The organism is Actinocrispum sp. NPDC049592 (assembly GCF_040675465.1).
In the GTDB taxonomy this organism is placed as follows: Bacteria; Actinomycetota; Actinomycetes; order Mycobacteriales; family Pseudonocardiaceae; genus Kibdelosporangium.
In genome coordinates this window covers 229337-277730 of the sequence record NZ_JBFAPA010000019.1, presented here as the reverse complement: position 1 = coordinate 277730, position 48394 = coordinate 229337, and the positions used below count along the sequence as shown (strand labels likewise).

The window sequence follows — 48394 nt, the reverse complement described above, 5'->3', positions numbered from 1 at the left end:
GCGTTTGGTTTGTGGCCCCCACTTGACAGATGCGATTGCGCAAGCGCCAGGCCATACCGGAGGGACAGGGCACGAAGGCGGGGTCTGGTGCGCTTCCGCGCTTTGCCCGTGGGACAAGGGGGTCACCGATTCCGGTGAAGCACCACCAAGTCCCGGGACCTTCCGCCTTGGTGCGGGTAGTGTTGATGCTATGCAAGGCAGTGGAAATTATTGGGGTAAAACAAAAGAGGAGATAGTTGCTGCCCTGCAGGATGTCGAGGCGCAGGGTCGGCGGATCGAGTACGCCGGGCTGGAGTTGGTGGCCCACCTGAACAACCAGGGCCTCGCCAACGACCTCGGTTACTCCAACCCCACCGCGCTGCTCGTGCACGTGCTGCGGATCTCGCCCAAGGAAGCCAAACGCCGCCTGGCACAGGCGGAAGAGCTGTTCCCTAGCATCACCCCTACCGGGTCGGTGATTGAGCCTGCCCTACCCGCGACTGCCTCTGCCTTGGCCGCCGGAGACATTGGCTCTGAGGCTGTGGATGTCATCCGCAAGACCCTCAAGGACTTGCCGGATCTGGAGCCCGAGAAGCTCGCTCTGGCCGAGTCCACGATGGTCGCTCAGGCCGCCGAGGACGACCCCAATGCCTTGGCCCGCTTTGGCACCCGGGTCAGGAACATCGTGGATCCCGACGGTCCGCCTCCGCCCGATCCGGAACCCAAGCAGCCCGACCGGATGCTGCACATCCGCGCCCGTCGGGATGGTGGCCTTGACTTCCGCGGGCATCTGCCCGTCGAGGATGCTCACCTGCTGCACCCGGTGATCAAGAAGGGCGAGCAGCGTCCCACCGGCCGCACGGATGACCGGTGCCAGGCTGAACGCACCGCTGATGCGTTCGTGGAAACCCTGCGCATGGCGGCACAGTGCCCCTCCAAGCCCACGAAGAACGGCCTACGGACTCCGGTCGCCATCACCATCTCCTACGGCGATCTGCTCAAGGACCTCGACGACCGCATCCTCGTCGGACCGGACACCTATCTCACCGCGAGGGAGGCCCGGCGGATTGCCTGCGACAGCCATGTGTTCCCGGCCGTGCTGGGCAGTAAGTCCGAACCCCTCGATATCGGCGTCAGCTCCTACACCGTTCCTGTCCACATCCGCCGCGCGTTGATCCTCCGTGACGGTGGCTGTGCCTTTCCCAGTTGCGGAGTGGCTGCCAGCGCTTGCGACGGGCACCACATCATCCACTGGGGCGATCGCGGACCCACCAAAATCGACAACCTCGTCCTGCTCTGCCCACACCATCATCGGTTGGTGCATCGCAGTGACTGGACCATCCGGATGGTCAACCGTCGCCCCGAGTTCCTGCCGCCGGCCTATCTCGATCCGGCCCGCATCCCTCGAACGAACTCCTTCCGAAGACCACTGCCCACCGCCGCCGCCTGACCCCAGGGACTTGTGATCCCTGGGGCGGCAGGTGTGCTGCCCAGGGCTCGGTGGCCGTAAACCGCTCCGGGTGGGTATCAGCGGGGGGCGGTGGCTGCTTGGACGGGTGGGGTTCGCAGGACCAGGCGGGTGGTGAGGAGGGTGGCGAGGAGGGTTAGGGCTGTTGCGGCGCCTGCGATGGCGAGGTAGATCCACAGTGGACCGGTGGGGACCGGGTCGCCGTTGAGGGCCGCGCCGAAGGCGGCCAAGGTGATGGCCGCGACGGCGGTGCCGAGGACGACGCCGCTGAGAGCGACGAGGATGGCCTCCATGCACACCGAGCGGATGATCTGGCCTCGGGTGGAGCCGATCAGGCGTTGCATGGCGAACTCCCGGCGCCGCTCACCGGTGGCGATGACCTGGGTGTTGACCAGGGCGATCACCGTGTAACCCACGATCATGGCGACCAGGAGGTAGTTCACCCACGCGCCGGTCTGCTCCTGTTGGGCCGCGCCGGCGAGGATCTCCTCACGGGTGGCCACGCGCAGACCTGGTTGCTGGGCGGCCAATCCCGCGAGCTGGGAGGTCAGTTGGGCAGTGTCGGTGCCGGGGGTGGCGCGGACGAGGATCTGGGGCACGAGCCGCGAGGTGGTGTGCTCCGCGACCAGCTGGGCAGGCAGCAGGGCGGTTTCGTACCCCGGGCGTCCGGGGAAGATCGCGACGACCTTCAGCTGCAACTCGGCGCCGTCGTCCAGTCGCAACGGCATGGTGTCACCGAGTTTGCGGCCCAGCGTGTCCGCGTCCGAAGTGGACAGTGCGATGGTCTGTCCGGTGAGGTCCGACAGCGAACCGGATGTGGGGGTAGCCGCGAAGGTGCCGGCCACGCCGCTCGCGGAGACACCGAGGACGGCGACGTCCGAGTCCGCGTCCGGGTCGGTGTTCTCCGGATCACCGGATGTCCCCGGGAAGTACGCGGTGGTCGGCACGATCGCGCAGGCGGCGGCGACGCCGGGCACCCCGCGGACGGTGTTCTCGTAGCCCAGCGGGAACCCGCCGGTGGCCGACCTGAGCACCGCGTCCGCCCGGAGGTTCTCGGTATAGGCCTGTTCGGCGGCGTGGGTCTGTGAGATCTGCATGTACAGGAACGCCGTGGCCAGCCCGGTGGCGAGCATGATCGGCGTAACCGCCCCGGCAAGGCGGATCCGGCGCGAAGCGGCGTTCTGCATGGCCAGATGCCCGGCCTGGCCAGAGATCGCCCGCAGCGGCCACCGCAGGACCGCGATCAGCACACGGGTGATGCCCGGCCCGAGCAAGGCAAGGCCGCCCGCCCACAACAACGCCATCGGACCCGCGGTGCTGGCGGCAACCGGCCCGGTCATCACCGTCGCCGTCACGATCGTGAGCGCGAGCCCGCCACCGAGACACAGCACCGCGAACAGCACGCGAGGCGTGCTCAGCCAACGACGTTGCACACTCGCCTCGACCAACGCGTCGGTCGGCCGCGCGCGAGCGGCACCGCGCCCGGCGATGAACGCGGCACCCAACGCGGTGAGCAGCCCAATCGCCATCCCGGCCACGGTGGGCACCCAGCTGTGGTTGTAGACCACCACAGTCGGCAGCACGCCACGCGTGGCCAGTTGGTTGAGCAGCCACGGCCCGACGAAACCACTGGGCCACCAAGCCAAAGCGGTGGCGAGCACGGCGAGGACCAGGGACTCACCGACCACCATCCGGCGCACCTGACCGGGTGTCCCGCCGATCGCCCGCAACAGCGCCAGCTCCTGATACCGCTGCTGCACCGACAAAGCGAGCGTACTGGCCACGACGAACACCGCGACCATGACCGCCAGGCCACCGAACACCGCCGAGATCGCGACCAGGCTCTCGGCCCCGGCGGACACACCGCCGAACTCGGCCAGCCCCCGCTCGTCGCCGGTCAGCACCGACACCGCCTTGCCGGACAACGCGTTCTCGATCCCGGACCGGACGGCCCCGGCATCGGCCCCCGGCTGGAGGACCACGCCGATCGAGTCGACCCGGCCCGGCGTCCCGGCCAGCCGGTCCGCCTCGGCGTCGGTGAAGAACACCGAAGGAGAGCCGCTCTCGTGCACCGAAGCGGCACTGGCCAGCCCGGTGACCCGGAACCGTTGCCGGCCACCGCCGGACGCCAGATCGACCTGGTCACCCGTTCGGACGCCGGCCGCCTGCGCGTATGCCGCGTCCAGGACGACCTCGCCCGGCTGTTGCGGTGCGGCGCCGCCGGTCAGCGTGTATGGCGCGAGCGCGGCCGACGACCAGCCGTGTCCCGACGGCTGGAACTGTTCGGCGGCGGGCTGGTCGCCACGCAGGACGGTGGCGGGAAAGGACAGGTCAGGCACGGCCGACGCGACGCCCGGCACGGACCGCACCGCCGTCACCAGCCCCGCGTCCAGCCGGGACCTCTCGGCGTGCGTGAGGTCGCCGGTGACCACGACCTGTGCGGCGGCAAGACGTTGCGGGGGCACGGCGGCGCTGATGCCGGTGGCCATCAGACCGCCGCAGGCCATCACGATCACGCCACCGAGGAACAACGCCAGGAACGCGGCGGTGAACGCACCCGCGCGAAACCGCAGCGTGCGCAAGGCCATCCGGAACATCAGCGTTTCCTTTCCGGTGCCGCGGCCGACCTGCGGGCCGCCCAGGCGCCCAGGTGCGTCATCCGCTCCGCGACCTGCTCGGCGGTCGGCTCGCGCAGCTCACCGGCGAGGTGTCCGTCGGCGAGGAACACGACGCGGTCGGCGTGCGCGGCGGCCACCGGATCGTGGGTGACCATGATGACGGTCTGCCCCGCCTTGCGGACCGAATGCCGCAGCAGGGCAAGGATGTCCAGCGCGGTCGCGGTGTCCAGCGCGCCGGTCGGCTCGTCGGCGAAGATCACCGCCGGATCGGTGATCAGCGCGCGGGCGATGGCGACCCGTTGCTGCTGGCCGCCGGACAACTCGCCCGGCCGGTGCCGCCCGCGTTCGGCGAGACCGACCCGGTCGAGCGCGTCCATCACCATGCCCCGTCTGGGTGAACGGCCGGCCAGCCGCAGCGGCAGGGCGACGTTCTCCATCACGCTCAGGGCCGGCTGCAGGTTGAAGGCCTGGAACACGAAACCGATCCGGTCGCGGCGCAGCCGGGTGAGCGCCTTCTCGCTCAGCCCGGTCAGCTCGGTTCCGTCCAGCACGACGGAACCGGATGTGGGCCGGTCAAGGCCCGCGGCGCAGTGCAGGCAGGTGCTCTTGCCTGACCCGGACGGCCCCATCACCGCGGTGAAGGTGTGGCGCTGGAAGTCGAGCGAGACATCGTGCAGGGCCACGACCTCGTTGCGCCTGCCCCCGTAGACCTTTCGGACGGAGCCAAGGCGCACTACCTGGTCGGAACCGCTGTTGGGATGCGTGGTCACGGTGGAACCCCCGGACTGCTGTGTGCTGTGTGCGTGATCACAAGCGTTCGCCAAGGCTATACGGGACCGCGATCCATGTTCCACCGGGATCAGCCGCCGGTCAGCCTGTCGTCAGCGACGGCCCCGAAGCTGGACACCGACCCACGATAGCCCGCACTGAGCAAGGGGTGGACATGAAGCGATTCCGCACGGTACGCCACAACACGCGGGCGGTGCCATGACATCCCTGGTCGCGGTCTCCAGTCACCTGCCGGAGACGACATCGGTCGACGGGCTGCGCGACAGCCTGGGACTCAACGATCTCCAGGTCCGGCGGTTCACCCGGCTCTACGGCCTGGCGGAGATCTGCCAGGCGCCCGAGCAGTCCGAAGTGGACCTCCTGCTGGCCGCCGCCGGGAAGCTCGAAGGCCTGGCCGGGCAGGAGGACCGGGTGCGCTATGTGGTGCGCGCCAAGGGGTTGCGGACCACCGCGCCCTACCCGAACATTCCGGTCCAGCAGGTCCGGGAGGCGCTCGGGCTGACCAGGGCGACGACGCTGTCGGTCGCCGACCACGGCTGCGCCACCGGTCTGCTGGCCCTCGACCTGTGCGGCACGCTGCTGGCCGCCGACCCGGATCCGGACGCGCTGGCGCTGATCCTGGCCGGGGACAAGACGTTCACGCCGTTCTCGCAGTGGGTGGCGGACGTCTCGATCATGGGCGAGGGCGTGGCGGCGGTGCTGGTCGGCCCCGGCAACGACCGGGACCGTGTGCTCGGGTACGCGGCCCGGATCTGGGGCCGCGGCGACGGGGTGATCGACCTCAACCCCGAGGTGGCCAAGCACGCGCGGAAGATATACCAGGACGCGATGGCCGAGGTCATCCACGCGGCGCTGGACGAGGCCGGGATCGGCATCGGTGATCTCAGCCTGATCCTGCCGCACAACGTCAACCGCGTCTCGTGGACCGTCGCGGCCAAACAGCTCGGCATCCCGGTGGACAGGATCTTCCTGGACAACCTGCCGGCCACCGGGCACTGCTTCTGCGCGGATCCCTTCATCAACTACCAGACCGCGACCGGGCTGGGCCGGCTCAACCCCGGCGACTACTACCTGATGACCGCGGCCGGGCTGGGCCAGGCGTTCGCGGCGACGGTCCTGCGGCACTGACGCACTCAGGCACGAGGCGAGGAGAGGTGTGATGAACGACGTCCCAGCGGGTTTCACCGACCGGCTGCGCACAGCGGTGGCCGGCCGGGCCGGCGCGTCACTGGTGCTGGTGGGCAACTTCGAGGTCGAGGAACAGTGGTCCCGCGGTGAGCACACGTTGCCGCGGATGTCCGCCCCGGCGGGCAGTGCGGTGGTCAACCACATGGACGAGTTCGCCCTGCTGCTGGGCGAAAGCCGGGACCACGTGGTGCTCAAGTCCGCGCCGGACGAGGACTACCTCGGCTATCTCGGCGAGCTGGGTGTGCCGCTGCCGGCGATCCATGTCGTGCGAGAGCAGGACCCGGGGCGGACCGTCACCGAGGACGCGCTGGCCGATCCGAAGGTGCTCAACGAGCTGTCCCTGTTGCCGGACGCGGTGATCGTCGCGCACGGTGTGTCCGAAGTGGAGGAGCGGCTGGCCGCGCGGACCGGCCTGCCGCTGGCCGCGCCGGACGCCGCGCTGTGCAAGGCGGTCAACAGCAAGGTCTACAGCCGCCGGGTCGCCGACGACCTCGGTCTGCGCCAGCCCGCCGGGTTCGGCTGTGAGACGCTGGCCGACCTGCGCGTGGCGTTCGACTGGGCCGGCACGCCGCTGGCCGAGGGCCGTGCCGTGGTGATCAAGGAGGCGTTCGGCGTCTCCGGCAAGGGAATCGCGGTGCTGCGCGACGAGCGGCGGCTCGACCGGCTGTACCGCATGATCGCCAAGCAGGTGGAGCGCTCGGGCCAGGACCGGATCGCGTTCGTGGTCGAGGAGTGGGTGGCCAAGAAGGCCGACCTGAACTACCAGTTCACCGTCGGCCGGGACGGCTCGGTGCACTTCGACTTCGTCAAGGAGGCGCTCACCGAGGGCGGCGTCCACAAAGGACACCGTTTCCCGGCGCGGCTGTCCACGGGCGCGGTGAGCGAGCTGGTCACCAGTGCCGAGCAGATCGGCAAGCGGCTCGCCGAGGACGGCTTCTTCGGCGTCGTCGGCGTGGACGCGCTGCTCGACGCGGGCGGCGGCATCTACCCGGTGATCGAGATCAACGCCCGCAACAACATGTCCACGTACCAGGTCCGGCTGCAGGAACGGTTCGTCGGCCCGGGAAGTCTCGCGCTGGCCAAGCACTACCCGGTGCGGCTGAACCGGCCGACCGGGTTCGGCGTCCTGCGCGAGCTGCTCGGCGGCCTGCTGTTCGACGGCCGGAAAGGCTTGCTGGTGAACAACTTCGCCACCGTCAACGCCGCCGCCGACCCGGAGAACCCCGCGCCGTTCGACGGGCGCCTGTACGGGGTCATCGTGGCCGGCACCGCGGACGAGCTGTCCGCCATCGACGACCAGGTCGCCGCGCGGCTCGCGGCCATCAAGGAGGACCACTGATGAGTGCCGAGTTCCAGTTACAGGGAATCGGGATCTCCCGGCTGGCCGAGGAATACGGCACGCCGCTGTACCTCTACGACGGCGACGAGCTGGACAACCGGCTGACCGACCTGCGCGAGCGCCTGCACCCGAGCCTGGAGATCTTCTTCTCGCTCAAGGCCAACCCGAACGTGTCGGTGTGCGCGGTGCTGCACTCGCTGGGCGCCCGGGCGGAGGTGTGCTCGCTCACCGAGCTGCTCACCGCCCAGCGGGCCGGGGTTCCCGGCCGGCACACCATCTTCCTCGGGCCGGGCAAGAGCCGTGCCGAGCTGGAGGCGTGCCTGGACGCCGGGGTCTACGCGATCGTGGTGGAGTCCTTCGGCGAGCTCGAGCTGATCGACGAGCTGGCCGAGGAACGTGGCGTGGTGGCGCCGGTGGCGCTGCGGGTCAACCCCGGCTTCACGGTCAAGGGCTCCGGCCTGACCATGGGCGGCAAGCCCCGGCAGTTCGGCATCGACGAGGACCAGGTGCTGGCCGCGGCCGGGCTGGGGGAGCGGTACCCGAACGTCCGGCTGATGGGCGTGCAGGTGTACATGGGCACCCGGATCCTCAGCGAGGACTCCATCGCCGAGAACACCGCGCGGATCTTCGAGCTGGCCGAGACGCTGTCGGCCAAGGCGGGCTTCCCGCTGGAGATGGTCGACATCGGCGGCGGGCTCGGGGTCGCGTACTTCGAGGGCGAACGCGACCTGGACTCCGCTGTGCTGGCGGGAAAGCTGAACCCGATCGTCAGCGACTTCCACCGCAGGCACCCCGAGACCCGGCTCGTGCTGGAGCTCGGCCGCTACCTCACCGCGACCGCGGGCATGTACGTCGTGCGCGTCCAGTACGTCAAGACCTCGCACGGCGAACGGTTCGCGATCGCCGACGGGGGCACCAACCACCACATGGCCGCGGTCGGCATCGGCTCGTTCGTCAAGCGCAACTTCCCGATGCGCCTGCTCAACCGGGCCGGCGAACCGGCGACGGAGAGCTGGAACGTGACCGGTCCGCTGTGCACCCCGAACGACACGCTGGGCAAGAACATCGACCTGCCGCCCCTGCGCCCCGGCGACCTCGTCGGCGTGCTCCGCTCGGGTGCCTACGGTCCCAGCGCCTCACCGGTGCTGTTCCTGAGCCACGGGCACCCGGCCGAGGTGCTCGTCCACAAAGGACAGACCTACCTCGTGCACGAGCGGGACCGGGCCGAGGACCTGATCGACCGCCAGTACCTGTTCGGCCAGGCGGTACCGGCCGTCGGACCGGACGCCAGTGACCAGACCCAACCGGAAGGACGGCGCGCATCATGAGCGAACTGATCGAGACCCCTGCCAGGACAACGGAACGAGACCGCGTTACCGGGGCGGTCGTCACGGCACTGACCAGGGTGCTCGGTGACGACCTGCCGGAGATCGCCGAGGAGTCCCGGCTGTTCGACGAGCTCGGCCTGGACTCCACCGGCGTGTTCGAGCTGCTGATGCAGCTGGAGGAACTGCTGGACATCGAGTTCGACACCGACAACCTGCGGATGGAGCACTTCGCGACCGTGCGGTCCCTGGCGGACTTCGTGACCACGGAGACGGGTGGCCAGTGATGTACCGGACCACCGGTGCGGCCGGCCCGGTCCGGCAGCGGACCGGCGCCTTGCCCCTGGGGCTGGCCCGGATCGTGCATCGCCGGTTCCCGCGCGGGAGCTACCGGGTCGACGATCCCTTCTCGGTCCGGCACTTCACCGACCTGACCGACGGGTACGGCGTCACCTACCGGCCGGACGTCGCCGAGCGGTCCGGCGGGAACTCGTTCACCACCATGGCGACCGAGCTGATCGAGACGATGTCCACTCCGGACGATCCGATCGAGATCGTGGTGGTGGCGCACGCCACGCCGGACATCGACTGCAGGCTGTCGGCGGCGACGTACCTGTCGGACGCGTTGCCCACCACCTCGTTGGTGTTCGCGTTGTCCGACGGTGGTTCGTGCACGCCGTACACCGCGTTGCGCGTTGTGGGCGACTACGCCTGGCGGCAGGGATACCAGAGCGCGATGGTGCTGCTGATGGACCAGGCCACGTTGCCGTACGACACCGGCCGGACGCTGTCCGGTGACGCGGCGATCGGGATACTGTTGCAGCGCGAGTGCCAGACGGGCCTGGTGCTGCGTCAAGTGACCGGGGTGCGGCCGGAGGACGTCGCCACCGCGGTGGCGGACGTGCTCAGCGAAGTGGCCGGGGACGAGCCGGTGGCGGTGATCGCCGGTACCGGCATCGACCCGGGCCGCGATCTCCCGGAACACGCCGAGGCGCTGTGGTGTGCTGAGACGGGATTCCCGTGCACGGCCACCTGGGAGGGCCTGGCGAGGTTCTTCGGCACGGCCTCGGGCGGCCGGGTCGTGCTGGCCGACTACGAGGCGGAGACCGGCGACCTGGGCGTGTGCGTGGTGGAGCGGCCATGGCTGGCGGACGACGCGCGGGACAGGGCGTGACCGCGGTGGACGGTGCCGGGCGGGCGACGCTCGGCACCACCATCTGGTCGCGATGTCATCGGGCGGCCCGGGACGAGGGCCTGGCCGCCGCGATCGACGTGTTGTGCTCGGAGTTGTTGCCCGGCTTGGTTCCTTGTGGCCCGGCCGGGCATTCCGTGCTGCCCGCCGGGGTCGCGCTCGGCGGCCGGGTCTGGCTGGACGGCGTGACTTTCGGCGCCGCGGCCGGCCGGATGCGGCTGCTGGCGGCATTCGACCTGCCGGGCGGGCCGCTGGAAGCCGTGCGCTGGACGGGGCCCGCCGCCGATCCGGCCGCGGGGCCCAACGACTACGTGCGCGCCGAGTGGGTGCTCGGCCTGGTGTGGCTGCGGCTGGGCTGGTCCGAGGGGTTGCGCGGGCACTGCCTGCGGTACCTGCGGGGCCGCCGCACGGGTGACTCGACTTTGCTGCAGCAGCAACTGGTCAAGGGCTCGCTCGCGGACGTCACGGCCGAGCAGCTGGAGATCCGGGCGATGCTGCTCGGCTGTGAGGCGGACCGGCTGACCCCGCAGTTCGCCGACGAGCTGCACGACCGGATCACCGTGGCCGACCGGGCGCAGCTGCGGCTGCTGGGCGCCAGCAGCATGCTGCTCGGCGGGCCGGGCGAGGAGGCGTACGTGTCCGAGCTGATCGCCGACGCCTGGAGGTCGGGATGATCGTCCTCGACGAGAAGCTGACCGTCCTGCGGGCCCAGATGCGCGAGTGGGGCGCGGACTTCCGGTCGGCCGCGCTCGAGCTGGACGGCGACCCGGAGGCGATCCGGCGGCACTTCGACCTGCCCGCGGCGAGGTTCCTTGCCACGATGGGGATTCCGCTGGAGTACGGCAACGAGCCCGAGCGGATCGGTGGCCACCGGTTCGACGGTTCGACGGCGTTGCAGCGCGTGGTGGTGATGGAGGAGCTGGCGTGCGCCGACGCGGGCATGCTGGTCGCCTCGCCGGGACCGTTGCTGGCGGGCGTGGTCGTCAGCCTGTGCGCCGACGAGGCGCAGAAGAAGTGGTTCTACCGGCGGATGCTGGAGCGTCCACTGTGGACCTGCTTCGCGCTGACCGAACCGGACCGGGGCTCCGACGCCAGTGCGGTGGAGACCTCGCTGACCCCGGCGGCCGACGGCGAGGGCGCGATCCTCAACGGCGCCAAGCGTTACGTCGGCAACGCCGCCCGGGCGCAGATCGCGGTGGTGTTCGCGCGCAGCGGTTGCGGCCCGATGGGGCTGACCGCGGTCATGCTCGAGACGCCGGCCGACGGCTTCCAGGCCGAACCGCTGGGCATGCTCGGCCTGCGCGGGGCCAGGATCGGCGCGATCACGCTGGAGGACGTGCGGATCGCCGAGAAGGGGTTCCTCGGTCGGCACCTGCCGCCGATCCGCCGTGGCCTGTGGGCGTTCGTGCAGACGTTCAACCTGCTCAGGCCGGGCGTCGCGGCCATCGCGGTCGGCATCGCCCGCGCCGCGCACGACTACGTGCTGGCCAACCGGCTGGCGCTGAGCCCGGCCGAGGCCGACCGGATCGACGCGCTGGGCAGGCGCATCGAAGGCACTCGTGAGCTCGTGCACCTCGCCGCGGCGGCGGTGGACGCGGACACCGGCAACGGTCATCTCGCCTCGGCGGCGAAACTGCGCGCCGCGGCGCTGGCCGAAGAGGTGACATTGGCCGCGTGCCAATTCTTCGGGCCCGGTGCGCGGGCAGATCACCCGCTGCTGGACAAATGGGTCCGGGACGCGCGGGCGATGGAGTTTCTGGAAGGCACCTCGAATATGCAACGGCTCAATGTCTTCCAGAGCCTGCAGACCCGGAAACTGAGCTCGGACAACCCGTTCCCGGTGCTCGCGTGACGGCTGCCGCCCCGGAGGAGGGCGGGAAAAGTGTTGCACCCGTGGCTGATCGCTGATCCGCCACGGGTGCTTCCCGCTGTGTTCACGAGTATGGAAAAAATATAGAAATTGCTCGAACGGGGGTAGGGGCAACCCCACCCCAAGTCGGCGGGTGTGCAGCAGTGTCCTCCGGGGTGTTCATCGGAACAATTAGTCGTATCGAACCACCGGGGCCGCCGGCCTCGCATTCCACATCAGACGAATTGAGCGGAGATGAGCACGGTGGCAAAAACACAGGTAACGGTCCGGGTGGCCAGGTGGAGCGCCACCCATCCCTGGAAGGCGATCACCGCCTGGGTCGTGTTCGTCGGGCTGTGCCTGGCCCTGGGCGGCGTGATCGGCAGCCGCGCCGCCACGGACGCGGACTTCCGCATCGGTGAGGCCGGGCAGGCGCAGACCATCATGGCCGACGGCGGCATCAAGGCGCAGAGCATCGAGAAGGTCCTGATCGCGCCCCGCTCCGGTGCGCTGGACCGCGCCGCGGCGGACGCGGCCGCGACCGATCTGACCCAGCGCATGCGTGCGCTGCCCGAGGTTCAGCAGGTGCGTGCTCCGGTCGAGTCGACCGACCGGAACGCGCTGATGGTCCCGGTCGTGATGGTCGCCCCCGGCGCGACCTCCTCCGACCACGTACAACCGTTGCTGGACACCACGGCGGCGGCCCAGGCCGCGCATCCCGCGCTGCGGATCGAGCAGACCGGCGACGCCTCCATCAGCTTCCAGGTCGACGAGAAGACCGCCGCGGACACCGCGTCGGCGGAGCAGCTCAGCCTGCCGATCACGTTGCTGATCCTGATGGTCGCGTTCGGCGCCATCATCGCCGCCGGTGTGCCCGTGCTGGTCGCACTGTCCGCGGTCGGCGCTTCCATTGGCCTGTCGGCATTGTCGTCGCACATCGTGCCGGGCGTCGGCGGGCAGAACGCGACGATCATCATGCTGATCGGCATGGCGGTCGGGGTCGACTACTCGTTGTTCTACCTTCGCCGGGAACGGGAGGAGCGCGCACGGTCGGGTGGCAGGCTCAGCCACACCGCCGCCGTCGAGCTCGCCGCGGCCACCTCCGGACGAGCCGTGATCGTCTCCGGGTTCGCCGTGCTGGCCTCGGTCGCGGCGCTGTTCTTCGCCAACGACATCATCTTCGCCTCGCTCGGCTTCAGCGTGATGATCGTGGTCGCGGTCGCCATGCTCGCCTCGCTGACCGTGCTGCCCGCGCTGCTGGCCAAGCTCGGCCGGTGGGTGGACCGCCCGCGGCTGCCGCTGATCGGCCGGCTGACGAATCGTCCGGGCCCGGGCAAGCTGTGGCCGACGCTGCTGCGCCCCGCGGTGCGCCACCCCGTGATCACGTTGGTCGCGTCGGTCGTCGCGCTGGTGCTGCTTGCCTTGCCGGCGTTGAACATGCGGCTGAACCTGCCCGCCAACGACCGGATGACCAAGGTGTCGTCGGTGCTGACCTACGAGGAACTGCAGAAGACGTTCCCCGCGCAGGGCAGTGACTTCATCATCGCCGCACGGGCCGGGACGAACGAGCCGGCCGCACTGGCCGCCGCACTGTCCGACCTGGACCGTCAGGTGCAGGCCGACAAGCTGCTGGCCGGGCGCTCGGCCTCGGAGACCCAGACCTCCGCCGACGGCCGCACCCGGGTGATCACCATCGGCACCCCGTACGGCACCAACGCGCCGGAGTCCCGTGAACTGCTGACCAAGCTGCACGAGCAGTACCTGCCCAACACCGTCGGCAAGCTTCAGGGCGCCGAGTACGCGGTCGGCGGCGGACTGTCCATGCGGGACTCGGACAGCGCCCACCTGGCCGACAAACTGCCGCTGGTCGTTGGGATCCTGCTGCTGCTGACGTTCCTGATGATGACCATCTCGTTCCGGTCGGTCGCGGTCGGGCTCAGCTCGGCGCTGCTCAACCTGTTGTCGTCGGTGGCCGCGATGGGCGCGCTGGCCTGGGTCTTCCAGTCCGACTGGGCGGCGCGGCTGCTCGACCTGCCGCCCGGCGGGTTCATCGTCTCGCGGGTCCCGCTGTTCCTGTTCGTGATCCTGTTCGGCCTGTCCATGGACTACCAGGTGTTCGTGGTCAGCCGGATCCGGGAGGCCGCCCTGCGCGGTGTGCCCACCAAGCAGGCCGTGCTGCAGGGCATCACCGGCTCGGCCGGTGTGATCACCAGCGCCGCCCTGGTGATGGTCTCGGTGTTCGGCGGGTTCGTCTTCGGCGGCCTGCTGGAGATCAAGCAGGTCGGCTTCGCACTGGCGATCGGCGTGCTGCTGGACGCCTTCATCGTCCGGATCCTGGTGCTGCCCTCGCTGATGACCCTGCTGGGCAACGCGAACTGGTGGCCATCGAAGGCGGTGGCCCGGGCCTTCACCGCGCGGCAGGAGGGCAAGCCCCTTCCGGCGCAGGTCCCGGTCTCGATCCACTAGTCCCTGCCAGACAACATGAATGTGCCGCCCCGGCTGACCGGGGCGGCACATTCATGTTGTCTGGCAAGAGCTTCAGCCGCAGCGCCAGACCGTGGGCTTGTTCTTGGCGCCGGTCTCCGAGCCGCGGCTCCAGCCCGCGATCGAGCCGTCATCCGCCGAGACGTACACCCCCAGGGCGCCGTCGAGGGACGCGATCTGTTGCCCCAGTTGCCATACGCCGTAGAAACCAGTGGTGTCGTCCAGGGCGTAGCCGATGGACTGGCCGCTGCGGTTGACCGAGTTGACCGCAGCGCTGTTGACCGGCCGCAGGAACGTGCCGTTCTGGTCCCACAGCACACCGATGGTGTCCGCGATGTCCGAGGTCTGCGTGTAGCCACCTACCCGGCCGTTGGCGATCGTGTTGCCCGCCACGAACTTGGCGCCCGACGGCAGGGTGAGCTTGCGGGCGGTGCCCGCACGCCACAGATACAACGCTGTGGCCTGGAACTCGTCGGTCCTGCTCGGGTAGTACTCGACCAGGACCGTGCCGTCCTGGTCGATCCCGACCGCCTTGGCCTGGCCGGTCGACGGCAGGCCGGACAGCGCCACAACCGTGCCCGGCGCGCCGGCCGGCCACACCACGGCGGTGTTCACCGTGTAGATCATGATGCCCTGCTGGAACCGCCTGCCCACGTAACCCACGATGTCACCGGCGTCGTTGATCCCGGTCGCGTACGACGAATCGACGTCCGCGGGGACCGCAAGCGGCTCCAGAACCGTGCCGCGCGAACGTAATGCGCGCGGGAAGCTCCCGTTGTACGCGTATCCCACGACGACGCCGTTCCGGTTGACCGCCATGGGCGTGGCGTCGTCACCGAAGCCCGTCAGGTAGCCGTAGTCGGTGACCTGACCGCCCTGCCAGCGCAGGATGTGGGTCGACCGGCTGCCGCCGAAGAGGTTGACGTAGCCTTCGCCCGCGTACCCGCCCTGGCTGTCGGCGACCGATACCGTGCCGCCACCGGTCATCGTCGCAGGGATCGGCAGGTAGCTCGGCGTGCACACCGCGGGTGCGGCCGACGCGACAGCGGGCGCGAACGCCGCCGCCGCGGCCGAAACCGCGGCGACGACGACAAAGTGTTTCAATGGCATGCACTTCTCCTTCGTGGTTGGGGAAACCCGGGATCTGGTCCCGGACACAAAAGGGCGCCGTCCCGGTGGGGGAATACCGGGACGGCGCCGTGGGGAAGCCGGATCACCCGTCGCCGCGGGGACCGACCAGGTTGAGGAAGACGTCGTCGAGGGTGGGCCGGCGGACCGCGAAGTCCACAATGGCCACGCCGGCGTCGCGCAGCACGACGGCGGCGTCGGCGATGCCGCCCATGCCGTCCTGCAGCTGCAGGGCGATGATGCCCCTGGTCTGGTCGACGCTCGGGGCGTCGACGGCGACCCTCGCGAGCACTCCGGCGGCGGCGGCCACATCGGCCGGGCCGACCCGCACCTCCAGCCGCTCCAGCCCGACCTTGAGCTTGAGCTCGTTCGGCGCGCCCTCGGCGATCACCTTGCCCGCGTCGATCACGACGATCTGGTCGGCCAGGAAGTCGGCCTCCTCCAGGTACTGCGTGGTCAGCAGCACGGTCACGCCGTCGTCGACCAGCTTGCGCACGGTCTGCCACAACGTGATCCGGCTGGCCGGGTCGAGCCCGGTGGTGGGCTCGTCGAGGAACAGCACCTCGGGCTCGGACACCAGGCAGCTCGCCAGGTCCAGCCGGCGCCGCATCCCGCCGGAGTAGGTCTTCACCGGCCGGTCCGCGGCATCGACCAGGTCGAACCGCTCCAGCAGGGCGGCCGCCCGCGCGGCCGCGCCCCGTCGGCCAAGGTGCAGCAGCTTGCCGACCAGGACCAGGTTCTCCCGCCCGGTGAGCAGCTCGTCGACCGCCGCGTACTGCCCGGCCAGGCCGATCCGCCGGCGGACCTCGCGTGGCTGCTTCACCACGTCGTAGCCGGCGACCGTCGCGCGGCCGCCGTCCGGCTGGAGCAGGGTGGCGAGCATCCGGACGGTGGTGGTCTTCCCGGCCCCGTTCGGGCCGAGCAGGCCGAGCACCGAGCCGGACCGCACGGACAGATCCACGCCGCCGAGCGCGTCCGTTTCCTTGTAACGCTTCTGCAGGCCTTCGGCCTGGATCGCGATGTCCACTTGGGGAACTCCCTTGTCGAGGACCGAGCTCGTCACCCGGATTGGCGGAGGCTCGCCGGACGCAGGTCCGTCCAGTTCTCCTCTACATAGGACAGTGCGGCGCCACGGGTGCTCTCACCGAGCATGACCGTCCAGCCCGCGGGTACCTCGGCGAAGGCCGGCCAGATGCTGTGCTGGCCCTCGCGGTTGACCAGCACGAGGAAGGTCCCGTCCTGGTCGTCGAATGGGTTTGTCACGGGGTCACTCCCTGTTCTCTGGTGTCAGCACGACCGGCATGCTCTGGTAGCCGTAGACGAAGTTCGAGTACAACTGCACGGGTGGCCCGGTCACGTCGATCCCGGCCACCAGGTCACGCAGGCCCTCCAGCACCGAGCCGACGTGCGCGCGGCCGAGGAACGCGCCCAGGCAGAAGTGCGGCCCGTGCCCGAACGCGAGGTGCTTGTTCGGGGTGCGGGACAGGTCGAACTCGTGCCCGCCGGGGAACACCTCCTCGTCGAAGTTCGCCGAGCTGTTCCACAACGTCACGACGTCACCGGACCTGATCAGCTGATCACCCAGCGGCACGTCGGCGACCGCGCGCCGGCCGAAGTGCATGGCCGGAGTGGTCCAGCGCAGTACTTCCTCGGTGGCGCTCTCGATGGTGACGTCGCCGTTCTTCAGCGCGCGCCACTGGTCCGGGTGCTGGTTGAGGGCGAGGATCGCGCCGATCGAGGACATCCGGCTCGACTCGTCCGCGCCCAGAATCAGGCTGTAGCAGTTGAACACGATCTCGTCCTCGGACAGCGGGGCGCCGCCGACCGTGCCGGTGGCCAGCGCGCTGACCACGTCGTCGCCCGGGTTTCGCCTGCGCGCCTTGGCCAGGTCCGAGAAGTACAGCAGGATCTCGTTGCGCGCCAGGAACTCCTCCAGCTCGCTGTCCTCGCTGCTGTAGCGGCTGAGCGTCTTGTTGTTCCACTCCACCAGGCGCTGGCGGTCCTGCTCGGGGACGTCCATCAGGTCGCCGATCGTGTTGATCGGGATGTGGTCGGCGACGTCGGTGGCGAAGTCCAGCGGCCGCCCGTCGGCGACCTGGGCCAGCAGCCGCTGGGTGCGGGCCCTGACCTTCTCGGCGACGTGGCTGAGCACGCGCGGGGAGAACGACTTCAGCATCAGGTTGCGGATCTCGCGATGGCGGGTGCCGTCGCTGACCGCGAGCATCTTGCCCGAGGCGGAGTCGTTGCCCTGCAGCAACGTGGACAGCACGTTGCCGCGCTCGGAGGTGAACTGCTTGTTGTCCTTGTACACCGCCACGACGTCGGCGTACTTGGTGACCGCCCAGAAGCCTTTGATGTCCTTGGCGGCGGACTTGCTGGTGTGCGCGTTCCAGTGCACCGGCCGCTCGGCGCGCAACCGCCGCCACAGGGCGGGCAGGTCCGCGTCGATGAACGTCTGCGGGTCGGCGAGGTCCACAGTGGACAGATCCTCGGCGACCGTGAGGGATGATGGCGTGGTCATGGGATCACACCGCCGCCGACCGGTAGCGCCGCAGGCTCTGCACGGACGTGAGCAGGAACAGCACACCCAGCGACACGATCACGACGAGCGCCGAGTTCGTGATGGCGAAGCTGTCACCGTTCGCGCCTGGGTTGCCCCACAGCTGGCGGCACGCGGTGGCCACCGCGCTGATCGGGTTCCACTCGGCGACCGGGCGCAGCCAGCCCGGCAGGTACTCCGCCGACAGGAAGGCGCTGGACAGGAACGGCAGCACCACGACGATCAGCGACGAGATCGAGTCGATGGTCTCCAGGCTCTTGGAGGCCATGCCGAGCAGCACGCCCAGCCAGAGGATCACGTAGATGAAGACCACCAGCACGCCGAACCCGGCCAGCGTGCCCAGGATCCCGGTGTGCGGCCGCCAGCCCAGCAGCAGGCCGAAGCCGGTGACGATGGCCAGTGCGAACACACCAACGACAAGGTCGGCCAGCGTGTGTCCGATCAGGACGGCACCGCGCGAGATCGGCATCGACCGGAACCGGTCGATCAGCCCGCCCTTCAGGTCGGTGGCCACCGCGACCGCGGTCGGGCCGACACCGGCCAGGCCGACCTGCAGGGCGGCGCCGGCGAACAGGAACTCCTGGTAGCTGCCGCCACCGGGGATCAGGATGGAACGCTGGAACAGGTAGCCCAGCACGATCATCGAGACCAGCGGGTTCAGCGTGATGCCGATGAACCTGCCGGGGGCACGACGCAGGTGGCGCAGGCGCCGCCCGGCCGTCGCGAGGATCTCGGCGACGGTCGCGGACAGCCCGCCGCCCTGCGCGGTGACGGTTGCGTTGCTCACGGTACTCCCTCTCCAGACTTGGCTTGCTGCATCGGATTCACTTCCGCGGGTTCAATTTCCCGGCGACCGCCGTGCCGATCTGCCGGAGCGGTTCGGGATCCATCAGTTCGTCGTGGGTGCCGTCGAGCCGGTAGGTGTCGATGTCCCCGCCGACGAACGGCCGCCACCTGTCCACACGGGACTCGATGTCGTCCTCGGTCAGCCCCTCGGTGGCCACGAACAAGGCCATTGCGGTGGGCAGCCGGCCCGGTGAGAAGGCCATGGTGAGCTTGGCGTTCTCGCGCATCACGTCGATCATCGCGACGATCCGCTCCGCGCCGAGGCCGGCCAGCGGGTTGCCGTCCCGGCGCAGCATCTCGGCGATCTCCCGCGCGCTGAGCGTGCGGCCGTTGAACTCGGACACGTTGTGGCCCAGCAGCTCCACCACCCAGCCGAGCATCGCCTGCTCGTCGCCGCGCAGGTCGTCCGCGCTGGGCGGGTAGGCGTCCAGGTTGGCGAACAGGCCCACCTCGTCGCCGCCCGCGACCAGCTGCACCGCGATCTCGTGGGCCAGCATGCCGCCGAACGACCAGCCCAGCAGGTGGTACGGCCCAGTAGGCCGGACCTGCTTGATCCGCCGGACGTAGTCGGCCGCCAGCGCCTCGATGCTGTCGGGCATCGGCAGCAGCTCGGTGATGCTCGGCGACTGGATGCCGTAGATCGGGTTGTCCGGGATGTGCTGGGCCAGGCCGATGTACGGCAGGCTGAAGCCGACTCCGCTGTGGACACAGAACAGCGGTGCGCCCTCGCCGGTCGGCTTCAGGCAGAGCATCGTGCCGAACGGGTCGACGTCGTCGAGGCCGCTGACCTCGTCGAACACCCGCGCCACCAACGAGTCCTTCGCGTCGCGCTGGCGGGCGGCGAACGCCGCCAGCTCGCCGGGGGTCTGGTGGGTGAACAGGTCGGCGATGCTGATGTCCAGACCGGCCTTGCGGGCCCGGCTGACCACCTGGATCGAGCTGATGCTGTCCCCGCCGACGGCGAAGAAGTTGTCGTCGATGCCGACGCTCGGCAGGCCGAGCACCTCCGCGACGACCCCGCACAGCACGTGCTCGTCCTCCGTGCCGGCCGGCCGCCCGGCGGGCAGCGCGGCCAGGTCCGGCGCGGGCAGCGACTTGCGGTCGACCTTGCCGTGTGCCGTCAGCGGCATCGCGTCAAGGACCAGCCAGGTCACCGGCACCATGTACTCCGGCAGCGACCGCAACAGCTCGGCCCGCAGCGCCGATGTGTCCACATCGGACGGCCCGGCCGCGGGGACGACGTAACCGGTGAGCCGCTTGTTCCCGGACGGATCCGGGTGCGCCAGCACCACCGCGTCCGCCACCGCGGGCAGCGCCCGCACCGCGGTCTCGACCTCACCGAGCTCGATCCGGTGGCCGCGCACCTTGACCTGGTTGTCGCGTCGGCCGAGGAACTCGTAGTTCCCGTCCGCCCGCAACACGGCCTGGTCGCCGCTGCGGTACATCCGCGATCCCTCGGCGCCGTAGGGGTCCGCCACGAACCGCTCGGAGCTGAGGCCGGGCCGGTTCAGGTAGCCCAGGCCGACCGCCGTCCCGCCGACGTACAACTCGCCAGGCGTCCCAACGGGAACCGGACGCAGGTCGTCGCCGAGCAGGTAGACCGACGTGTTGCGCAGCGCCCGCCCGATCGGCACCCGGGCGCCGTCGTGCCAGGCCGCCGAGGTGATCACCGCGTGGGTGACGTCGTCCGAGCTCTCCGTCAGGCCGTAGGTGTTCACCAGGGCGATGCCGGGGAACCGGGCGAACCACCGGGAGACCAGGTCGGGCGGCAGCACGTCGCCGGTCGGCACCAGGTAGCGCAGGCCGGGCAGGCTGACCGGTTCGCCGGCGATGTCCCAGGCGTCCAGGGCGGCCCGCAGCAGCGACGGCACGACCTCGATCACCGCGATGCCTTCCTCAGCCACCAAGGAGAACAACGCGACCGGGTCGGCGGCGATGTCGTGACCGACCACCCGGCTGCGGGCACCGACCAGCAGCGGCGCGAGCATCTGCCACACCGAGACGTCGAAGCTCACCGGGGCGTTCTGCACCAGGGCCTCCCCGCGGGCCAGCTCGACGTCGTCGATCTTGGCCCACATGTGGTTGACCATGCCGCGCCGGTCGATCACCGCGCCCTTGGGCTTGCCGGTCGAACCGGACGTGTACAGCACGTACGCCAGGTCGTCCGGGCCGCCGGAGACCGCGGCCAGCCCGTCCGCGGGGTCCGCACCGCCGTCGAGCACCAGCACCTCGACGCCCTCACCGGCGATCCGCTCACCCAGGTCGAGGTGCTCGGGGTCGACGACGACGCACCCGGCGCCGCTGTCGGCGAGCATCTCGGTCAGGCGGGTGATCGGCGCACGGACGTCCAGCGGCAGGTAGGCCCCGCCGGCGCCGAGCGTGCCGAGTGCCGCGGCGATGAACCCGGCGCCCGGGGTGGCCAGCACGGCCACCAGACCGGCGCCGTCCAGCCTGCGGGTCAGCGCACTGGCCTGGGCGACCAGTTGCGCGTACGTGGTCTCGCCGGTGTCATCCACGACCGCGACCGCGTCCGGCTGTTCGACGGCGAAGGCGCGGGCACGTTCGACGACGCCCTCGTAGGCCTCGCCGCGGACCGGCCCGGTCGCCAGCTCCAGCAACCAGTCCTGCTCGCCCGGCTCCAGCACGTCCACCTGGGTCAGCCGCCGGTCGGGATCGGCCGCGACCACACCCAGCAGCCGGGTCAGCCGGCCGGCGATCTGCGCCGCGGTGGTGCGGGTGAACAGGTCCGCGCTGTACTCCAGCACACCACGGATCCCGTTCGGCACACCGTCCACGTACTGCTCGTCGAGCTGGACCGTCAGGTCGAACTTGGCGATCGGCAGCTCGACCGGCTCCACCCGGATGGTCAGGCCGGAAGCGGTGACCACGCTGTCCACATCGGACTGGTAGGCCAGCATGACCTGGAACAGCGGCTGGCGGGCCAGCGACCGGACCGGGTTGAGCGCCTCGACCAGGTGCTCGAACGGCAGGTCCTCGTGGGCGTACGCGGCCAGGTTGCCGTCGCGCACCCGGCCGACCAGCTCGCGGAAGGTCGGGTCGCCGCTGGTGTCGGTGCGCAGGACCAGGGTGTTGACGAAGAACCCGACCAGGTCGTCGAGGGCCTCGTCGGTCCGGCCGGCGATCGGGCTGCCGACCGGGATGTCCGTGCCCGCACCGAGTTTGGTCAGCAGGGCGGCCAAAGCCGCCTGCATCACCATGAACGGCGTGGCCCCGGCGTCCCGCGCGATGTCGACCAGTTCACGGTAGAGCTCCTGCCCCACCTGGAACTCCACCTCGCCACCCTGGTGGCTGCTGGCGGGCGGCCGGGGGAAGTCGGTGGGCAGGTCCAGCTCGTCGGGCAGCCCGGCGAGTGCCTCGGTCCAGTACGCGGTCTGCTTGGCCAGCACGCTGTCCGGGTCGTCGGCGGAACCGAGCATTTCCCGTTGCCACACGGCGTAGTCCGCGTACTGCACGGGCAGCGGGGTCCACTGTGGAGCCCGGCCGGCGCACCGCTCGTCGTAGGCGGCCAGCAGGTCCTTCAGCAGCGGGCCGATCGACCAGCCGTCGAACGCGATGTGGTGCATCACGAGCAGGAGAACGTGCTCGCCGGGGGAGCGGCGCAGCACCTTGGCCCGGAACGGCGTCTCGACGGTGATGTCGAAGCCGCGGCCGGCCTCCTCGCTCAACGTGGCCGCCAGGTCCTCCTCGGACACATCGACCACGCGCACATCCAGACCGGCGTCCTGAACGTCGAGAATGTTCTGGTACGGCAGGCCGTCGACCTCCGGGAACACCGCGCGCAGCAACTGGTGCCGCTCGATCACGTCACGCAACGCCTCGCGCAGCGCGGAGATCCGCAACCGGCCGGTCAGCCGGACCGCGAGTGGCACGTTGTAGGTCCCGGTGCGGCCTTCCAGCCGGTTGAGGAACCACAAACGTTGCTGCGCGAAGGAGAGCGGTGCGTTGGCGGCGGGCGCGGCCGGTCGCAGCGGGGGACGGGCGTTCGCGGCGGTGCTGATCCACTCGGCCAGCCCGGCCACGGTCGGCGCGTCGAACAGCGCACGGATCGGCACTTCCGCGCCCAGCGCCGTGCGGGCCCGGCTGATCACCTTCGTGGCCAGCAGCGAGTGGCCGCCGGACTCGAAGAAGTGGTCGTCGATGCCGATCTTGGGCAGGTCGAGCACGTCCGCGAAGATCTCGCAGAGGATCGCCTGCACCGGTGTGCGCGGCCCGCGTCCCTGCGCCGGGCGGCCGCCCGCGGTGCTGACGTCCATCGCGGCCAGGGCCTGCCGGTCGACCTTGTCGTTCGTGGTGATCGGCAGCTCGGGCAGCACGACCACGGCGGCGGGGACCATGTACTCGGGCAGCGCCGAGGTGATCTGCTCCCGTAGTCCCGCTGGGAAAGTGGCATCCGCGGTGACGACGAACGCCACCAGCTTCTTGTCCCCGGAGTCGTCGACCTTGACCACGACCGCGGCCTGGGTGACCTCCTCGTGCGCGAGCAGGGCCGACTCGATCTCGCCCAGTTCGACCCGGAAGCCGCGGATCTGCACCTGGCCGTCGGCCCGGCCCACGTAGTCCAGCTGGCCGTTCGCCAGCCACTGCACCAGGTCACCGGTGCGGTAGATCCGCTCACCAGGCGCGCCATACGGATCGGCGACGAACCGCGCCGCGGTCAGGCCGGGACGGTGGAGGTACCCACGAGCCAGGCCGGCGCCGACGTACAGCTCGCCGACCACACCGGCGGGAACCGGACGCAGCATGGTGTCCAGGACGTACACCCGGTGGGCCGCGGTCGGCCGGCCGATCGGCGGGCGCCCGCCGCCGGACAACGGTCCGCTGGCAGTCGAGGCGAGCACGGTCTCGGTCGGTCCGTAGCCGTTGATCATGCGGTTGGTCCTGGACCAGCGTTCGACCACCTCCGGCGGGCAGGCCTCACCGGAGACCACGATCTGCAGGTCGCCCGGCAGGTCGGTGTCCTGCGGCAGCGCGCCCAGCAGGGCGGGCGGCAGACCGGCCAGGTTCACCCGGTGCTCGGTGATCAGGCCGGCCAACGCCGGGCCGAGCAGGCGGGCCTCGTCGTCGGCGATGACCAGCCGGCCGCCGCCGAGCAGCGCGATCGACATCTCCCACACCGAGGCGTCGAAGCTGAACGAGGCGAGCTGCAGCATCCGGGTCTCACTGGTGACGCCGAAGTGCGGGATCAGGCTGTCCACCATGGCCGCGAGACCGCCATGGTCGACGACGACACCCTTCGGCTTGCCGGTGGAACCGGACGTGTAGATCACGTAGGCGGCGTGCCGCGGGTCCAGGCCGACATCGCCGAGGTCGTCGGCAGAGTGTCCATTGAGGACGGCATCGTCGATCGTCAGCACCGTGGCGTCGGCGTCGGTGAACCGTGCTGCCGCTTGCGGTGCGGCCAGCACGATCAGCGGGGCCGCGTCGGACAGCATGTACCGGATGCGGTCGTCGGGGTAGCTCAGGTCGATCGGCAGGTAGGTCGCGCCGGACTTGAGCACCGCCAGCACCGCGGCCACCGTGTCCAGCGAACGCGGGATCGCCAGTGCCACGATCTTTTCCGGGCCGGCGCCGTGCTCGGTGAGCAGCCGCGCCATCCTGTTGGCCCGCGCGTTGAGCTCGTGGTAGGTGAGCGAGCGATCCCCGAACACCGCGGCGATCGCGTCGGGCGCGGTGCGCACCTGAGCCTCGAACTTCGCCGGCGCCAGGACGTCAGCCGCCTTCGCCGCACCGGCCCAGTCACCGAGGATCAGCGCGCGCTCGGCGGCGCTGAGCACGTCGACCTGACCGGCGGTGATCTTCGGCTGGGCCACGACGGTGCCGGCCAGCTGCGCCAACCGGTCCACAATGGACGTGACCGCGTCCGGGGTGAGGACGTCCGGCCGGAACTGCGCCAGCAGCCGGAGCCGGTCGCCCGGGTAGACGTTGATCGCCAGCGGGTACTCGGCCACCACCCGGGCGTCCCCAGCCAGCACCTGCACGCCGGGGATCACGTCGCTGAGCTCGGACGCGTCGGCCATCGGGTAGTTGTGGTAGCTCAGCACGGTGTCGAACAGGTCGCCGACCCCGGCCAGCTGCTGCACCTCGGCCAGACCCAGGTGGTGGTGGGCCTCCAGCGCGGTCTGGCGCTCCTGCAGGCCGGTCATCAGGTCGGCCACGGCCTGGGCCGGATCCAGCCGCACCCGGACCGGCAGCGTGGTCAGGAACGAGCCGACCATCGACTCGATCCCGGCCAGATCGGCCTGGCGGCCGGAGGCGACCGCGGCGAACACCACGTCCCGGCGCCCGGTGAGGCGGCCCAGCAACAGGCCCCAGAGGCCCTGCATCACGGTGTTCAGCGTCAGGCCGTGCGTCCGTGCCCACGCGGTCAGCCGTGCGGTCACGTCGGCAGGCAGGTCCACGATCACCGTCTCCGGCAGCACCGGCTCGCCGCTGTCCGGCACCGGCGGCGCGAGCCGGGTCGTGTCCTCGACCCCGGCCAGCTCGGCCCGCCACGCCACCCGGGCCGCCTCGACGTCCTGGGACGTCAGCCAGGCCAGGTAGTCCTGGGCCGGGGGCAGCTGGGGCAGGGCGTCGATGTCGCCGCCGTTCGCGGTCAGGGTGAACAGCTCCTGCGCGAAGATCGGCATGGACCAGCCGTCCACCAGGATGTGGTGCACTGTCCACACCAGACGGTACTGCTCACGGCCCACCTTGATGACCGTGAACCGGGCCAACGGGGAGCGGGCCAGGTCGAACCGGTTCGTCCAGTCGGCGTCGGTCAGCGCGGCCAGCTTGGCCGGCCGCCGGTCCTTCGCCAGCCGGGTCAGGTCGATCTCGGTGAAGTCCAGTTCGACCGAGCGCGGGATCACCTGCACGGCGTCGCCGTTGTCGAGGTAGCGGAACGAGGCGCGCAGGCTGGAGTGGCGGCGCAGCAACGCGGCGGCCGCCGTCTTGAAGGCGGTGACGTCCAGCGGTCCGGTGACGTCCACGGCGACCTGGAGCGTGTACGGGTCCATCCCGTCCTGGTCGTAGCCGGCCTGGAACAACATGCCCTGCTGCAACGAGGACAGCGGAAGCACGTCGGCCAGGCCGTCGACGTCCTGCTCCAGCCGCTCGATCTCCGGCTGGGTCAACGACACCAGGGGGAAGTCCGACGGGGTGCGGCCACCCGCGCCGGGCCGCCGCACGTGCCCGGCCAGCGCGGTCAGCGCGCGGAACCAGGTCTTCGCCAGGTCCTCGGTGTCCTCTTCGGACAGGACATCGCCCGCCCAGACCCAGTTGGCCACCAGCCTCGGGCCACCGGGCAGGTCCTCGGTGACCGGGGTGACCTCGACGACGTGCCGCAGCGGCATGTCCGGGCTGACGCCCACGCCCACCACGTCGTTGCCGGTGTCGAACGTCCAGTCGCCCGCGGTGTTCGCGTCGAACCGGCCGAGGTAGTTGAAGCCGATCTGCGGCGGGCCGAACCGCGCCAGCGGGCCAACGGTCTGCGGGTTGAGGTGCCGCAGCAGGCCGAAGCCGATGCCGTGGTCGGGCAGCGCACGCAGTTGTTCCTTGACCCGCTTGACCGCCGCGCTCAGCGAGGGGCCGCCGGCCCACACGTCGGTCCAGTCGATCTCACCCGGGTCCAGCCGGACCGGGAACGCGGTGGTGAACCAGCCGACCGTGCGAGAAAGGTCGGCGTCGTCGGCGATCTGCTCGCGGCCGTGGCCTTCCAGCTCGACGACCAGGCTCGCGTCCGCGGTGTCGGACCGGCGGCGCCGCCAGTCGGCGACCGCGATCGCGAGTGCGGTCAGCAGCACGTCGTTGATCTCACCGGCGAACACCTCGGGCGCGGTGGTCAGCAGCGTGGCGGTCTGCTCAGCGGGCAGCTCCAGCCGCAGCGAGCGGGCCGTGCGGTAGGTGTCCTTGACCGGGTCGATGACCCGGTCGGCGATCGGCCGGTCGGCACCCTGGATCTGTCGCATCCACAGCGGAAGCTCCGCGAGCCGGCCCGCCGACCGGGCCTGTGCCGACAGCAGCTGGGTCCACCGGCGGTACGAGGTGCCCACCGGGTCCAGCTCGGCCGGCCGGCCCGCGACCACGGCCTGCCAGGCGGCCTTCAGGTCGGCGGCCAGGATCCGCCAGGACACGCCGTCCACGGCCAGGTGGTTGCCGACCAGAACGAGCCGGCCCGGCTGGCCGGGACCCGAGTCCAGCAGGGTGACCTGCAACGCGATGCCGTCCGCGATGGACAGCCGGTCGTGCGCCTCGGCGATCTGGGCGGCCACCTCGGTGTCCAGGTCGGCAGTGTCCACATCGGACACGTCCACGCGGCGCACGATGTCCTTGGCGTTGACCGAGCCGACCGGCCGGAACTCCAGTCCCCACAGGCCGGGGACCGGCACGGCGAGCTTCATCCGCAGCGCGTGGTGATGGTCCACGACCGCCTGCACGGCCTGGCCGAGCCGGTCGATGTCGATCCCGGCGGGCACGCGCACGACGACGTGCTGGCTGTACGCGGGGTACGCGACGCCCATGACGTCGTGGTCCTCGCGCAGCTGGTTCATGATCGGGGTGAGCTCGACCTCGCCGATCCCGTCCTCGACGGCCTTCGGGGCGGCGGCCCCGCCCGTCTTGCCGGCGACCCGGGCGATCGCGGCGGCGGTCTTGTAGCGGAACACGTCCCTGGACGTGATCGCCAGACCGGCCCGCCGGGCCCGGCCGACCACCTGCAGCGAGCTGATGCTGTCGCCGCCCATGGCGAAGAAGTTGTCGTCGGCGCCGATCGACGGCAGGCCGAGCACTTCGGCCAGGGCCGTGCAGAGGATCTTCTCCTCGTCGGTCCTCGGCGCCCGCCCGGCGGTCGCCGTCGAGAAGTCCGGCTCGGGCAGTGCCTTGCGGTCCACCTTGCCGTGCGGCGTCAGGGGAAGCGCGTCCAGCACGACCATCGTGGCCGGGACCATGTACTCCGGCAGCACGCCCGCGAGCTGCTGCTTGACCGAGGCACCGTCCAGCGGCGACCCGGTGGCGGACACCAGGTACCCGGCCAGCCGCTTGTGCCCGGCCGGGTCGGTGTGCACCTGGACGGCCGCGTCGCCGACCTGCGGCAGGGCGCGCAGCGCGGCCTCGATCTCGCCGAGCTCGATCCGGTGGCCGCGGATCTTGACCTGGAAGTCCTTGCGCTCCAGGAACTCGAACTGGCCGTTCGGCCGCAGCACCACGGTGTCGCCGGTCCGGTACATCCGCGATCCCGGCGGCCCGAACGGGTCCGGCAGGAACGCGGTCGCGGTGCGGCCGGAGTTGTTCAGGTAGCCGCGGCCGACGCCTTCGCCGCCCACGTACAGTTCACCAGGAACCCCAGCGGGAACCGGGCGCAGCTCGTCGCCGAGGACGTAGAGCCGGGTGTTGCGCACCGGCCGTCCGATCGGCACGCGCGGGCCGTCCTGCGGGTCGTTGACGGTGATCACCGCGTGGGTGACGTCGTCCGAGCACTCGGTGGGGCCGTAGGCGTTGACCATCGGAATGCCCGGGTAGCGGGCGAACCAGCGGGTGCACAGGTCGGCGGGCAGTGCCTCGCCGGTGACGACCAGCCAGCGCAAGGTGTTCAGCACCGGCGCTTCGGCAGTGTCCCAAGTGTCCAGTGCGGCACGCAGCAGGGACGGCACGACCTCAAGCACGGTCACGCCTTCGGCAGCGGTGAGCGGGAACAACGCGTCGGGGTCCGCGGCGGTCTCGTGGCCGACCACGCGCACGGTGCCGCCGACCACCAACGGGGCCAGCATCTGCCAGACCGACACGTCGAACGTCAGCGGCGCGTTCTGCACCAGACTGTCCGAACCGGACAGTTGCAGGTCCTCGACCTTGGCCAGCAGGTGGTTGAGCATGCCGCGGCGGTGCACCATGGCGCCCTTGGGCTTGCCGGTCGAGCCGGACGTGAAGATCACGTACGCGAGGTCATCGGGGGCGCCGGACAAGGAGACCCACTCCGAGTCCTGGGCACCGTCCAGTTCGGTGATCTGTACCGGGACGAGCGCGGTGACCTCGGCCGCCAGTGCGCGATGCGCCTCGTCGACCACCAGCCGGGTCGCGCCGCTGTCGGCCAGCAGCCCGGCGATCCGGGCGACCGGCGCACGGACGTCCAGCGGGACATAGGCACCACCGGCGCCCAGCACGCCGAGCACGGCGGAGATGAACCCGCGGCCCGGAGAGGCAAGCACACCAACCAGTTCGGCGTCGGCCAGCCGGCGGGACAGGGCACTGGCCTGGCTTGCGAGTGCCGAGTAGGTCAGCGTGCCCGAGTCGTCCCTCACGGCGATGCCAGCGGGCTGCTCGACGGCGAACCGGCGAACCTGTTCCACCACACCGATGATCTCGCCGTTGGCGGTGTCTGCGGCGGTGGCCGTGCCGACGCGCAGCACGCGGTCGCGTTCGGCCGGCTCCAGCACGTCGATCCGGCCGAGCGGGGTGTCGGGCGTGCAGCCGACGAACTGGCCGAGCAGCGTGCCGAACTGGCGGACGTGCGCGGCGAGGTCGGTTTCGTCGTACAGACCGGGGTTTCCGCTCAGGTGGATCTCGATCCCGCCGTCGGCGGCCTCGACCACCGTCGCCTCGAAGTCGTCCACGAGACCGGTCGACAGGTTGGTGACCGTGACGTCGCACGGCCCGATGCCCAGCCGCGTCTCCTGCGGCAGGATGTTCACCAGCGGGCCGAACGGCCTGCGGTCGTCGCTGGCCAGGCCCATGCTGTTGCGGATCCGGCTGACCCGGTGCCGCTGGTGCCGCAGGATCTGCGCGACCTCACGGGAGGTCTCGCTCAGCAGCTCCGCGCGGGTGATCTCGGGGCGCACGCGGATCCGCAACGGCACGGTGTTGGCCACCATGCCGGGAACCGCGCGCATGGTGGCGCCGACGCGCGCGGTCACCGGCAGCGTCAGCAGAACATCGCTGATGCCGGTCATCCGCTGGGTGTAGGTGGCCAGAGCGGCCATCACGACCGTCGGCCAGGTCACGTTGGACTCCCGTGCCACGGCACGGAGTTTCTCAGCGGTCGGCGCGTCTATCGTTATGTCACGACGGATCAGGCCCTGACCGGGCTCGTTCTTGTGGTGCGCCAGGCTGACCAGCTCGGGCGTGACGGAGAACCGCTTGCGCCAGAACTCCCGGTCGCGCTCGGCGTGCACCGACTCGCCGTAGGACGCCTCGGCGTCGATCAGCTGGTGCAGCGGCGGCAACGCGCCCTGCTCGACCGGTGTGCCGTCGCACAAGGCCTGGTAGATCTCGGAAAGCCTGCGCCAGTAGATGGTCTGCGTGAAACCGTCGCACAGGAAGTGGTGGATGCACATGTAGAACAGCACCCGCTCGGCGTCCAGCCGGATCAGCGCCAGCCGGAACAGCGGGAACTCCGCGAGCGTGAACGGCCGCCCGAGGTCGGCGGCCATCCACTCGCGGGCGGCGGCACCCGGGTCACCGGTGTCGCTGAAGTCCAGCAGGGTCAACGGAACCGCGGGCAGCGGCTCGATCACCTGCCGCGGCCGGCTGCCGGACTCCACGAACCGGGCCCGGGTGCACTCCGCCTCGTCGATCAGTCGCGAGACCGCCGCCCGGAACACCTCGACGTCCAACGGGCCGTGAATGTCCAGGTACCCGGCCGTGTTGTAGGCGAGGCTGCCACCGGAGACCTTCTCGTCGAACCAGATGTCGGCCTGGCCGGCCGACAGTGGCAGGCTGGCCACCTGGCGAACTGCGGTCATCGCGTTCTTCCCTTTCCCGTCTGGGCCTAGACTGTCGGAGCCGGACGTTCGGCTGTCCGGACCGGAGTCGGTTCTGCCACGCCGTTCTGGACTTCGAGGCGCATCTCCTCCTCCGCTGTCTGCTGGACGCGGCTCATCGCGATGCGCAGCAGCGGGGGAGTCATCACCGAGGTCACGATGGCGACCAGGACCACGATCGTGTACGAGGCGGTGTTCAGGACGCCGAGCTTGACGCCGACGGTCGCCACGATGACCTCGATGACACCGCGGGCGTTGAGGCCGGCGCCCAGCGCGAACGCCTCCCAGTGGTTGAACCTGCTCAGCCGGGCACCGAGGTAGGCGCCGGCGAACTTGCTCCCGATGGCGACCACCAGCACCGCGATCCCGGCGAGCAGGACCGACGGGTCGGCCAGCAGGGTGAGGTCCATCCGCAACCCGGCCATGGCGAAGAACACCGGTGCGAACACCGACACCATGACCGTGCGAAGCCCTTGCAGCGCACGGTGCGGCACCCCGGCCGAGGTGATCAGGATGCCGCAGACGAACGCCCCCAGCACGGGCTCGAACTTGGCGGCGTGCGTGGCGGCCGAGAACACCAGGATGAGCACGATCGCCGCACCGACGATGACGCCCGGTTCCTGGGTCCGCATCGCGCCGCGCATGACGCCGCGCACGACCAGGCGCCCGATCGTCAGGCTGGCCAGGATGATGACGGCCAGCCAGGCGAGTGAGATCGTGATCGCCCCGGCCGCCAGGCCGGCCGTCGCCATCGCCGTGACCACGGCCAGCAGCAGCCAGCCGACGGTGTCGTCCACCACCGCCGCGGTCATGATCAGCTGCCCGACCGTGCGGTGCTGGAGGTTCATCTCCATCAGGATCTTGGCGATGACCGGGATCGCGCACACGCACATCGCCACGCCCATGAACAACGCGAATGTCGTGCGGTCGTGGGAGATCAGCGACCCGGGCAGCACGTAGCCGGTCGCGATGCCCAGCCCCAGGGGCAGCACGACACCCACGATGCTGATGCGCATGGCGGCGCTGCCGCGCTTGCGCACCAGCGCCATGTCCATGTGCGCACCGATCATCCCGACCATCAGCAGCAGGCCGACCTGGCCGACCACCTCGAGCAGGACCTGCTGGCCGGGATCGCGTTGCGGCAGCCAGCCGGACACGTCGGCGGGCAGGTGCCCGAGCACGGACGGGCCGAGCACCACGCCGACCAGCAGCTCGCCCACGATGGCCGGCAGCCTCAGCTTGCGGGCCAGATGACCGAGCAGCAGGGCCAGGATGAGCAGCCCGGCGAGCTGGCCGAGGAAGACCAGCAGCCGGTGGTCGCTCATCGCCGGCCCGGCCGCCGCGGCCACGACAGTCACGTCACTCATGTGCGACTTGGTCCCTTCGTCTCAACGGCTGTCCGGCCGGATGTCACTTGCCGTGCAGCTGCCGCAGGTACTCGTAGGTGGACGGCAGCGTGGCAAGCAGTTCCTTCTGCGTCTGCTTGATCCGCTCGAACACCGGCTCGGCGTTGTCCAGCAGGTCCGGCCGCGCGGCCAGCGCGGGCAGCGCGTGGTCGGGCAGGTAGTCCAGGCCGGCGAACACGCAGTAGTAGTTGCTGTTGTTCCAGAAGTTGCGGAACTCGGCGTCGAAGTTGGCGTAGTACGTGGACTCGTCGGTGATCGGCATGTTCACCGCGAGGCCCGCCTTGTACATCGCGATCTTCTCGGTGATGTCGTCGGCCAGCTTCAGGTCCTTGCAGGCCCGCCAGAACGCGGTGTCGTTGCGCGGCGCGAAGCTGAAGTGCGCCTGGACGAAGTCACGCGAGTCGTCGAACATCGTCTCGATCTCGGCGTTGAACCGGTCGCGCAGGATCGGGTCGAAGCCCTTGTTCGGGAAGTGCTTGGCCAGCTGGTAAAGCGCGGCGTAGACGAAGTAGATCCCGGTGGACTCCAGCGGCTCCAGGAAGCACGACGCCAGGCCGATGCTCACCACGTTGCGCACCCAGGCGCGGCGGTTGCGCCCGACGCGGAACTTGATCTGGTTGAGCGGCTGGGTCTCCGGGTCGACGCCCCACATCTTGCAGAACTCCAGGGTGGCGTCGTCGCGCTCCTGGAACCGGCTGGAGAACACGTACCCGGTGCCGAACCGGCCGAGCATCGGGATCTTCCAGCTCCAGCCCGAGGACATCGCGATCGAGGAGGTGTAGGGCTCGATGCCGACGTTCTCGTCGTCGTGCGGGATCTGGGTGGCGACCGCGCTGTCGTTGAGCAGGTAGTCGCTCATGTCCAGGAACGGCTCCTTCATGGCCTGGTTGATCAGCAGGCCGCGGAACCCGGAGCAGTCGATGAACAGGTCGCCCTCGATCGTGGCGCCCTTCTCGGTCTTCAGCGCGGTGACGTAGCCGCGCTGGTCCAGCACGGCCTCGGTCATCTTGTCCTCGATGTGCACCGCGCCCTGCTTGGTGGTGGCGAACTTGCGCAGGAACGCGGCCACCAGGTTGGCGTCGAAGTGCCAGGCGTAGTTCGTCCACTTCGTACCGTCCATGAACCGCGGCGAGAGGTTCTCGTCCATGATCGGCGGCTCGCGGTAGCAGGCGTAGTCGAACGGCTCGTCGGTCTGGCCGGCCAGCTTCTTGTACGTCCAGTGGTGCGACAGCGGCTGGTTGTCCTGGTTGGGCAGCAGCCCGAACAGGTGGTAGAAGTGGTCGGGCTTGCCGTCGAGGTTGCGGGCCTTGGACTCGCCGCGGCCGCCGGTGCGCCAGTTGATGAACTTGATGCCCATCTTGTAGCTGGCGTTGCACTCACGCATCCAGTCCTCCTCGTCGATGCCGAGGAACTGGAAGAAGGTCTTGTGCAGGTTCGGCACGGTGGCCTCGCCGACGCCGATCCGCGGGATGGACGGGGCCTCCAGCACCGTGACGGTGACCTGGGGGCCGAGCGCCTTGCCGAGGTACGACGCCGCCATCCAGCCCGCCGTTCCGCCGCCGAGAACGACGACCCTCCTGATGCTGTGATCTTCCATCGCCAGTCAACCTCCACATCGTTGATACGACCGGTATTCGTCGCGAGCCAGAGCGCATCGCGTCGCCAACGGGGATCTGGCAGCCGACATTACGGGCCGGTCGTGGCGGTTTCTTCTACGTTCTCTATACTTATTCTTTATCGGTGACGATGGCGCCGTTCCGGTGTGCCGGTCAGTCCGTCGTCAGTCCGTGGTCAGCCCGATCGCAAATCATCTTCGATGTGAGAGCGCGGCTCGCGCCGGTCAGGTTCGACCAAAGGAGTTGTGGATGTCCACGTCTGAGCTCGCTCCGGAATTCTCCGTCATTTCCGGCGCTCAGGTTCATGAGGTCCTTCAGGGGCAGGAGGAACGGATAACCGGTCTGGTCGAGGACACCTATCGAATCCACGGCCGCGGCGACACGGTGAACCCTTCGTCCTATTTTCTCCGTTTTCCCGACCGGCCGGACGCGCGCATCATCGCCCTGCCCGCCTCGGTCGGCGGCGGCGTGGGCGTGGACGGCATCAAGTGGGTGTCGAGCGTCCCGGCGAACGTCAGCGCCGGCCTGCCGCGGGCCTCGGCGGCGCTGCTGCTCAACGACCAGGCGACCGGGTACCCGTTCGCCTGCCTCGAGGCCTCGATCATCAACGCGGTCCGCACCGCGGCGTCGGCCGCCCTGGCCGCCGACTGGCTCAGCCGCGACCGCGGCCGCCCGGTCCGCGTCGGGTTCATCGGCACCGGGCTGATCGCCAGGTACGTGCACACCTACTTGGTGCGCACGGGGTGGAACTTCGAGCAGGTAGGCGTGCACGACCTGAAGCCCGAGTACGCCGAGGGGTTCCGCGGCTACGTCGAGGAGTCCGGCGGCGGTGGGACGGTCACCGTGCACGAGAGTGCCGAGGACCTGATCCGGTCGGCCGACCTGATCGTGTTCGCCACCGTCGCCGCCGCCCCGCACGTGACACAGCCGGAGTGGTTCGACCACGCGCCGATCGTGCTGCACGTGTCGCTTCGCGACCTGTCGCCCGAGGTCATCCTGGCCTCGAACAACCTGGTCGACGACGTCGAGCACTGCCTCAAGGCGAACACCTCGGTGCACCTGACCGAGCAGCTCACCGGCGGCCGGGAGTTCCTCGCGGGAACGCTCTACGACTTCATGACCGGGGCGATCGAGCTGGATCCCGGCCGCCCCGTGGTGTTCTCACCGTTCGGGCTCGGCGTGCTCGACCTCGCGGTCGGCAAGCACGTCTACGACGAGGTGCGGCGCAGCGGGCGGCTGGCCCGCGTCGACGGTTTCTTCCACGAGCTCAGCCGTTACGGCAAGCGCTGAGCCGTCGTACCGACACATTCTGCCGGGGAGTTGGCTCATGCCTGTCATCACAACGCCGCAAGAGTTCAATGTGGACGACCTGTACGTCGACCTGGGACCGGTGGCCGGAATCCCGCTCGTGCTCAAGTGCGAGGGCTTCAACTTCGCCGGGTCGATCAAGCTGAAGGCCGCCGCCGAGATGGTCGACGCCGCCGAGCGGGCCGGCTGGATCCACGCCGGCTCGACCCTGGTGGAGAGCTCGTCGGGCAACCTCGGGGTCGCACTCAGCCTGGTCGCCGCGAGCCGCGGCTACCGGTTCGTGTGCGTCACCGACGCCCGGTGCACCACGAGCGCGATCCGGCTGATGCGTTCGCTCGGCGCGACCGTCCGGGTGGTCACCGAGCCGCATCCGGAGGGCGGCTTCCTCGGCGCCCGGCTGGAGCTGGTGAACCGGCTGGTCCAGGAGAACGAGGACTTCCTCTGGCTCAACCAGTACGCCAACCCGGCGAACTGGATCGCGCACCACCAGTCGACCGGGCCGGAGATCCTCAAGGCGTTCCCGGAGATCGACGTGCTGTTCGTCGGCGCGGGCACCACCGGAACGCTGATGGGCTGCGCCCGCTACTTCCGGGAGGCCAAGCCGTCGGTGACCATCGTCGCCGTCGACGCGGTCGGTTCGGTGACCTTCGGGCAGCCCGCCGCCCGGCGGATGATCCCGGGCCTGGGCACCGGTGTCCGGCCGCGGCTGCTGGACGAGTCCTATGTGGACGACGTGGTGTTCGTGCCGGAGACGCAGACCCTGCGGACCTGCCGCCGGCTGGCCCGGCACGGGTTCATGTTCGGCGGCTCGACCGGCACGGTGGTCGGCGGGGCGGTCGGCTGGCTCTCGGCCAACCGGCTGGGCGAGGACACCACCGCGGTGGCGGTCGCGCCCGACTTCGGCGACCGGTACCTGGACACGGTCTACAACGACGAATGGGTGTCCGGCCACTACGGCGCCGGCCTGCTCGAGAACCGGGGCGGGAGCGACGCGTGAGACCGGGCCTGTCACGCACCCGGGGGACGCTGCGGGCGTTCCCCGGGTGCGGTCGTCTGCCCGGTCCCGGCAGCGGGCAGTGAGCGGACGGGGAGGGGCACATGCCGAGGATTCACTTCACGGTCAAGGACCTGGCCAGGACGCGGCTGACGTTGTCGCTGGGCCCGCTCGCCGACGCGGTGTTCGCGCTCGGCGTGCTGGTGCGGGGCGGCTACCCGCCCTACGACACCTGGCGCAGGGACGTTTCCGGGCAGCTCAGCGGCCTGACCGGGCCGATCGCGCGGCTGACCGCGCCGGGCTCGAAGATCCGCGCGCCGGACGACCTGCTGTCCCTTGTGGACAGTGAGGCGCCCGACGCGCTCTGGGCCTACGGCCTGTCCCGCCAGGAGGCGACCGTCGCGGTGCTCACCGTGTGGCGCACGGCGATCGCGCCGTACTGGGACCGCGTGCGGAGTCACCTGGAGACCGACTGCGACGCACGGGGCCGGATCGCGATGCGCCAGGGCGTTGAGGAGCTGCTGGCGACGCTGCACCCGCGGGTCGCCTGGCGGCCGCCGGTGCTCGACCTGCCCGGCGAACCTGCGGGTGACGTGCACCTGGACGGCCGCGGCCTGCAGCTCACCCCGTCGATCTTCCTCATCGACCGGCCCGGCGTGCTGCTCACGTCGGCCGGCAAGGACCGCCTGCCCGCGCTGGTGTTCGCCTCGCCGCCGGAGCCGGCCCTCGCGGCCGCGCTCTGGCAGGACCCGGTCGACCCGAGCGCGGCGCTCGGCGCGCTGATTGGCCAGACCAGGGCGGCCGCGCTGCGGGAGCTGACCACTATGCGCACCACCGGGCAGCTGGCCGACCGGCTCGGCATCACCTCGGCCGGCGCCAGCCAGCACACCGCCGTGCTGCGCCAGGCCGGGCTGATCACCACCCGGCGGATCCGCAACACCGCCCTGCACACGGTCACCGCGCTGGGGATGGCCCTGCTCAACGGTGGCTCCCCGGCTCTGGCCGGCGCCGCGGCGCCGGCCAGAGCCGTGCTTCTGCGTTGACGTCCGCTCCCACCCGACATTGGAGGTGCGACCGTGAGATCCATCGTGCACGGCACCCGGCAGGCGGCCGGCCGCCCCGTGACCTGGGACCTCGGTCCCGAGCACGCGCGGCTGGTGCGGCGGGTCATGCCCCGCCGCCCACCCGTCCGGGTCCTCTCGTCCCGGGCCTGAGGTCAGGGAATGGCCAGCGGGGCGGCGAGCCCGTTCGGCTCCGCCTGCGGCCAGGTGTTGTACTGGCGCAGGCCGTACATCAGCGGCACGTTGCCGGGCCGGTGGGTCACCTGGCAGATCTCGCCGAACACCACGACGTGGTCGCCGACGTGCACCGTGCGGCTGACCCGGCAGTCCGCGACCGCGTGCGCGTAGTGCGGCAGGTGCGGTCCGCCCGCGCTCGGCGACACGTGCCACCGGACCAGGTCGAACCGGCCCGCCGCACCGGACGCGAACAGCTCGGCCGCCGCCTGTGCCTTGCTGTGCAACAGGTTCACCGTGAAGGCGTCCCGGTCGAGGATGGCCTTCAGGGTCGGGCTCTGCTCGCGCAGGCAGATCAGCAGCGTCGGCGGCACCGGCGTCACGCTGGAGACCGACGAGCAGGTCATGCCCCACGGACGCCCGTCGGCGTCGAGCGCGGTGACCACGGCCACCCCGCTGGGAAACTGCGTCATGAGCCCCCGGAAACTGTCCACATCGACCGTGGGCCCCAGTTCGGCCGCGAAATTCGACACGTTAACCACCTCACCGGATCGGAAGTCCTGCCGGTCGCTCTGACGACCTTCCTGGATCACCTTGCCTATGTCTCAAGTTTAGAATTCGGTGATCCCCGGTGGCGACCTTCGAAAGCGGCGCCTTAATATCGGCTATTCCTCCGTGAAGGCTATGGTAGTTCTATATTCGTGCTGATTTCCGGTCGACAGAAACGCGGGCATGCGAAATGGGTTGGACCGCGGACGGTCCAACCCATTCGTTTCCCGGTTCACTTGTGGTGTGCGCGCAACAGGTCGGACACCGTGAATGCCAGCTCGATGGACTGGCCGGCGTTCAGCCTCGGGTCGCACGCCGTCTCGTACCGGGTGCCCAGGTGGTCGTCGGACAGCTCGTGCGCGCCGCCGAGGCACTCGGTCACGTCCTCGCCGGTCAGCTCCAGGTGCAGGCCACCCGGGTGGGTGCCCTCCTCCCGGTGCACCTGGAAGAACCCGGCCACCTCCGCGGCGATGTCGCTCAGCCGCCGCGTCTTGTAGCCGTTCTCGGACAGGAAGGTGTTGCCGTGCATGGGATCGCACGCCCACACCACGGTACGGCCGGTGGACTTGACCGCCTGCACGATCCGCGGCAGCAGCTCGGTGACCCGGTTGGCGCCCAGCCGGCTGATCAGCACCAGCCGGCCCGGCACGCCGGCCGGGTCCAGCCGCTCGCACACCTTGCGGATCTCCTCCGGGCTCACCGACGGGCCGACCTTGATGCCGATCGGGTTGGCGATCCCGGACAGGTACTCCAGGTGCGCGCCGTCCAGCTGCCGCGTGCGGTCGCCGACCCACACCATGTGCGCGCTGGTGTCGAACCAGGCGCCGGTGCCCGCGTCGAACCGGGTCAGCGCCTCCTCGAACGGCAGCAGCAGCGCCTCGTGCGAGGTGAACAGGTCCACTCCATGCAGTGCCTGGGATCCCGCCAGGTCGAACCCGCACGCGGCCATGAACCGCAGCGCCCACGTGATCGACTCGGCGACGTCCTCGTACGTGCGGCCCGCCGGGCTGGCCCGCACGAACTCCTGGTTCCAGGCGTGCACCCGGGCCAGGTCGGCGAAGCCCTCTTTTGTCAAGGCGCGCAAGGTGTTCAGCGTCGCGGAAGCGCGGTGGTAGGCCTGCAGCATCCGCTCGGCGTCCGGCCGGCGGGCCTCCGGGGTCGCTTCCGGACTGTTGACGATGTCGCCGCGGTACACCGGCAGCTCGACGCCGGCCACGATCTCGGTGGCCTGGCTGCGCGGTTTGCCGAACTGGCCGGCGATCCGGCCGACCTTCACCACGGGCAGGCCCGAGCCGTAGGTCAGCAGGATGGCCAGCTGCAGGATCACCTGGAGCTTGTTGCGCACCCCGTACTCGGTGCAGGAGCTGAACTGTTCGGCACAGTCACCCGCCTGCAGCAGGAAGGCGCGCCCGGCGGCGACCTCGGCCAGATCGCTCTGCAGCCGGCGGATCTCGCCGGAGCGCACCAACGGTGGCAGCCGGCCGATCTCGCCGGTCACTCGCGTGACCGCGGCCGGGTCCGGCCACTCGGGTTGCTGGACGATCGGCAGGGCACGCCAGGTGCCCGGCTGCCACAGCTCGGGCGGCCGGTGCACGGGCGGCTCGGACGTGTTCACCTCGATATCACCCCTCGGCGCTGGGCCCGTCGGCCGGTTTCACCAGACATCGGGACGGCTTCGATGGCGGCGGGCTCGGCGCCGCCGCTGAAGTACTGGATCGGCACCCGGGAACTGCTCAACTCGCTCATCGGATTCCTCCCTGTCGCCGACACGTTCCAGAGATAGCCGAAAACGCCGGCAAAGCACCTTCCGACCGAAGGCAATACTCGTCGAATCTGCTGACGCTCTACTGACCGCACGCTGACCCGGCACTGATCGTCCTCAGTGGACATATGGCCCGGCGCGGCGGCACCGCAACGGTGAACGGTCGCCGGACCGGCCCGGACCGTCCCGATCGGGGCGTTCCCCCGAGTAGCATCCACGAATGGCATACGAGCGGGAACCGGTGGAGAGCCCGCCACAGAACGCGCCCCAGGTTCCTGAGGCCGCCGCGGTCGAACGGCACCCACTGTACGACTTGCAGGGGTACGCCGGGAACATGGCGGTGAGCCGGCTGGTGCGGGTGCAGCGCCAGGACGCGACCGGCGGGTCTTCAGGCTCATCGGATGAGCCGCTGGACGCCGCCGCGGTGGCCGCCGCGCTGAGTTTCTACCGTGCCCAGCCCACTCTGTACACGCGGCAGGTCATCCAGGACCTGCGGACGCGCCTGGGGCTCGACCCGGCGGGCGGCATCGACGCGGGGCTGGCGCAGGCCGTCGCCCGGTTCCAGCGCGACGAGGGCGCCAACGACCCCGCGCTGGTGATCGACGGCAAGGCCGGGCCGCGCTCCACTCCGCGGCTGTTCCCGTCGGGCCTCGCCGCGGCGGGGGAGGGCGCGACCTTCGGCGGTGAGGCGCAGACCGAGGTGCTCGACGAGTGGGACACCCTCGCCACGGCTCAGGCGCGGGCCGATGCCTTGGTCGTGGCGGTCAACCGGCGGCTGACCGCCGCGGGTGTGCCGACGGTGACCGCTGTGCTGTACGCGGGGGAGTCCCCACAGGAGAGCGGTTCGTTCGATTTCGCCACCTGGTCCATGCAGCTCAACCAGTTGCGGTTCGACCAAAGTGGACTGACCCAGGCGGACGCGGCGGACCTGGCCAACACGGTCTACCACGAGGCCCGGCACACCGAGCAGTGGTTCATGATGGCCCGGTACCTCTCCGGGCAGGGCTACAGCGCCGCGGGAATCGCGAGCACCATGGGCATTCCCGGGCGGATCGGCCGCGATGCCAAAGCAGCGGCGCCGATCCTGCGCGGCACGGTCGAAGCCGTGCAGGCATCCGGTTTGTACGAGAGCGTGTACGGCTCGGCCTCCGCGCACCGCGAGGACGTGTTGACCCGCTTGAACGACGCCGACTGGGCGGTCACCACCGCCAGATGCCGGTGCGAGCGCGCGCCGTCCCCGGCCAACGACGCCCTGCTCGCCCAGGCCGAGGCCGCGTTCGACGTCGTGCACGCCCAATACCGGGAGCTGCCGGAGGAGAACGACGCCTGGGCCACCGGGCCGATGGGCGAGGCGGGCGTCACGAGCGGCACACCGCATCCGGTGCCCAGCCCCACCGTGAGTCCATGTGATCAACTGCGTGCCGCGGGCCGGCCCGTACCGGCCGCTTCGGGAGGATCCGGTCCGTGAACATCGATGAGCTGGTCATGTTGCGTTCGCTGGTCCACGCGACCGGCACCGTCAGCGACGACGCGCCGCCATCCGTCCGGGTGGTGCACGGCCCCGGCGGCGGGCTGGACCATGTCCGCGTGGAGTTCACCGAACCCGTTGCCCTGCAAGACCTTTCCGCAGGTTTCGGCCCTTCCCGCGAACTCCCCAGAGCCCCCTCCGGCGCCCGCCGAGCAGTATTCCCGGACACCGAACCGGGCGACGGCCAGCGCGGCGTGACCGTCCTCGCCGAACTCAACCGCGCCGGTGAGGCCACCACCCTCATCCTCCGCCCCGACGACTTCACGAGCTGACGCCGGGTTCGTCAAGCGGACCAGCGCGAGCAGCCACTTGTTCGCGCTGGGGTGGCTACCGTAATCGCCGTAGTTCGGGCGCGACCGGCCTACGGGGGATCCAGTAGGCCGGATCATGTCCTGGGCCGACGCGTTGACCTGCGGTTTCCCGGCACGCTTGGCCCATGCTCACCGCTCGACAGGACACCGCGGCCCGGCCATGGGTCTGGTGGTTGTTCAGGGTTCTCACGACGTTGCTGGCGGTCGATGCCTACGCGCAGGCGATCCTCGCCGGCCGGTTCCTGTCCGGGGATTTCGGCATGTTGTCGGCGCATCGGTTCAACGGCACCGATGGCGTGGCGATCCTGTCGTTCGTGCTGATCGCCGCGGCGGTGATCGCCTGGCGCAAAAAGCACGCGCCGGGCCATCTGGTGGTGTTCACGTCGATCCTGAGTGGACTGATCGTGCTGCAGATCGTCCTGGGCTTCGACCGGATGCTGGGTGTGCACATCCCGTTGGGTGTGGCGATCATCGTGCTGTCCACAATGCTCACCGTCTGGGCGTGGCGCAGGTGACGATCAACCGGCGGCAGATGCTGGCGTATCTCGGTGGCGCGGTGGCCTTGGGTGTGGGCATCCCGGTGCTCAGCGGCACCGAGGAGGCGGGAACGTTGATACCAAGCCAACTTCCGCTGCCGACGCCGTTCCAGACCCGGCTACCCATCCCACGGATCCTATCGCCGCAAAGCCATCCTGACCATCCTGGCGCGGACTACTACGAGATCACCGACCAGGTCGCCGACCGTGAGATCATTCCGGGCACCAGGACCCGGATCTGGGGACCGGACGGCACATTCCCCGGCCCCACCATCTTTTCGCAGTCCGGCCGCCCCACGGTCGTCCGCCGCGTCAACAAACTGCCGATCCCGACTGTCAACCACCTCCACGGCGGCCACGTGCCTTCCGCGAGCGACGGCTTCCCAACAGACTTGGTATTCCCAGAGGGGCACGCAGGCCACAGTGACATGGCCGACGATCCGATGGCGGTCACCACGGTCGGTTCCCGCGACTACGTCTACCCGATGACACAGCGCGCGGCCACGCTCTGGTACCACGACCACCGGATGGGCGCGACCGGCATGGACGTCTGGAACGGGCTGGCGGGGTTCCACATCATCCGCGACGCCGAGGAGACCGCCCTGCCGCTGCCATCGGGCGACCGGGACATCCCGCTGATGGTCGTGGACCGGTCGTTCGACCAGGATGGCGAGTTCCGCTACTCCGAATCGGACGGCGCGCTGGGGGACGTGATCCTGGTGAACGGCGCGCCCTGGCCGGTGGCCGACGTACACGCGTGCCGGTACCGCCTCCGGTTGCTCAACGCGTCCAACGCCCGCCGCTACCGGTTCGCCCTCGGCCTGCCGATCGTCCAAATAGGATCGGACGGCGGCCTGCTCGACCGGCCGGTGAGCCACGACACCCTGGATGTCGCGCCCGCGGAACGGTTCGACGTGATCGTCGACTTCACCGCCCACGCCCACCAGGAGATCACGCTGACCAACCAGCTCGGGTCCGGCGGCACAGCCGTGGTGATGCGGTTCCGGGTCGGCGGACCGATCCCAGACCACACCAGCGTCCCCGCACGGTTGAGCACCGTGCCCAGGCTGGACCGGGCCGAGGCCGAGGTGGTCCGGGACTTCACCTTCCAGCGTGGACCGAAGTACTGGAGCATCAACGGCCAGGTGTTCGACCCGGCCCGGCCGATCGCCACCCCGCGGCTGGGCGCGTGCGAGATCTGGCGGTTCGTCACCGACTTCCACCACCCGGTCCACCTGCACCTGGTGCCGTTCCAGGTACTGTCGCGCAACGGACTCGATCCCGGGCCCGCCGACGTCGGCTGGAAGGACACCATCGATCTGCGACCTGCCGAACTGGCCGAGGTGATCGTGCGGTTCACCGGCTACAAAGGACGGTACGTGCTGCACTGTCACAATCTGGAACATGAGGACATGGCCATGATGGCCACGGTGACCGTCGTGTGAGGGAGGGCGGGATGAGGCGCCACCTCGCCGAGGCGTTGACGCTCGGCGCGACCACGATCGTCAGCGTCCTGGGCACGATCGGCGAGTACGCGGAGACGACGCAGCCGGTGCCGCCGCTCTGGGGCGCTCTCGCGTTGTCGTTGCTCGCGATCCTGCCGCTGCTGTGGCGCCACCGGGCGCCGCTGGCGGTCGCCGTGGTGATTCTGGTGATCTGCCTGGCGTACAACCTGATCGGGTACACCGGGCTCGCCATTGCCATCGCCGTCTATCCCGCCTGCTACACCTTGGTCAGCGAAGGGACCAGCCGCCGGTCCCTGGCGGTCGGCACCGCGGTGGCGTTGGGTGTGCCGGTGATCTCGATGGTGCCGCCGCTGCCGCCGAGCGGGATCAACCTCGACGCGGTCAGCGGGACGGCGATCAGCCTCGCGGCCGTGGTCGCGCTGGCCGAGGCCAAACGCGCCCGCATGGTCGCCGCCGCCGAGCAGCTCCGGCGGATCACCCAGGAGTCCGAGCGGCGCCTGGCCGACGAACGGTTCACCATCGCCCGCGAGCTGCACGACGTCCTGGCCCACACCATCACGCTGATCAACGTGCAGGCCGCGGCCGCGCTGGACGCCCTGCCCGCGCGGCCGGAGCAGACCGAGTCCGCGCTGCGCACGATCCGCGGCGCGGCCAAGGACGCCATGGCCGAGCTGCACAGCACCCTGCGGGTCCTGCGCGACAACCAGGCGGCTGAGTCATCGGATCCGCAGCCCCGGCTCGACCAGGTACCGAACCTGGTGGCGCTCGCCCGCAGCGCCGGTGTCCAGGCCGATCTCGTGACGACCGGAGCCGTCGACGACATCCCCACCGGTGTCGAGCTCGCGGCCTACCGCATCATCCAGGAGGCTTTGACCAACGTGATCAGGCACGCCCACGCGACGACCGCGACCGTCCGGATCACCCGAGAGCCGGACTCCTTGGTGGTCGAGGTGACCGACAACGGGACGGCGGTCGCCACCGAGCTTGCCATCGGTCACGGCATGATCGGGATGCGTGAACGCGTCCGCGCGGCCGGCGGTAGGTTCGAAGCCGGTCCGGCACCGGGCGGGGGATTCGCCGTGACGGCCCGGCTGGACCTGGGAGCGGCCCGATGACCGTGCGGTTGGCGTTGGCCGACGACCAGGCGCTGGTCCGTGCGGGCTTCCGGTCGTTGCTGGACAACACCCCGGACATCGACGTGGTCGGCGAGGCGGCGGACGGCCGCGCCGCCGTCGAGCTGGCCCTGCGGACCCGGCCGGACATCATGCTGATGGACATCCGGATGCCGGTGCTCGACGGCATCGAGGCCACCCGCGAGATCTGCGCCCACCCGTCGCTGGGCAACGTCCGGGTGGTGGTCCTGACGACCTTCGAGATCGACGAGTACGTGTTCGCCGCGCTGCGGGCGGGTGCGAGTGGGTTCCTGGTCAAGGACGTGGAACCCGACGACCTGCGGCACGCGGTCCGGGTCGTCGCCGCCGGAGAGGCCCTCCTGTCGCCCAGCGTGACCCGCCGCCTGATCGCCGAGTTCGTGTCCACACCCCACCGCACCCCGGCGCAGACCGCCCTGATCAACGAGCTGACCGACCGCGAACGCGAAGTGACCGCCATGGCCGCGCAAGGCCTGACCAACCACGAGATCGCCGACCGCCTGGTGATCAGCGTCGCCACCGCCCGCACCCACATCTCCCGGGCGATGACCAAGGTCGGCGCTCGGGACCGAGCCCAGCTCGTCGTGTTCGCGTACCAGTCCGGACTGGTCCGCGCGACCTGAGGTTCTCGCTCGATCAAATCCCCGGCCTCGCCGCGTGGACAACTCACCGGACAGACGCCGCAGGGCCGATGGACGGCATGACTCGCGTGCTGGTTCATTGGATCTGTTGACCCTGCCAACCCCAGTCGACGGGAGTTGATCAACAGTGCTCGGAATCAGCCGGATCGGCCCGCTCGTGGCCGCTGTCGCGCTGCTGGCCGGCGTGACAGCGAGCCCGGCGGCCGCCATCGCGAAGACCGGACCCATCTGCGTGGCGTACGTCGAAGTGAACAACGAGAGCATGCTGAACGTGGGCAAGTACACGCTGGCCAACGGCGGCGGCAACGTGTTCGACATCGGCGTGATCTTCGCCGCCAACATCAACTACGACACCGCGAAGAAGTCGGCCTACCTGTACTTCAACCCGAACGTGCAGCGCGTGCTGGACAACGTGGCCACCCAGGTCCGGCCCCTGCAGGCCAAGGGCATCAAGGTCACGCTGTCCATCCTCGGCAACCACCAGGGCGCCGGGTTCGCCAATTTCCCGTCCAAGCAGGCCGCCGAGGCCTTCGCGAAGCAGCTGTCCGACGCCGTGGCCAAGTACGGCCTGGACGGTATCGACTTCGACGACGAGTACGCCGAGTACGGCAACAACGGCACCGGACAGCCGAACGCGAGCTCGTTCGTCTACCTCGTCACGGCATTGCGCGCCGCGATGCCCAGCAAACTCATCACGCTGTACAACATCGGCCCCGCAGCGACGCGGTTGTCCTACGGCGGCGTGAACATCACCTCGAAGTTCAACTACGCCTGGAACCCCTACTACGGCACGTGGAGTGTCCCGAACATCGCCCTGCCCAAAGCCAACCTCTCCCCAGCGGCCGTCCAGATCAACGCCACCTCCACCAGCACCGCCGCCAGCCTCGCGAAACGCACCAAGAGCGAGGGTTACGGCGTCTACCTGACCTACAACCTCACCGCCGCCGACTCGCACACCTACATCTCCTCCTTCACCAAGGAGCTGTACGGCGCCAACGCCGTCTTCACGAGGTAGCGGACGCGTCCGGCGGGCGGGACAGCCGCCCGCCGGATGTGCTTGCGCGGCCTCGGATGACGGACCGGAATTGACCATAACGTCGTAGTCGTCGGGTGCTCGCGGCTCGATATCGTGGTGATCATGTGGTGGACGGTGCTGGGCGCGATCGGGGTGCACGCGGAGGACCGGGTCATCGAACTTGGCGGCGCCAAACAACGACGGGTGCTCGCGGCGCTGTTGGTGCAACCGGGGGCGCCGGTGCCGGTGCCGCAGCTGGTGGACGCGGTGTGGGAGGACGGGGCGCCTGCTACTGCGGTTGGGACGTTGCGGGTGTATGTCGCCAATCTGCGGCGGGCGTTGGAGCCGGGGCGGGCGCCGAGGGCCGCGGAGACGGTTCTTTCCAGTTCCCCGTTGGGGTACCGGCTGGTGGTGAAGCCGGGGGAGTTGGACGCGGACCGGTTCCGGCAGCTGGTGGCCTCCGCTGCTGCCGCGCGGGCGAACGGGCGGCCGTTGGATGCGTTGAACGATCTCGACGAGGCACTGGACCTGTGGCGTGGGCCCGCGTTCGGTGAGTTCGCCTGCGATGCGTTCGCGGCCACCGCTGCGGCTGGGCTGGAACAGCTGCGGCTGGCGGCCCAGGAGGACCGGATGGACGCCGAGCTCGCGGTCGGCCGTCCCGCCAAGGCAGCCATTGAATTGAGGGCGCTGGTCACCGCGGAACCGTTGCGGGAACGGCGATGGGAGATGCTCGCCCTCGCGTTGTACCGCAGTGGCAGGCAAGCCGACGCGTTGGCGGCGTTGCGCGAGGCCCGGCACGCACTCGTGACGGAAGTCGGTGTCGAGCCCAGCGCCGGGCTGCGCCGCCTGGAACACGAGATCCTGAACCAGGATCCCCGCCTCGACCTCTCAGCTCCCACTCTGGAGATCCAGGCGGTGGAGATCACCGCGCCGGACCTGCCCGGCCGCCTGGATGTGCTGCGGTCGGTCGAGCGGGCGCTCACGTCGGCCGGCGCGGGACAGGGGCAGATGTTCCTGGTGACGGGGGAGCCGGGGATCGGCAAGACCCGGGTCACCGAGGCCGCCGCGGAAATGGGCCCGGCACAAGGGTTTTCCGTGGTGCTGGGCCGTTGCCCGGACGGGGAGGGTACTCCGGCGTTCTGGCCGTGGGTCTCGATCCTGCGCTCGCTGATCGGCGACGCCGACCCGGAGTTACGTGAGCTGGCAGGCAAAGCCGGACTTGGGATGCTGTTGGACGTCGGCTGGGCCACGCAGCTGCACGAGACCCGCCTGCACACGGCGATCGTCGAGGTGATCGCGGCGGCGGCCCGGCGCCACCCGCTGCTGGTGATCCTGGATGACCTGCACTGGGCCGACCCCGACTCGATCCTCGTGTTGCGGGTGCTCACGACCATGCTGCCCGAGCTGCCGCTGCTGCTGCTCGCGGCCACCCGGGACGGCGCCGACCTGGGCGAACCCGTCGCCGGGCTGGTCGCCCAGCTCACCGGCCGGTGGGTGACGAGGTGGCCGTTGCGGCGGCTCACCGAGGCGGAGGTCGCCGAGGTGCTGACCGGGTGGCCGGACTCGGGGCATCCGGACGCCACCAGGGTGATCCACCAGCGGTCCGGCGGAAACCCGTTCCACGTGGTCGAACTGGCCCGGTTGCTGCCCAAGGGGAACCCGGGATCGCTCGCCGACGCGCTGCCGCACGGCACCCGCGACCTCATCCAGCACCGGCTGCGCAGACTGCCGGAGAAGGCCGCGCCGGTCCTGGTCGCGGCGGCCGTGATCGGCGAGGAGTTCGAGGCCGCGATCCTGGCGGAGGCCTCCGCCCTGCCCGCCGACACGCTGTCGGAGGTGTTGGAGGCGGCGCTGCGGTGGGGCCTGGTGATCGACAGTACGACGCCCGGCCGGTACCGGTTCGGCCACGCCCTGGTGCGCGACACCCTCCGGTCGTCGGTGTCCCAGTTGCGGCTGGCGCAGTGGCACGCGAGTGTCGCGGCCGTGCTGGCGCGGCGGGTGCCGCACTTCCCGGACAACGACATGCTCGACGCGGTGGCGTTCCACTGGCTGGCGGCCACGAGCGTCGGGCATGCGGAGGAGGCCATCGCCGCCGGTCAGGCCGCCGCCGAACGGGCCGAACGCGTGCACGCGCACCAGCACGCGGCGACGCTGTTCGCCGCGGTTGTCGAGGTCATCGACCACTATGCCGCGCCGCGGAACGCTGCCGAGACTAGGAGATTGTTCGAGCTGCTGGTCCGGCTGGGCCGCACGAGCTGCCGCGCGGGCTTGCAGGAACAGGCTTCCGCGGTGTTGCGGCGCGCGATCGGTCTCGCCTCGCGGCTGGACGACCCGCAAGCGCTCGCGGTCGCCGCCACCACG

Annotated in this window: 33 protein-coding genes (1 of these 33 only partly in view); 21 read left to right on the top strand and 12 right to left on the bottom strand. The window is 70.1% G+C overall.

The window, feature by feature from the left end; genetic code table 11:
- The first annotated feature begins 190 nt into the window (after window positions 1–190).
- On the top strand, window positions 191–1429 hold the full coding sequence (locus AB0J95_RS38940; RefSeq protein ID WP_364769735.1) for a DUF222 domain-containing protein: 1239 nt from the start codon (window positions 191–193) through the stop codon (window positions 1427–1429).
- A gap of 77 nt (window positions 1430–1506) precedes the next feature.
- On the opposite strand, the gene AB0J95_RS38935 is transcribed toward AB0J95_RS38940, so the two are convergent.
- Complete coding sequence (locus tag AB0J95_RS38935; protein WP_364769733.1) at window positions 1507–4044, bottom strand: FtsX-like permease family protein; 2538 nt, start codon at window positions 4042–4044, stop codon at window positions 1507–1509.
- Window positions 4044–4835, bottom strand: coding sequence for an ABC transporter ATP-binding protein (locus tag AB0J95_RS38930; protein ID WP_364769731.1), 792 nt, complete (start codon window positions 4833–4835; stop codon window positions 4044–4046). Before AB0J95_RS38930 ends, AB0J95_RS38935 begins: the two co-directional genes overlap by 1 nt.
- 217 nt (window positions 4836–5052) lie before the next feature.
- On the opposite strand from AB0J95_RS38930, the gene AB0J95_RS38925 reads away from it, so the two are divergent.
- From AB0J95_RS38925 to AB0J95_RS38890, 8 genes are all read left to right on the top strand, one after another.
- Window positions 5053–5982, top strand: coding sequence for a 3-oxoacyl-[acyl-carrier-protein] synthase III C-terminal domain-containing protein (locus AB0J95_RS38925; RefSeq protein WP_364769729.1), 930 nt, complete (start codon window positions 5053–5055; stop codon window positions 5980–5982).
- A 31-nt stretch (window positions 5983–6013) separates the two neighbouring features.
- The gene (locus AB0J95_RS38920; protein ID WP_364769727.1) at window positions 6014–7381 is read left to right on the top strand and encodes an ATP-grasp domain-containing protein; all 1368 of its coding nucleotides are present in this window, start codon (window positions 6014–6016) and stop codon (window positions 7379–7381) included.
- Window positions 7381–8709, top strand: coding sequence for a diaminopimelate decarboxylase (gene lysA / locus AB0J95_RS38915; RefSeq protein WP_364769725.1), 1329 nt, complete (start codon window positions 7381–7383; stop codon window positions 8707–8709). The genes AB0J95_RS38920 and lysA overlap by 1 nt, the downstream gene beginning before the upstream one ends.
- Window positions 8706–8993 carry an acyl carrier protein gene (locus AB0J95_RS38910; protein WP_364769723.1) on the top strand — a complete coding sequence of 96 codons (288 nt, stop codon included), beginning with the start codon at window positions 8706–8708 and terminating at the stop codon, window positions 8991–8993. Before lysA ends, AB0J95_RS38910 begins: the two co-directional genes overlap by 4 nt.
- Complete coding sequence (locus AB0J95_RS38905; protein WP_364769721.1) at window positions 8993–9880, top strand: hypothetical protein; 888 nt, start codon at window positions 8993–8995, stop codon at window positions 9878–9880. Before AB0J95_RS38910 ends, AB0J95_RS38905 begins: the two co-directional genes overlap by 1 nt.
- Window positions 9847–10572, top strand: a complete 726-nt coding sequence (locus AB0J95_RS38900) for a DUF2786 domain-containing protein (protein ID WP_364769719.1) — start codon at window positions 9847–9849, stop codon at window positions 10570–10572. The genes AB0J95_RS38905 and AB0J95_RS38900 overlap by 34 nt, the downstream gene beginning before the upstream one ends.
- Entirely contained in the window at window positions 10569–11750 is a 1182-nt protein-coding gene (locus tag AB0J95_RS38895) for an acyl-CoA dehydrogenase family protein (RefSeq protein ID WP_364769717.1), read from the top strand. Before AB0J95_RS38900 ends, AB0J95_RS38895 begins: the two co-directional genes overlap by 4 nt.
- A 252-nt stretch (window positions 11751–12002) precedes the next feature.
- On the top strand, window positions 12003–14213 hold the full coding sequence (locus tag AB0J95_RS38890) for an MMPL family transporter (protein WP_364769715.1): 2211 nt from the start codon (window positions 12003–12005) through the stop codon (window positions 14211–14213).
- Between the two features lie 72 nt (window positions 14214–14285).
- Here the strand turns inward: AB0J95_RS38890 and AB0J95_RS38885 are convergent, their stop codons facing one another.
- The 8 genes from AB0J95_RS38885 to AB0J95_RS38850 all read right to left on the bottom strand — a co-directional run bounded on the left by AB0J95_RS38885 (window position 14286) and on the right by AB0J95_RS38850 (window position 33518).
- Window positions 14286–15341, bottom strand: a complete 1056-nt coding sequence (locus AB0J95_RS38885) for a hypothetical protein (RefSeq protein WP_364769713.1) — start codon at window positions 15339–15341, stop codon at window positions 14286–14288.
- 103 nt (window positions 15342–15444) lie between these two features.
- A complete protein-coding gene (locus tag AB0J95_RS38880) occupies window positions 15445–16386 on the bottom strand; it encodes an ATP-binding cassette domain-containing protein (protein ID WP_364769711.1) in 942 nt (313 codons plus the stop codon).
- Window positions 16387–16418: 32 nt separating this feature from the next.
- Window positions 16419–16622: an MbtH family protein gene (locus AB0J95_RS38875; protein WP_364769709.1), complete on the bottom strand. Its 204-nt coding sequence runs from the start codon at window positions 16620–16622 to the stop codon at window positions 16419–16421.
- Between the two features lie 4 nt (window positions 16623–16626).
- A complete protein-coding gene (locus AB0J95_RS38870; RefSeq protein WP_364769707.1) occupies window positions 16627–17880 on the bottom strand; it encodes a cytochrome P450 in 1254 nt (417 codons plus the stop codon).
- A gap of 4 nt (window positions 17881–17884) precedes the next feature.
- A complete protein-coding gene (locus tag AB0J95_RS38865; RefSeq protein WP_364769705.1) occupies window positions 17885–18706 on the bottom strand; it encodes an ABC transporter permease in 822 nt (273 codons plus the stop codon).
- A gap of 37 nt (window positions 18707–18743) precedes the next feature.
- Window positions 18744–30497 carry an amino acid adenylation domain-containing protein gene (locus tag AB0J95_RS38860; RefSeq protein WP_364769703.1) on the bottom strand — a complete coding sequence of 3918 codons (11754 nt, stop codon included), beginning with the start codon at window positions 30495–30497 and terminating at the stop codon, window positions 18744–18746.
- Between the two features lie 26 nt (window positions 30498–30523).
- Window positions 30524–31882 (bottom strand): cation:proton antiporter, encoded by a 1359-nt coding sequence (locus AB0J95_RS38855; RefSeq protein ID WP_364769701.1) that lies wholly within the window; start codon window positions 31880–31882, stop codon window positions 30524–30526.
- Between the two features lie 43 nt (window positions 31883–31925).
- Entirely contained in the window at window positions 31926–33518 is a 1593-nt protein-coding gene (locus AB0J95_RS38850; RefSeq protein WP_364769699.1) for a tryptophan halogenase family protein, read from the bottom strand.
- Window positions 33519–33786: 268 nt separating this feature from the next.
- On the opposite strand from AB0J95_RS38850, the gene sbnB reads away from it, so the two are divergent.
- From sbnB to AB0J95_RS38830, 4 genes are all read left to right on the top strand, one after another.
- The gene (gene sbnB, locus AB0J95_RS38845; protein ID WP_364769697.1) at window positions 33787–34827 is read left to right on the top strand and encodes a 2,3-diaminopropionate biosynthesis protein SbnB; all 1041 of its coding nucleotides are present in this window, start codon (window positions 33787–33789) and stop codon (window positions 34825–34827) included.
- Between the two features lie 37 nt (window positions 34828–34864).
- Window positions 34865–35842, top strand: a complete 978-nt coding sequence (gene sbnA / locus AB0J95_RS38840) for a 2,3-diaminopropionate biosynthesis protein SbnA (RefSeq protein WP_364769695.1) — start codon at window positions 34865–34867, stop codon at window positions 35840–35842.
- Window positions 35843–35943: 101 nt separating this feature from the next.
- Window positions 35944–36882: a hypothetical protein gene (locus tag AB0J95_RS38835; RefSeq protein ID WP_364769693.1), complete on the top strand. Its 939-nt coding sequence runs from the start codon at window positions 35944–35946 to the stop codon at window positions 36880–36882.
- A 33-nt stretch (window positions 36883–36915) separates the two neighbouring features.
- A complete protein-coding gene (locus AB0J95_RS38830; RefSeq protein WP_364769691.1) occupies window positions 36916–37053 on the top strand; it encodes a hypothetical protein in 138 nt (45 codons plus the stop codon).
- Window positions 37054–37055: 2 nt separating this feature from the next.
- Here the strand turns inward: AB0J95_RS38830 and AB0J95_RS38825 are convergent, their stop codons facing one another.
- Together AB0J95_RS38825 and AB0J95_RS38820 are read right to left on the bottom strand one after the other, a co-directional pair.
- Window positions 37056–37607 carry a flavin reductase family protein gene (locus AB0J95_RS38825; protein WP_364769689.1) on the bottom strand — a complete coding sequence of 184 codons (552 nt, stop codon included), beginning with the start codon at window positions 37605–37607 and terminating at the stop codon, window positions 37056–37058.
- 248 nt (window positions 37608–37855) lie between these two features.
- Window positions 37856–39238, bottom strand: coding sequence for a class II 3-deoxy-7-phosphoheptulonate synthase (locus AB0J95_RS38820; protein ID WP_364769688.1), 1383 nt, complete (start codon window positions 39236–39238; stop codon window positions 37856–37858).
- Between the two features lie 367 nt (window positions 39239–39605).
- Between AB0J95_RS38820 and AB0J95_RS38815 the strand changes: the two genes are divergently transcribed.
- The 8 genes from AB0J95_RS38815 to AB0J95_RS38780 form a co-directional block, all read left to right on the top strand.
- On the top strand, window positions 39606–40853 hold the full coding sequence (locus AB0J95_RS38815) for a hypothetical protein (RefSeq protein WP_364769686.1): 1248 nt from the start codon (window positions 39606–39608) through the stop codon (window positions 40851–40853).
- Complete coding sequence (locus AB0J95_RS38810; RefSeq protein WP_364769684.1) at window positions 40850–41185, top strand: hypothetical protein; 336 nt, start codon at window positions 40850–40852, stop codon at window positions 41183–41185. Before AB0J95_RS38815 ends, AB0J95_RS38810 begins: the two co-directional genes overlap by 4 nt.
- Before the next feature lie 164 nt (window positions 41186–41349).
- On the top strand, window positions 41350–41739 hold the full coding sequence (locus tag AB0J95_RS38805; protein WP_364769682.1) for a hypothetical protein: 390 nt from the start codon (window positions 41350–41352) through the stop codon (window positions 41737–41739).
- Window positions 41736–43205, top strand: a complete 1470-nt coding sequence (locus tag AB0J95_RS38800) for a multicopper oxidase domain-containing protein (RefSeq protein WP_364769741.1) — start codon at window positions 41736–41738, stop codon at window positions 43203–43205. Before AB0J95_RS38805 ends, AB0J95_RS38800 begins: the two co-directional genes overlap by 4 nt.
- A gap of 11 nt (window positions 43206–43216) precedes the next feature.
- Window positions 43217–44341, top strand: coding sequence for a sensor histidine kinase (locus AB0J95_RS38795; protein WP_364769680.1), 1125 nt, complete (start codon window positions 43217–43219; stop codon window positions 44339–44341).
- Window positions 44338–45000, top strand: coding sequence for a response regulator transcription factor (locus AB0J95_RS38790; protein ID WP_364769678.1), 663 nt, complete (start codon window positions 44338–44340; stop codon window positions 44998–45000). The genes AB0J95_RS38795 and AB0J95_RS38790 overlap by 4 nt, the downstream gene beginning before the upstream one ends.
- A gap of 145 nt (window positions 45001–45145) precedes the next feature.
- Window positions 45146–46033 carry an endo-beta-N-acetylglucosaminidase H gene (locus AB0J95_RS38785; protein WP_364769676.1) on the top strand — a complete coding sequence of 296 codons (888 nt, stop codon included), beginning with the start codon at window positions 45146–45148 and terminating at the stop codon, window positions 46031–46033.
- A 123-nt stretch (window positions 46034–46156) separates the two neighbouring features.
- Window positions 46157–48394, top strand: the 5' portion of a protein-coding gene (locus AB0J95_RS38780; protein ID WP_364769674.1) for a BTAD domain-containing putative transcriptional regulator. It continues 1119 nt past the right edge of the window; the window shows 2238 of its 3357 coding nt (coding positions 1–2238); the start codon lies at window positions 46157–46159; the stop codon falls past the right edge of the window.

What these genes read in the sequence shown, in the direction of transcription:
- AB0J95_RS38940 (WP_364769735.1), top strand. Translation starts at nt 191, where the DNA reads ATGCAAGGCAGTGGAAATTATTGGGGTAAAACAAAAGAGGAGATAGTT.
- AB0J95_RS38935 (WP_364769733.1), bottom strand. Translation starts at nt 4,044, where the DNA reads ATGTTCCGGATGGCCTTGCGCACGCTGCGGTTTCGCGCGGGTGCGTTC.
- AB0J95_RS38925 (WP_364769729.1), top strand. Translation starts at nt 5,053, where the DNA reads ATGACATCCCTGGTCGCGGTCTCCAGTCACCTGCCGGAGACGACATCG.
- AB0J95_RS38920 (WP_364769727.1), top strand. Translation starts at nt 6,014, where the DNA reads ATGAACGACGTCCCAGCGGGTTTCACCGACCGGCTGCGCACAGCGGTG.
- lysA (WP_364769725.1), top strand. Translation starts at nt 7,381, where the DNA reads ATGAGTGCCGAGTTCCAGTTACAGGGAATCGGGATCTCCCGGCTGGCC.
- AB0J95_RS38910 (WP_364769723.1), top strand. Translation starts at nt 8,706, where the DNA reads ATGAGCGAACTGATCGAGACCCCTGCCAGGACAACGGAACGAGACCGC.
- AB0J95_RS38905 (WP_364769721.1), top strand. Translation starts at nt 8,993, where the DNA reads ATGTACCGGACCACCGGTGCGGCCGGCCCGGTCCGGCAGCGGACCGGC.
- AB0J95_RS38900 (WP_364769719.1), top strand. Translation starts at nt 9,847, where the DNA reads ATGGCTGGCGGACGACGCGCGGGACAGGGCGTGACCGCGGTGGACGGT.
- AB0J95_RS38895 (WP_364769717.1), top strand. Translation starts at nt 10,569, where the DNA reads ATGATCGTCCTCGACGAGAAGCTGACCGTCCTGCGGGCCCAGATGCGC.
- AB0J95_RS38890 (WP_364769715.1), top strand. Translation starts at nt 12,003, where the DNA reads ATGAGCACGGTGGCAAAAACACAGGTAACGGTCCGGGTGGCCAGGTGG.
- AB0J95_RS38885 (WP_364769713.1), bottom strand. Translation starts at nt 15,341, where the DNA reads ATGCCATTGAAACACTTTGTCGTCGTCGCCGCGGTTTCGGCCGCGGCG.
- AB0J95_RS38870 (WP_364769707.1), bottom strand. Translation starts at nt 17,880, where the DNA reads ATGACCACGCCATCATCCCTCACGGTCGCCGAGGATCTGTCCACTGTG.
- AB0J95_RS38860 (WP_364769703.1), bottom strand. Translation starts at nt 30,497, where the DNA reads ATGACCGCAGTTCGCCAGGTGGCCAGCCTGCCACTGTCGGCCGGCCAG.
- AB0J95_RS38855 (WP_364769701.1), bottom strand. Translation starts at nt 31,882, where the DNA reads ATGAGTGACGTGACTGTCGTGGCCGCGGCGGCCGGGCCGGCGATGAGC.
- AB0J95_RS38850 (WP_364769699.1), bottom strand. Translation starts at nt 33,518, where the DNA reads ATGGAAGATCACAGCATCAGGAGGGTCGTCGTTCTCGGCGGCGGAACG.
- sbnB (WP_364769697.1), top strand. Translation starts at nt 33,787, where the DNA reads ATGTCCACGTCTGAGCTCGCTCCGGAATTCTCCGTCATTTCCGGCGCT.
- sbnA (WP_364769695.1), top strand. Translation starts at nt 34,865, where the DNA reads ATGCCTGTCATCACAACGCCGCAAGAGTTCAATGTGGACGACCTGTAC.
- AB0J95_RS38835 (WP_364769693.1), top strand. Translation starts at nt 35,944, where the DNA reads ATGCCGAGGATTCACTTCACGGTCAAGGACCTGGCCAGGACGCGGCTG.
- AB0J95_RS38815 (WP_364769686.1), top strand. Translation starts at nt 39,606, where the DNA reads ATGGCATACGAGCGGGAACCGGTGGAGAGCCCGCCACAGAACGCGCCC.
- AB0J95_RS38805 (WP_364769682.1), top strand. Translation starts at nt 41,350, where the DNA reads ATGCTCACCGCTCGACAGGACACCGCGGCCCGGCCATGGGTCTGGTGG.
- AB0J95_RS38795 (WP_364769680.1), top strand. Translation starts at nt 43,217, where the DNA reads ATGAGGCGCCACCTCGCCGAGGCGTTGACGCTCGGCGCGACCACGATC.
- AB0J95_RS38790 (WP_364769678.1), top strand. Translation starts at nt 44,338, where the DNA reads ATGACCGTGCGGTTGGCGTTGGCCGACGACCAGGCGCTGGTCCGTGCG.